Raw genomic sequence first — 56,939 nt, 5'->3', positions numbered from 1 at the left:
GGCAGACGCGAACCCGTTCACTCTCTCCGGGGGCGAGAAGCGGCGCTTGTCCGTGGCCACTGTTCTGGCCGCATCCCCCCAGGTGCTGATCCTCGACGAACCGACCTTCGGGCAGGATGCGAATACGTGGAGGGAACTGGCCGGGCTGCTGGTTGAGGAATTGCAGCAGGGCACCGCGATCATTGCTGTGACCCACGACGATCACTTTGCCTCGGTGCTCAAAGCAAGGGACCTGGTGCTCACTGCCGGCACCCCGGAAGCTGGTACCCCGCGACAGGGGCCGGTGCTTGATGCGCCGGTAGGGCATAGCTGGTTGGCGAAGATCAATCCGCTGGCCAAGCTCGGTGCGGTGGCTGCGGCAACACTGCCGTTGATCACCACCTTGGATTGGGTTTCGGCGCTGGTCGTGATCGTGGCGACCGTGGTGTTCTTCCCCCTGGCAGGGCTGAGTCCGCTGAAATTCCTCAAGCGCGCGTGGCCACTGCTGATTGCCGGAATCCTTGCGGCGTGGGGCATCGCCTTGGTGGGCCAGGATAGCGGCATGGTCTACGCCCAATTCGGCGCCTTCAGCATCACCGAGGGATCGGTGGCCGGGGGCATTGCCACCGGACTGCGCGCTTTCGCGCTGGCCATCCCGTGCATCTTGCTGCTGGCCACCACGAATCCAAGCGATTTGGGCGGGGCGCTGTCTCAGCAGCTGAAGGTACCCCACCGGTTTGTGCTCGGGGCCTTGGCCGGCATGCGATTGCTCGGGTTGATGGTGGAAGAATTCACCACGCTCACGCTGGCCCGGCGCGCTCGCGGTGTCGGGAACTTCGGCACCGTGGGCCAACGCATCAAGGCAACCCTCGGCCAGGTGCTGGCCTTGCTGGTGCAAGCGATTCGCCGCGCCGGACGGTTGGCCACCACGATGGAGGCCAAGGGGTTTGGCACGGCCAAGCGCACATGGATTCGCACGGCCACCTTCACCTGGCGTGATGGCATGGTGCTGGCCACGGGGATCCTGTTTGGCACGGCCGCAATGGCTGCGGCCGTGCTGGCAGGGACCTACAACTTGGTGTGGTCCTAGCGGATTGCTTCGCTCAGGGCGCTGAGCTCTTCATGGAGCTCAGCGTCCAGGCGCAACGGCTTGGCATCGATGGTGCGCACCGGGGTCAGCAGGCGGATGGAGGAAACCAGCCACACGCCATCGGCCTGGTACAGGTCTTCCGGGCGCAACGGGCCGTAGCCCAGCTCCCAGCCATCCTGGGCCGCGGCGTCGAAAATGGCGCTTTGCGTGGTGCCTGGCAGGATGCCGGTTTCAAGCATCGGGGTCAGCAGCCGCTTGGTCTCGCCATCGCGCTGGGCTACCAGCACGGTCGAGGTCGGAGCTTCCAGGATGATCCCGTCGGCGGAGGTGAAAATGACATCATGGGCGCCGTGCTTGTGCGCGTAGCGCAGGGCGGCCATGTTGATCGAATAGGAAAGGGTCTTGGCGCCCATCATGAGCCATGGCGCACGTTCGGCCAGCTTCGAGTCGTAGCCGCGATCCAGCATCAGGACATCCACACCGGTTTCACGCTGTTCCCTGCCCAAAGCCGGGGCAGGGGTCACGGTGACCCAGCAAATGGCAGGATCATTGTCGTGCTCGCCGCGCGCGGCGACCAGCTTGACCACCGCTTCTTCAGCGCCGCCGGTGGCATCGAAATCGGCCACAGCGGTATCTACCGCGGCAAACCAGCTGCGCGCATCGGGAATGGCCAAGTCGGCAACTTCAGCCGAGGTCGCCAAGCGTGCCAGGTGCGCTTCGAATTTGCGTACGGCCTGGTTGGTGTAGAGCATCGATTCAAAGATGCCATCACCTCGCGTCACTCCCTGTGCTGTGACCAGAAGTTGCGGTGCAGTGATGTCTGCAAGACGACCAGCCGGATAGGCCGGATCCAAGAATACAAGTGAGCTCATAAAGACAGATTATCGAACCCCAGCGTCTTCTGCGCGATTTCTGCAGGCGGAGATTCAGACAAGTCCGGCAATGTTCGATAAGCTAAGCGAAGGATTTTGGCCTGTACATCGCAGATCAGAGGCCGATAATGCCGAATTCGCGGGGTGTAGCCAAGGGGGTGCCCGAGTGTGGCCAAGTAATGAAGTCTTCTTGCAGATTGGCGGCGTTCTCTGGAGCGTGCTGGTCGCAATAGAGCTAGCGGTTCGCTACTTCATGATCGGCATCGTTCCGGGCAACCGGCGCCCCACCACCGCCATGGCATGGCTATTGGCTATCTTCTTCCTGCCCGTTGTGGGACTTGTCGCATACTGGCTTTTCGCCAATCCGCACCTGTCGCGCCGCCGCTTGGAAAAGCAACGGCGTGCGCACGATGAAATCATGAAGGCCACGAGCCACATGCAGCTGCCCGAAGAATTCCATTCCCAGGAGGAATGGGTCGAATCGGCAGTCATGCTCAACCGCAATCTTGGTGCCATGCCGCTGGAAGGCGGCAACCAGGTAGAGGTCATTTCCGATTACCGGGCTTCGCTCGATGCCATGCGCAAGGAAATCGATAACGCCACCCGCTATGTGCACATCCAGTTCTACATCATGGGCGATGACCCGGATTATGTTGGACCGGTACTCGATGCGCTGGAAGCGGCCGCGGAGCGCGGCGTGCACGTCCGGTTGCTCTTCGACCACCTGGGAACCTTGCGCGTCAAGGGCTACAAGGATTTCAAGAAGCGGCTGAAGAAATCCGGTATCAACTGGCGCCCGATGCTGCCCATCGACCTGATCGGCCGTCGTTGGCGCCGCCCGGATCTGCGCAACCACCGCAAGATCCTCGTTGTTGATGGCGAGGTGGCCTTCACCGGAAGCCAGAACCTGATTGAACCCGGCTACAAGCGCGAGTCCTCGCATAAGGTGGGCCGCGAATGGGTTGAAATGATGCTCCGGGTCGAAGGTCCGCTGGTGCGCAGCCTCGACGTCACTTTCGCTACCGACTGGTGGCAGGAGGACGACGACCAGGAAGTGCTGATGGACATGGCCGAGGCCCGCCACCCGCTGGCCTATGAGGAACGTCCCGGTTCCACCCTGGCGCAGCTGCTGCCCAGCGGCCCCGGATACGGTACCGAGAACAACCTCAGGCTGTTCAATACGCTGATCTATTCTGCCTCCGAACGCCTGGAAATCACCAGCCCCTACTTCGTTCCAGACGATTCGCTGCTCTATGCCATCACCACTGCCGCCCAGCGCGGAGTAGAAGTGGAATTGTATGTTTGCGAAGAGGGCGACCAGTTCCTGGTGCACCACGCGCAGCAGTCCTACTACCAGCAGCTGCTGGAAGCCGGCGTGCGCATTCACCGCTACCCGGCACCGATGGTGCTGCATACCAAGTGCTTCACCGTGGATAACGACGTGGCCGTGGTGGGATCCTCGAATATGGACATGCGCTCATTCAGCCTGAACATGGAAATTTCCGTGATGCTGCTGGGCAAGGAAATGGTCGATGCGGTTAACCAGGTGCAGAACCACTACCGCGGGATTTCCTCGGAAATCACCCTCTCGCAGTGGCGCCGCCGTCCTCGCATGCAACGCTGGATCGACAATGTGGCTCGCTTGACGGCCACCTTGCAATAATCTTGACGGCCACCTTGCAATAATTCAGTTGGCTTAAGTGTCTTGCGGGAAACTGGCGCCCAGTGCTTGAAGCACGCCGCGGGATTTGGTGATGACCTCGTCCCACTCTTCAGCGGGCACCGAATCAGCGGTGATTGCCCCGCCAAGGCCCAGGCTCAACCGCCATGACTGGTCAGCTAGCCGGTCGCACACCAGGGTTCGGATCACCACGGAGAAATCGGCGGCACCATCAGCACCCAGATACCCCACGGCCCCGGAGTACAGGCCGCGGGCACGGTGCTCTTCGAGCTCATCCAAGATGCTCATCGTGGACAGCTTCGGTGCACCGGTCATGGAGCCCGGCGGGAAAGCTTCGCGCAGGGCTTCGGCGGCCAGCTGCGGGGCGGATAGCGTGGCGTCGATGGTGGAGACCATCTGGTGCACTGTCGCGTAGGTTTCCACCGCGCACAGCCGGGCAACCTTCACCGACCCGGGAACCGCATGGTGCGACAGGTCGTTGCGCAACAGGTCAACGATCATGATGTTCTCGGCCCGGTCCTTGGGATGGGTGGCCAGATCATGCTTCAACGCGAGATCTGATTCTTCATTTTCGCCACGCGGCCGGGTGCCCTTGATCGGCTCGGCCCGCAACTGCCCGTCCTTGGACAGCGCGAGGAACCGTTCCGGTGAAATGCTGGCGATTTGGAGATCAGTGAAACGCAGGTAGTGGGCAAACGGTGCAGGGCTGGAGCGGCGCATCCGGCAGTAGGCCTCGAACGGATCGAACAGTTCGGCATGGGCCGTCAGTTCGGTAGTCAGGCAAACTTCGTAGGTGTTGCCTTCATAGATCTCGCGTTGGGCCTGGCGTATCTTCTGCTTGTAGCCGGATTCGGTATCCGCGCAGCTGAACTGCGGGATAGGCAACGGGTGGTGGGCGCGCAGTTCTGGAGGATTGCCCAACCGGATGCTCAGCGCTGCTGCCGGTTCGCTAATGCTGTGCAGATGCATCTGGCCTTCTTGATGGTCAATGACCACCACGGTATCCGGCGCAAAGAACTGGGCATCGGGGCGCACCCGCCCGGGTTCAACCACTGCCTGCAGATCCGCGGCGCCGAGCTCGCGCTTGAGCTCATAACCGAGGTACCCCACCCATGCCGGCAGCGGGTAGCCGACTTTAGCGGTGGTTCCGGCAGGCCAGAGGCCTGCCAGCGCGCGGAAGAAATCCTCGCCCAGCCGTACTTGCGCTCCGGGCAAGCTGACGGTGGTGCCGTGGCTGGTGGCGCTCAGTACCGGGGGCTGTTCTGCCGCCGAAAGCGCGATCAACGAATAGCGGTTGCGTCCCAACGGGTCGCTAAGCTTATGGCTTGTTGATTCCAGTAGTGCGGCATGCGGAAGGGACCGGGCCAGTTCCTCGAAGAGTGACGCCGTATCGGCTGGCGCCTCGTAGCTCTGGCGGAAGGTTGGGGCAGTGGGGGACTGGTTGGAGCGGAGGCAAAGCTGGCGCATCATGGCCGGCAGGTAGCGGCAGGAACGCGCCCAGATCTCGATGGGGTCGTGGTCGCCAGCGGCATCAATGATCAGGGTTGCTGCGGCGTGCGGCTGATGGGCCAGCAGGTACCGTTCCTCTTGTTCGGCCCACATCTGCCAGTACGGACGGTAGGCCTGTCCATCGCGTGCCAGCGCCCGATCGCGGCGGAAGCTTTCGGGTGCTTCCAGCCAGATCCCGATATCGAGGAATTCTCGGGCGTCGGAATGGATCGCTCCTACGCCTTCGATGATCACTACCTCGGCCGGAGTGAAGTTCTTGGATGCGCCAAGGGCACCCGCGGCCCAATCCCAGGTGGGGTAGGTGATCGTGTTGCCTGCTGCGAGCTGAGGCAGGATCCGGTGGTAGAGATCGAAGGACCGGTGCAGCCCGTCCCAACCGTGGTAGAGCTCTTCAAGGCGCAAAATAGCTACGGAGGCGGTGGCTTCCAGGTATTTCGCTAGGTCTGTTGCAAAGGTGCTTTTGCCGGATCCGGAACGCCCGTCAATGGCAATCAGCGTTGGTCTAGCGGTTTCCACGAGAGGCGATGTTACTCCGCACGTAATCTACAAGGGCAGGCAGGGAAGCAGAAATGAGTTTCCAGGTCTCGCGGAAGTCTCCGGCATCACCGTACCAGGGGTCATAGATGCCCTGCTGGTCGTGCGGGGAGCTCGCGGTTCCCGGATCAAAGGAACGGAACATCCGCAGTTGCGGACGTTCGCTCGGATCGATTTCGGCCAATTCGGGAACGAGTTCCTCGAAGTGGTCGGTGTCCATCGCCAGTACGAGATCCATCTTGGCGATTTCGTCCGAGTCGATCTGGGCGGCAATGTGCTCAGATGCATCAAGTCCATGGCTGCGCAGAGTACTGGCAGCACGCTCATCGATGCGCTTGCCGACTTCACCATCGGTGATGGCTCGCGATATGACCTCGACCTGCGAGACCTCGGCATCCTTGAGCGCATTCTTGAGCATGTACTCGGCCATAGGCGAACGGCAAATATTTCCCGTGCACACGATCATTATCCGGAACATGGCATCAGTCTATGGGCACAAGGCGATTCGATCGATAGCTACGCGCCCGTTTCCCGGCAACAAATCGGCAACGATTCGGAAATTGGCCCGGGAATCGGTTCACGGCTAGGAGTTCTGCGGCAAGAGCGGGGCGAAAATGCTAGTGCATGAGCAGCAGGAGCGCGGCGACCAGGATGAACAGTACGCCGAAGAGGATGTTCAGCAGCTTGGCGCCGCGGTAGGTCGCGGTGAAGCGCTGGAAGGTGCGGGCCGTGCCGGCAAAGAAGAAGAACATCACCGCGATGTCCACCACGATGACCGTGCCGATGAAGATGGCGTATTGGGCCAGGAGCGGCTGATCGGTGCGGATGAACTGCGGGGTGAAAGCCAAGAAGAAGACGATGGCCTTCGGATTGAGCAGGTTGACCAGGATGCCCCGGTTGAGCATGGACCAGCGGGTCAGGCGGTGCCCGGTGCTGGTTCCATCGGAGGCGACCTCCGGCTTGGAGAGCAGCATGCGGATACCGAGATACACCAGATAGGCAGCGCCTGCGTAGCGGATGATGGCGAACAGCAACGGCGAGCTGGCCACGAGCAAACCGACTCCGGCGGCAACGATCACCACATGGATCAGCAAGGCGATCTGCTGCCCGAGCACGCCCCAAATGGAAGCACGCCAGCCTTGGCGCATCGAATTGCTCATCGTGTTGATGGCTCCGGCCCCGGGGGTGAAGCTGATGACGATGCAGGCGCTGAGAAGGGATATCCAGAGTGAAAGGGTCACTGCTTAAGGCTAGTGTCCGTCGCGCTCTTGGCTGGTTTCGTTGCCCGCTGTGTTACGACTTCTTCGCGCGCGCTGTCCACGCCGGCGACGGCTTCTGCCATGAAGCGGGCTATGACCTGCAGCTGCTGTTCGTCGTAGTGGCTGATCACTTCCCGCATTTTGGCACCTAGCGGCATGAACATTTCCATGCCCTTGCCGCGGGCTTTGGGTGTCATGGCGATGCGGATGACACGGCGATCCCGGTCCGAGCGCTGGCGCTCGATCATTCCCAGTTTTTCCAGGCGGTCGAGCATGGCGGTGGTAGCCGGAGAACTCAGTTGCAGGTCGCGGCTCAGGTCGCGCGGGGAAGGCAGAAGGCTGCGCTGCTCGTATTTCATGATGATTGACAGCGCATTCATATCCGTGCGGTGCGTTGCGTAAAGTGCTCCGGTGGACTCAACGTAGCGGTCCGAGGCTTGGCCGAATTCCTGCAGGAGCATGACCAAATTGTGCTGTTCTCTTGCGCTCATAGGCGCAATCCTAGTCGGAAAAGCATTTAATAGCCTGGGAAGTATTTCTACGATGGAAGTAAGTCTTGTAGTATGGCATTCGGATCGCCCTTTGATCCACCGCCAGCAATCACGAGTGAGGACGGATCAGTGGCGCATGTAGCGAAAACCGACCAGCCATCGGGCAAGAAGCGATTGGACAAGAAGGGTATCGGCATCAGGGCAGGAATCTACGCCCTGCTGATCATCCTCTGGCTGGGTGTAGCCGGAATCGGCGGCCCGACCTTCGGCAAGCTTTCCGAGGTCCAGACCAACGACCAGACCTCCTTCCTCCCGGCCACCGCCGAAGCAACCGAAGCCCTGGAATGGCAGAACAAATTCCGCTCCACCGAAGCAATCCCAGCGGTGGTCCTGCTCACCAGCGATGGCGAGGTCAGCAAGGAAACTGCTGGAGGGATCGGCGAGGCGCTGAAGGACTTCACGCATCTGGACGGGCAGATCACCGGGCCCTTCCTCTCCGAAGACGGCAAGGCCGCTGAATTCATCGTTCCGGTCTCCGGCGAGGTGGAGGCCGATACCGGAGTCGAAGAGCTGCGGGCGCTCCTGGCTGCCGAGAAGCCCGAGGGCACCACCGCCTATGTCACCGGGCCGGCAGGCTTCAGCGCCGACCTGGTCGAGGCCTTCGGCGGCATCGACGGCGTGCTGCTGGGCGTGGCCCTGGTAGCTGTGCTGGTGATCCTGCTGCTGGTCTACCGTTCGATCCTGCTTCCCTTCACGGTGCTGCTCACCTCGGTCGTCGCGCTGTGCGCGGCAATTGTCGCGGTGTACTTCATGGCATCCGAAGGCTGGATCCGGCTCGACGGCCAGGCCCAGGGCATCTTGTCCATCCTGGTCATCGGTGCGGCTACCGACTACTCGCTGCTGTTCGTGGCCAGGCACAAGGAAGCGCTCATGGCCGGCCAGGACAAGTGGCAGGCCGTGGCTTCCGCATGGAAAGGCTCGCTGGAACCGATTGTCGCTTCGGGCGGCACCGTGACGGTGGGCCTGCTGTGCCTGCTGTTCTCCGATCTGAACTCCAATAAGGCACTGGGACCCATTGGCGCCTCGGGCATCATCTTCTCGATCGTTGCCGCGTTGACGTTCCTGCCGGCGGTGCTCGGCTTGCTGGGACGGGCCGCTTACTGGCCCTTCCCGCCCAAGCCGGTGGCCGTGGACGCCCAAGGCCAGGAGAAGGAAGGCCTGTGGGGCCGCATTGCGCGGTTCGTTGCCAGCCATCCGCGCCCGATCTGGATCATCACCGCTCTGTTGCTCGCCGTGGGAGCGCTGGGCATGACCCAGCTCAAGGCCCATGGCGTGCCGCAGAGCGAGCTGGTGGTAGGCGGTTCGGAGTCGCGTGACGGGCAGATCGCCCTGGGCGAGCACTTCCCTGGCGGCTCGGGATCCCCGGCCACGGTGATTGTCGATGAAGCCGAAGCGCAGACGGCCCTGGAAAAGGCCCTTGATGTCACCGGCGTGGATTCGGCCTACTTGCAGGCTGAAGACGGCGGACCGGCCATGGCCGCCCGCGGGGCCGAGCCAATGAGCGTCGAAGGCCGCAACCTGATGTCGGTGACGCTGGCCGATGCGGCCGACTCGGATGCCGCCAAGCAGACCGTGGTCGAGCTGCGCGAGCAGCTGCATGCGGTCGACGCCGACGCGCTGGTCGGCGGCACCACTGCGACCCAGCTCGATACCAATGAGACGGCCATCGCGGATCTGTTCAAGATCATTCCGATTACCCTCCTGGCCATCTTGCTGATCTTGATGCTGCTGCTGCGTTCCATTCTGGCTCCGGTGCTGCTGATCCTGACCACCGTGCTGTCCTACGGCACGGCGATGGGTGTCAGTGCGCTGGTCTTCAACAATGTCTTCGGCTACGTGGGTGCCGATCCATCCGTACCGCTGTTCGGCTTTGTCTTCCTTGTGGCGCTGGGCGTTGACTACAACATCTTCTTGATGACCCGTGTGCGCGAGGAATCCTTGAAGCGCGGAACCCGTGAGGGCATGCGGGTGGGCTTGAAGGTCACCGGCGGCGTGATTACCTCCGCCGGCGTGGTGCTTGCCGCTACCTTCGCCGCACTGGGTGTGGTGCCAATCATGTTCCTGGGCCAGTTGGGCTTCATCGTGGCCTTCGGGGTGCTCTTGGATACCTTCGTCGTGCGAAGCCTGCTGGTGCCGGCGCTGGTCGAAGAAATCGGACCAAAGGTCTGGTGGCCCTCGAAATTGGCGAAGAAGGAATTCGAGCTGAATTAGGCAGCGCGGCGGCCTGTCCCGGGAGCCCTAGTGGTGAACGTCTCCCGGGGCAGCAGTGCAAAGCGGGGCCGCTCACAGACGGGCCCCGCTTTCGCACTGTAGTATGGATACTTGTGCGTCACCGGAAAATTCTGTGGCGCATGCGTCGACAGTTTAGATTTCCCTCCTGTGAATCGCCCGGAAAACCTCCGCCGGTCCACTTTTGGCAGCAGGCCTTCCTTGGCCTTGCATGTTGCGGACTTCCTCCTGGCTCGGCGAAACCCAACGCCTGAAGCAGGCGTGCGAATCAGAGAGAAAGTTTGAATATGTCCGTAACTTTTAGCGCCCTCGGCGTGCCCGAATACCTGTCGAAGGTCCTTGCTGCCAGCGGAATCGAAGCCGCTTTCCCGATCCAGGAAGCCACCTTGCCTTCGACCTTGGCCGGCGGCGACGTCCTGGGCCGCGGCCAGACCGGCTCCGGCAAGACCTTGGCCTTCTCGCTGCCCCTGGTAGCCCGGCTGGCAGATCGCCCACAGCGTCGCAAGGCCCGTTTCCCACGCGCGCTGATCATGGCTCCAACCCGTGAACTGGCGACCCAGATTGCCAAGACCGTTGACCCGCTGGCAAAGGCCGCAGGCCTGCGTACCACCGTGATCTACGGTGGCGTGGCCCAGAGCCGCCAGGAAAAGGCCATGAACGAGGGCGTGGACATTGTCATCGCCTGCCCGGGCCGCCTGGATGACCTGATCAAGCAGAAGGTCGTGGACCTGTCCCAGCTGGAAATCTCCGTGCTGGATGAAGCCGACCACATGGCCGACATGGGCTTCCTGCCTGTAGTTCGCCGCATCATGGACCGCATGCCAACCGGCATCCAGCACATGCTGTTCTCCGCTACCTTGGACAACGGTGTGGACAAGGTGGTCAAGCGCTACCTGAGCAACCCGACCATTCACTCGGTGGATGCACCCAAGGCCGCTGTGAACACCATGGAGCACCACGTCTTCGTCATCGGCAACGATGATAAGAAGGACCTGATCCGCGTTCTGGCCCAGGGCACTGCCCGTCGCATCATGTTCATGCGCACCAAGCACCACGCCAAGAAGATGGCGCTCACCCTGTCCAAGGCTGGCGTTCCGGCGGTAGACCTGCACGGTAACCTCTCGCAGAATGCCCGTGACCGCAACCTTGCTGCTTTTGCTTCAGGCGAGGCGAAGGTTCTTGTCGCCACCGACGTTGCCGCTCGTGGCGTGCACGTTGATGGTGTGGAGCTGGTTGTCCACGTTGATCCACCAGCAGAGCACAAGGCCTACACCCACCGCTCCGGCCGTACCGCACGTGCGGGTTCGGATGGAACTGTAGTGACCATCTGCACCCCTGATCAGCAGGGCGACGTTTCGACTTTGCTGAAGCAGGCCGGACTGAAGGTGCCTTTCGAAAAGGTCAACCTGAATTCTCCGGTTGTGGCCAAGGTCGTCGGCGAAGTTGCCGAGCCGGTTGCCTACGTTGCTCCGGTTCAGCAGAAGCGCAATCCTGCCAAGAGCAAGCCTGCCGGTGAAGGTGCCGGCCGCGGTGGCCGCGGCCAGCGCCCGGCGCGTGGCGCCAAGCCAGCTGCCGAAGCCCAGGGCCGTGGCGGCGAACGCCGCCGTACGGAACGTGACGGCGCTAGCCAGGGCGAGCGTCCAGCGCGCAGCGCTCGCGGTGCGAACACCGACCGTCCAGCCCGCGGCGCACGAGGTGCCAACGCTGAACGCCCGTCGAGCCCTTCGCGCTCACCGCGAACCGGCGGCCGCAATGCCGCTGGCGGTGCAACCGGTGGCCGTTCGCGTGGCCCGCGTCGCGCATCGAGCCCAGCTGGTCGCGGCAACTAGGCGCTGGCACTAATCCTTGCGGAGTACTCCCTCGCATCCATCCCAATGGATGCGGGGGAGTTTTGCGTTAAACCCGGGAATTTGCGCGTCAAAAGTTTAGATCTGCTGGCTGATCCCGTTTCGACTAGGCGATACATAGGATTGAAGCAACGAGCCGCCGATTAACCTTCACCGCTTCAGGAGCACCAGCCATGATTGAATCCCTGCAGAATTTCGCCGCGTCCTTCCCGGAGCCACTGCAATTCTTGGCGGTTGCCTTGCTAGCTGCCATTCCGCTGATCGAGTCCTACTTTGGTTCGGCCATTGGCGTGGTCATCGGTGTTCCGGTGGTTGCTGCCATCGCCACCGCCGTGATCGGCAACGTGATTTCCATGCTGTTGTTCGTCAACAGCGCCCACGCCGTGCGCAACAAGGTTCGCAAGGGCAAGGACTCGGAGAAGAAGGAACGCAAGTTCGAGAAGCTGCGCCGAGCTTTCGATAAATACGGCATTGCCGGGGTGAGCCTTCTGGGGCAGACCATCCTGCCTTCGCAGGTGACCTCGGCTGCCTTGGTCTCCTTCGGCGCCAATAAGCAGAAGGTGATCATCTGGCAGATCATCTCGATTATCTTGTGGGGCACCGCGTTTGGCGTTCTGGCTGCCCGGGGAATTAGCCTGATGGGCTAACCGGAACTCGCTGAAAGCGAACAAGCCGTCCTCGAACCAACGAGGACGGCTTGCTTTCCAGTGGCTATGGAATGCCAAGGGATTACTTGCGGCGTCCAAAAGCAAAATAGGCGATGGGGCCAAGGAAATTGATCATGCTGGCCGCTGCCCATGCCGGCTTTGGACCCTTGACTTGTTCGGCAGGGCGCTTGTACAAATCCCGCAGTGCCGCAACCATCAAGGTCAGCTCGGCAATTGCCGCAGAGGCGACCGCGATCTTTCCGCCCGGTGGCAGATCCTGGAACTTGCGCTTCGTTTCCATGAGGTGGCTCCTAGCTGCCGCTTTTCCCGCCCGCTGGAAGCGTTGAAAGCGGATGAATGAAAAATTTTTTCAGGACGGGAATTATTCTCTCACCACCGCAGTTGAAATGAGCAGAACGCAAAGTTGAGTCACCTTCGCTCAAGTTGATTTGACAGCCGAAAGTGGCTGAGTAAACTTGAGTGCAGAACGCTCAATGAGGATAAATGTCCTCAGCGTTAGTACTTTCAACCAAGGCAAAGGAGAGCCATTATGTCGCGTGCCGTAGGTATCGACCTAGGAACCACCAACTCCGTCGTTTCCGTGCTCGAAGGTGGTGAGCCAACCGTTATCGCAAACGCGGAAGGCAACCGCACTACCCCGTCGATCGTTGCTTTCTCGAAGAGCGGCGAAGTCCTGGTTGGCGATATCGCCAAGCGCCAGGCCGTCAACAACATCGACCGCACCATCGCATCGGTCAAGCGTCACATGGGTACCGACTGGACCATTGACGTTGACGAGAAGAAGTACACCGCTCAGGAAATCTCGGCTCGTACCCTGATGAAGCTGAAGAACGACGCTGAGTCGTACCTGGGCGAGAAGGTCACCGACGCGGTGATCACCGTTCCTGCATACTTCAACGACGCAGAGCGCCAGGCCACCAAGGAAGCTGGCGAGATCGCCGGCCTGAACGTCCTGCGCATCGTCAACGAGCCAACCGCAGCTGCGCTGGCTTACGGCCTGGAAAAGGGCCAGGAAGACGAGCTCATCCTGGTCTTCGACCTCGGTGGCGGCACCTTCGACGTTTCCCTGCTGGAAGTCGGCAAGGACGACGACGGCTTCTCGACCATCCAGGTCCGCTCTACCGCAGGCGATAACCGCCTGGGCGGCGACGACTGGGATCAGCGCATCGTGGATTGGCTGCTGGCCCAGGCCAAGGCCAAGGGCGCGGACCTGTCCAAGGACAAGATCGCGCTGCAGCGCCTGAAGGAATCTGCTGAGCAGGCCAAGAAGGAACTGTCCTCGGCTACCAGCACCAACATCTCGCTGCAGTACCTCTCGGTGACCCCGGAAGGCCCAGTGCACCTGGACGAGCACCTCTCGCGTGCCAAGTTCCAGGACCTGACCAAGGACCTGCTGGAGCGCACCCGCAAGCCATTCAACGACGTCATCGCCGAGGCAGGCGTCAAGGTTTCGGACATCGCCCACGTGATCCTGGTTGGCGGTTCCACCCGCATGCCAGCCGTTGCCGAACTGGTCAAGGACCTGGCCGGCAAGGAAGCGAACAAGGGCGTGAACCCAGATGAGGTTGTCGCCGTGGGCGCAGCGCTGCAGGCAGGCGTGCTGAAGGGCGAGCGCAAGGACGTTCTGCTCATCGACGTCACCCCACTGTCCTTGGGTATCGAGACCAAGGGCGGCGTGATGACCAAGCTGATCGAGCGCAACACCGCGATCCCGACCAAGCGTTCGGAGACCTTCACCACCGCCGAGGACAACCAGCCTTCGGTATCCATCCAGGTCTTCCAGGGCGAGCGCGAGTTCACCCGCGACAACAAGGCGCTGGGCACCTTCGAGCTGACCGGTATCGCACCGGCTCCTCGCGGCATCCCGCAGGTTGAGGTCACCTTCGACATCGACGCCAACGGCATCGTGCACGTATCCGCCAAGGACAAGGGCACCGGCACCGAGCAGTCGATGACCATCACCGGTGGTTCCTCGCTGTCCAAGGAAGACATCGAGCGCATGGTCCAGGAAGCTGAAGCACACGCCGAAGAAGACAAGGCACGCCGCGAGGCCGCTGAGACCCGTAACGCCGCTGAGCAGGCTGCCTACTCCGTAGACAAGCTGATCAAGGACAACGAAGACAAGCTGCCTGAAGAGGTCAAGACCGAGGTCCAGGCTGACGTCGACGCCCTGAAGGCTGCCCTGGAGAAGCAGGACAACGACGACGAGGTCAAGGCCGCGTTCGAGAAGCTGCAGGCATCGCAGACCAAGCTGGGCGAGGCAATCTACGCCAACGCGCAGGCCGAGGGCGCCCAGGCTCCTGAGGGCGAGCAGGCACCGAACGCTGATGAAGACATCGTCGACGCCGAGGTCATCGACGAAGATGAAGCCGACAAGAAGTAAGGAGTTTAGGAATATGTCCGAGGCAAAGGACCAGAACGAGAACTCCGGCCAGGAGCCGGAGAACCAGCCAGAGGCCGCCAACGAGCAGCCAACCGCTGACGCCCTGGGTCAGGCCGAGGCGATCCTGAACGAAGCTGCTGCTGGCGCTGAAGCCGATTCGGCGCAGCCGGAAGAGGCCGGTGCGGTGGAAACCGAACTGCGCAACGACCTGCTGCGCCTGCAGGCCGAATACGTCAACTACCGCAAGCGCGTGGAACGCGACCGGGCCGTAGCGCGTGAAAACGCCGTGCAGTCAGTGCTCAACACCCTGCTTCCGGTGCTTGACGACATCGATGCGGCGCGAGCCCACGGCGACCTCGCCGACGGCCCGTTCGCATCGATCGCCAACAAGCTGGATGGAATTCTGGCTCAGCATGGCCTGGAGCGCATCAACGAGGCCGGCGTGGAATTCGACCCGAACATCCACGAAGCCCTGCTTCGCCAGGCTGTTGACGAGATTCCAGCCGACCACGTGGGACAGGTGCTGCGCACCGGTTACCGCAAGGGAACCATCATCCTGCGTGCAGCTCAGGTGCTGGTAGCAACCGGCGAATAGCCACGAATAGCACAATCGATACTGCCCACTGCCGAGTCTTCGACAGTGGGCAGTGTCGAATTGGCACTGAAAGGATGGGGCCCTGATGGCAAGTCAGGACTGGATCGAAAAAGACTTTTACGCCATTCTGGGCGTCTCCAAGGACGCCAGCGAGGCGGACATCAAGAAGGCGTACCGCAAGCTTGCGCGCAAGTACCACCCGGATACCAACCAGGGTGATGCGGCCGCTGAAAAGAAATTCAAGGACATCTCCGAAGCCAACTCGGTGCTTTCGGACAAGGAAGAGCGCGAGCAGTACGACGCGATCCGCGCCATGGGCGGCGGAGCGCGATTCTCTGCTGGTGGCGGACCGGGCGGCCCCGGCGGGCAAGCCGGCTTCGAGGACATCTTCTCCAACCTCTTCGGAGGCGGCGGAGCGGGCCCACGTGGCCGCGGCGGGCAGCCGGACTTCTCCGACCTCTTCGGTGGTGGCGGCGGTTTCGGTGGCGGCGGCTTCGGCCAGAGCGCACCACCGCGCAAGGGTGCTGACCGCACGGCGAGCACCACGATTTCCTTCTCCGGATCAATTAAGGGCACCACCATTGGCCTGCGCGAGCAGAATGGCGAGGTCATTGACGTGCGCATACCGGCGGGCATCAAGGATGGCCAGTCGGTGCGCGTGCGCGGCAAGGGCCAGCCTGGTGCTGCCGGCAACGGCGACCTGCTGGTCAAGGTCAAGGTCAGCGAGCACCCGTTCTTCAAGCGCGAAGAGAACAACATCCGCATCCACGTGCCGGTGACCTTCGCTGAAGCGGTGCTTGGAGCAAAGATCCACGTACCGACCCTGGACGGGGATTCCGTTGCGGTGAAGGTTCCCGCTGGATCCAACTCCGGGCGCACCTTGCGTCTGAAGGGCCGCGGCGTGAAGACCTCCAAGGCCACCGGCGATCTGCTGATCGTCCTGGATGTCGCGATTCCGCAGAACCTCTCGGATGCTGCAAAGAAGGCCGTGGAGGACTTCGCATCAGCCACCGAGGGCGAGGATCCACGAGTGGATTTGGCTGCCAAAGCCAAGCTCTGAACCCAATAGGCTGTCTTCCCTGCCCCGTCATCGAATTGGCTGGGCAGGGAAGATAGACTCGAAGGCAATAGGGACCGAATCCAAGGTCCTTGTAGAAAGGTGGTAGAAGCAACGTGAACGGGGAGTACCTGCGACCTGTCTTCGTCATTTCCGTCGCCGCGCAACTTGCAGACATGCATCCGCAGACGCTGCGCCAGTATGACCGCATTGGTTTGGTTTCGCCCAGCCGCCAGAGCGGAAAGCAACGCCGCTACTCGCAGCGCGACGTATCACTGTTGCGCCAGGTGCAGGCCCTGAGCAAGGAAGGCGTCTCGCTCGAGGGCATCAAGCGCATCCTGGACCTGCAAGATCAAGTCGCCTATCTGCAAACCGAAGTCAATGGGCTTCGCCAAGAACTTTCCGCCGTACGCCAGGGCCAATCTCGCATCTTCGCTGCGGGCACCGCTGGAGGCGACATCGTTTCGTTGGCTAGGGGCATGCGCCCTGAACGCCGTGAACCGACCGTGACGCTGTTTACCGCGCGCCGCGCTATCGGACGCTAGATCCGTCCGTGCCGGGCCAAGCGCGCTTCCAATTGGGTGCGCACGGCAGGCCATTCGTGCGGGAGTATTGAGAACATCACCGTATCGCGCAGGGTGCCGCTCTTTGGATCATATTTGTGATTGCGCAGCACGCCATCCTGCTTGGCGCCGAGCCGTGCAATCGCGGCGCGTGAAGCGGCATTGTGCCAGTGCGTGCAGAAAGCCACTGAATAGCAATCCAGTTCCTCGAAAGCCCGGCGCAGCAGCATGAACTTGGCAGCTGGATTGATCCCGGTGCCTTGGGCTGGCATGGCCAGGAACGTTGAGCCGATTTCCACGCGGTGATTTGCCGCGTCGATATTCAAGTAAGTCGTGGCCCCCACCGCTTTGCCGGTGGACAGGTCGATGATCGCAAAGGGAGCCATCTCGCCAGTTTCCTGCAATGCCAAGCGGCGCTGGATATCCAAGCGCATGGATTCGGCCGATGGAGTGGTGGCAAACCACGCTTCATCCAACTGGCCGTTGGCTGCGAGCTGGATCAGATCCGGGGCGTGGTCCATTGACAATTGTTCTAGCCGCACCCCGGCATAGTCCATTCTCGGAGCTTGGGCGTAGTGCAGACTTTGCGCAGAAGAAGAGGCCATGGAATCCATCCTATGGATTCCATGGCCTCTTCAATGCTTTATTTCGGCGACTAGCCGATGCGGGTGTACGCCAGATCGAAGACCAGACGACCAGCCTTGAGCGCCTTGCCTTCGAAGCTGGTCAGGATCCGGCGCTCGAAACGCGGGGCCCAGCCACCCTGGGCATCGGTGAATTCTGGCTCGGGGTCGAAGCCTTCCATGCCCTCGCGGCGCACCTTGGTCAGGTTGCTCTCAGTGCCGGACAGATTGCCATGATGCTGGTTCTCGAAGTCCGGATGGGCTTCGAGGACTTCGCGCATTTGCTCGGCGTAGTTGGACCAGTCGGTGGCCAAGCGCAGGGTGCCTCCCGGCTTGAGCACGCGGGAGACCTTGTCCAGGAACGAGGCCTTGATCAGGCGACGCTTATGGTGGCGCGGCTTGTGCCATGGATCTGAGAAGAAGATCCAGATCTCATCGGCGCTGTTCTCGTCCAGCATGACATCCAGAACCTCTGGGGCATTGGCCTGCACTGCGCGGACGTTGGTGATGCCGAAAGACTCGACCTTCAGCATCAGCTGGGCCAGGCCCGGACGGTAGACCTCAACGGCGAGGTAGTTGCGCTCGGGATCATCCTTGGCGGCGTTGGCGATGCATTCGCCCAGGCCGGTGCCGATCTCCACGATCAGCGGTGCGGTGCGTCCGAAAGCCTCGGCAGGATCGAGCTGGAAGTCATCGGCAACCGAAGTGTCGGCGATCTTGCGGGGCGGCTCAATGACGTACTGATCGGCATTGCGCTCCCAGGCGCTGGCACGGCGGCCCTGCAGGCGGTTGCCGCGGCGCACGAAGGATACCGGCTCGGCACGGAAAAGGTCTGGGTTCCTAGGGGCAGTGCCGTGGGCTGGGCGCTGCTGCTCGCTCGATTCGCTCATGATGATTAATCCTATCCGAGCAAGCTGCTTCGATGCTTGCCGAACGGTAGGGGATTGGACACCCCTAGAAGAAAATCGGGGGGATCCCCGATGGAGTAAAACAGGCAAAAGACAGAGAATATAACCATGACTGATTTAGTGCGCGGTATTCTCAACATTATTTGGCTGCTTTTCGGCGGCCTGTGGCTGGCCTTGGGCTACGTGTTGGCAGGCATCATCTGCTGCGTGCTGATCGTGACCATTCCATTCGGCATCGCCTCGTTCCGCATTGCCGGCTATGCGCTGTGGCCGTTTGGCCGCACCGTGGTCGACAACGGCCCGGTAGGCGCGTTCTCCACCCTGGGCAACATCATCTGGATCATTTTTGCTGGTATCTGGATTGCCGTTGGGCACGTGGTAACCGCGATCCCGATGTTCATTTCGATTATCGGCATCCCGCTGGGGATCGCAAACTTGAAGATGATCCCGGTTTCCCTGATGCCTCTGGGCAAGGTCATTGTGCCTTCGGACTATTTCATCGGCGGTGTTCGCCGCTAGGCTGCGCCAAGACAGCGAATGGCTGCCAACCCTTGATGGGGTTGGCAGCCATTCGCTTTATGTACGAACCTGATCAGCTCTTGAGGTACTCATCGTGCTGGCGGTGCGCTTCGGCGACCTCGACACGGATCTTGTCCACGTCCTTGGCCTTGTCGCGGTACTTCTTTTCCATGGTTTTCACATACGCTTCTTCCTCCACCAAGGCGCGGTAGATGCGTTCGCGTTCGACCGCGTCCGAGGTGTAGCTCAGGTCGTTGTAGCTGTTGGCATGGCGGCGCAGGTTGCCGATGGCAGTCTGGGCCTTGCCTGCCTTGCTGAACAGCGAAGCGAGAATTGTCAGCACCAGGACACCGATAATGACGCTCAGCGACAGGCCGGTGCTGATTTCAATGACCATCACGTGCTCACCATCATTGATGAATGGCAAGTTGTTCTCGTGCAGTGCATGCAGGATCAGCTTCACGCCGATGAATGCCAGGATTGCTGCCAACCCGTAGGACAGGTAGATCAAGCGGTCCAGCAATCCGTCGAGCAGGAAGTAGAGCTGGCGCAGTCCCATGAGCGAGAAGGCGGTAGCCGTGAACACGATGTAGACGTTCTGGGTGAGTCCGAAGATCGCAGGGATGGAATCCAGAGCGAAGAGAATATCGGTACCGCCGATGGCCACCATGACCAGCAGCATCGGAGTCAGGACCTTCTTGCCATCGATCTTGGTGAACAGCTTGTCGCCGTCATAGTTGTCGGTAGTGTGGAATAGCTTCTTGGCGATCCGGATGATGAAGTTGTTGGCCTCATCGGATTCGTCATCCTTCTTCAGCAGGTTGCCTGCGGTCAACAGCAGGATCAGGCCGAACAGGTAGAAGACCCAAGCGAACTGGTTGATCAGCGCCGCGCCGACAAAGATGAAGGCGGTACGTGCGATCAGCGAGAAGACGATGCCGAAGAGCAGGACTTTCTGCTGGTCTTCGCGGGGTACGCGGAAGCTGGCGATGATAATCAGGAAGACGAACAGGTTGTCGACCGACAGGGCCTTCTCGGTAATGTAGCCGGCAAAGTACTCGGCACCCATGTCGATTCCGCCGAAGACCAGCACCAGCACACCGAAAACGAGGGCCAAGCCAACATAGATGCTGGACCAGATGGCTGCTTCACGCAGCGATGGAACGTGGGCCTTGCGGATGTGGAAGAAATAGTCGAAGGCCAGAAGGGCGAGAATCACGACAATCGTGATGCCCCAAATCATAGGGGAAACTCCCATAGGGATTCCTGCTTTCGTAAGTAGCGCGCGAACGCATCTGAGTAAGTCTCTTCACCGACCCCGGGGCTGGCCGCAAAACCCGGCAGGACCATGAAGTCCTGCGTATTGACGGATTCAACGATTATGAATACTCCCTTACGTTCTACCAGCTTATCCTGATGCGATGCTTCTGGAAAAATCTTGGTCCGTGGATGTCATGATGATCTGTAATGTACTTTGTCTTTGTGCAGTTGGGTAGGCGTCAATAGCAATTCGAAGAATGCACTTTGCTTGGAGCAACGTGGGCTAGGGGCAGGAACTAGGCGCTGCTAGAGCGACTTGTGCATCTTGATGCTGGTGGTTTCATATCCAAGCGATTCATAGAGGCCGCGAGCGCTCTGGTTGAATCCGAACACATTCAGCCCCAGGGTACGTGCGCCGTGGGCACGGGCGTATTCTTCGGCCAAATTCATGGCCTGGCGTCCGAACCCCTTGCCGCGGTGCCCGGGGTCGACAACTATGTCCCAAACCCACCATGAAGCCGGATCGCCTGAGGTGTCGTGGCCGATCCAGACATAGCCCACATCGCCGAAAATGCCATGCTCCAGGGTGAATACCGCATTGGTGCAACTTGGCAATCCGGTGGGAAAGGCCCGGGTCATGGCCCGGTCTGCATCTTCCTGCGCCTTGTGCTGGGAACTGCCAGCGGCAACAAGGTCCGATACGTACTCGGCGGTACTTCGTGCCATCCACGAATGGAATTCTTCAGCGGGAAGCGGGTGGAGTTCTAATGGCATGCCCGGAGTCTACCGGTTGAGGGCGGCACGCTATTTCCGCGCGGCCAGGATTTGTTCACGCAGGATATCTGCGTGTCCGCAATGCTGTGCCAGTTCACGCAGCATATGCAGCTGGATCCAGCGCAGCGGCAGCGGTCCACGCCGGTTGCCTGAGAAGACGTCATCTCCTGTTTTGCCTTCGACTGCTTGATGCGACAGTTCGATGGCTTGGGCATATTCGTGCCGAATCGAATCGATGGTGTCGGAAGCCTCCAAGTCGAATGATTTGCTGGGCGAAGAGGCAATGCCCAGCTCTGCACGGCTCCGGCCGGTGGCTGCTTCACCGAACCAGACCCGTTCCACGAAGATCGCATGTTTCACCAGCCCGAGCAGCGTGGTCTTGGATTCAACCAACTTCAATCTGGCTTCGGCTTCACTCAGTCCGCCGGTGCAGGAAAGCAGCATCTGCCGGTGCTGATCGATGAAAACTTGGACCATATCATCGTGGGTCAGTGAAAAAATGTCTTTGGAATCCGGGTTGGCCATGCCTTATCTTAAGTCGGCAAATCGTCAGTGACAAGGTATTTTGCCTCTGGGGCAAGTGAAATGGAAAATCTTTCGAAAATCTTGCTCTAGCTGGAATACGAAGAGTGCGAGTAGAGTTGAGTTAAGTACACTCAAGTTTATGGGTTCACCCAATTAGAGAAAGGATGCGCGTGGACACCAAACTCACCACTAAGAGCCAAGAAGCCCTCTCGGCTTCCGGGATGAACGCTTCAACCGCAGGCAATCCGCAGATTGAACCTGCGCACCTGCTGAAGGCCTTGCTGGACCAGCGCGACTCCGTCGCAGTCGCCCTCCTGAAGACCGCCGGATTGGATGTCGACGCGCTTTCGGTCAAGGCAAGCGCTGTCATCAACGCATTGCCTTCCAGCTCCGGCAGTTCAGTGGCCCAAGCCCAGTACTCCCGACAGGTGCTGCAGGTTGTGAGCAACGCCCAAGCGGCTGCCGCAGAAATGGGGGACACCTACGTCTCCACCGAGCACCTGCTTATCGCCTTGGCATCAGACCAGACCAAGGCCGGCGACGCGTTGCGCGAATTCGGGGCCACCCGCGAACTGCTGGTGGGCACCTTGCCCACCATCCGCGGCGACCGCAAGGTCGATAATCCGGATCCGGAGGCCACCTTCCAGTCCCTGGAGAAGTTCGGCACCGACATGACCGCCCTGGCGCGCTCGGGCAAGCTGGATCCAGTCATCGGCCGCGACCGCGAGATCCGCCGCGTGGTCCAGGTGCTCTCCCGCCGAACCAAGAACAACCCGGTGCTGATCGGCGAGCCAGGCGTTGGCAAAACCGCTGTCGTTGAGGGGCTTGCCCAGCGCATGATCGCGGGCGACGTGCCGGAATCCCTGCGTGGCAAGACCCTGATCTCGCTGGATCTGGGCGCCATGGTCGCCGGCGCCAAGTACCGTGGCGAATTCGAAGAGCGGCTGAAGTCGGTATTGGAAGAGATCAAGGCTTCGGACGGCCAGATTGTCACCTTCATTGACGAGATCCACACCGTGGTCGGCGCCGGAGCCTCCGAAGGCGCCATGGACGCGGGGAACATGCTCAAGCCAATGCTCGCCCGCGGCGAGTTGCGCTTGATTGGTGCTACTACCTTGGACGAGTACCGCGAGAACATCGAGAAGGATCCCGCCCTGGAACGCCGCTTCGCACAGGTGTATGTCGGTGAGCCCAGCGTGGATGACACCATTGCCATCCTGCGTGGGTTGAAGGAGCGCTACGAGGCGCACCACAAGGTTTCCATTGCGGACTCCGCCTTGGTGGCAGCATCCACGCTGTCCAACAGGTACATCTCCGGCCGCCAGCTGCCAGACAAGGCCATCGACCTGGTCGATGAGGCCGCTAGCCGCCTGCGCATGGAGATCGACTCGGCTCCGGAGGAAATCGATGAGCTGCGCCGCGAGGTGGACCGGCTGACCATGGAGGAGCTGGCGCTGTCCGATGAAACGGATCCAGCTTCGGTGGAACGCCTGGATGCGCTGCGCAAGGACATGGCCGACAAGAAGGAACAGCTGGACGCGCTGAACTCCCAGTGGGAAGCCGAGAAGGCTGGCTTGAACCGCGTCGGCGACCTGAAGGTCAGGCTCGACGAATTACGCAGCCAGGCCGACAAGGCCCAGCGCGAGGGCGACCTGGAGCAGGCCTCTCGCCTGCTCTACGGGGAGATCCCAACGCTGCAGCAGGAACTGGATGCGGCGGCAGCTGCCGAAGCCGATAAGGCCGATACGCACACCATGGTTGCCGAGGAAGTCACCGCGGATGACATTGCAGAAGTCATCTCGGCGTGGACCGGTATTCCGGCCGGGCGCATGCTGCAGGGCGAAAGCCAGAAGTTGCTGGATATGGAAGAAATCATCGGGCAGCGCCTGATGGGGCAGAAGCAGGCTATTGCCGCTGTCTCTGACGCCGTTCGCCGTACCCGCGCCGGCATTGCCGACCCGAACCGGCCTACCGGATCCTTCCTGTTCCTGGGTCCTACCGGTGTCGGCAAGACCGAGTTGGCCAAGTCCCTGGCTGACTTCCTCTTCGATGATCCACGGGCGATGGTGCGGATCGACATGTCCGAATACTCGGAGAAGCATGCGGTTTCGCGCCTGGTCGGTGCCCCTCCGGGCTACGTAGGGTATGAAGAGGGCGGGCAGCTGACCGAAGCTGTGCGCCGCCGCCCGTACTCGGTGATTCTGCTGGACGAGGTGGAAAAGGCGCATCCGGAAGTATTCGATATCCTGCTGCAGGTGCTCGATGACGGGCGGCTGACCGATGGCCAAGGCCGCACCGTGGACTTCAGGAATACCATTCTGATCCTCACCTCGAATCTGGGTTCCCAGTTCCTGGTGGACCAGAGCATGGAAGACGAGGCCAAGAAGTCAGCGGTGATGAGCGTGGTCAATGCATCGTTCAAGCCGGAGTTCTTGAACCGTCTCGATGAGGTCATCCTCTTCGACCCATTGAGCATCGAAGAGCTGGGCAGCATCGTCAAGCTGCAGATCGACCTGCTCGCACAGCGCTTGGCCGACCGCCGCTTGAACCTGGAGGTGGATCAGGCCGCCAGCGATTGGCTGGCCCTGACCGGTTACGATCCTGCCTACGGCGCTCGTCCGCTGCGCCGCCTGGTGCAGCGCGAGATCGGAGACCGGCTGGCCAAGGAGATCCTGGCTGGAACGGTGCAGGACGGGGATACTGTAGGGGTCACCCTGGACGAAGTTGGCGACAAGCTCAAAGTTGCCAAGAAGGCCTAGGAGCCTGGCAATGGCGAGGGCGTGAACGGATGGAATCCCGTTCATGCCCTCGCCATTTTTCCTGAACGCAGACTTAGCTGTCGGTGGTCTCCTGTGCCTTGGACGGCTCCTCTTCGGAGTTCTCCGATTCTCCATCCGTAGAGCCCTCTGGCAGCAATGAGTTGCGGACGTCGCCCTCGGACAGGCTCAGGAAGCACGAAACGGTGCGGTCGCCCTGGCCCCAGGTGCTCTCCGAGGGACGCGAGAAGTGATAGGTCCAGGTGGAGTCCAGCCCTGCACGAGGATCCAGTGACACCGATTTGCACAGGTCTTCGGATTGGGTGAGCAGCACGTTGGCTCCCGGGTACTCCTCGCCAGTGACCTGGAAGATGCCGATCAGTTGGGCATTGTGGGAGGAATCACAGGTTACGACCGTCTGCGGATCCAGTGGTGAATTGAATCCGCGCAGGCAGTCGCCTTGCTCCAACTGGGTTGGAGGCATCTCGGTGGCAACAATGCCGTCGAGGCCTGGATTCTCGTTGCGCTCCACGTTGTTCGCAGTTGGCGAAGCAGGGGGATCCACTAGTCTCAACACCACGAAAACCACTGCCGCGGCCAGTGCGAGAACGGCGACAATCATCAAGGCCCATTGGGCACTTTGACGCTTGGGCTTCTCCGGTTCTGGCTGCAATGGCGGCAAAGCCGCCTGCGGCTCGGGCAGATTGTTTTCCACCACCTGTTGAGCTCCTTCGTGGTTGGGTCGGGCGATCGCTCGCCGGCTCAATACATAGTCGTTGGACTAATCGACAGTCTAGCGGTTTCGGAGGGTGTTGCATTCAGCGCTCGCCGGTGAATCGTGTTAACCTTTAATTACGAAAGAACTGATCACATATTCGGGGGCCTTCATCTTTTCAAGGTGGACCACCTCCCGACTCTACTGAAAAGAGGGGGTCACGCCATGGGGCGCGGCCGTCAAAAGGCTAAAGCACAGCGTCAGGCGCGAGATATCAAGTACTACTCGCCGTCCACTGACCTTTCGGCACTTGAACGCGAGTTGGGCGTTCAGTCCGATCATCATGCTCAGAACACTGAGCGTAATGATTCATCGTATGACGAAGAATATTCGGAATACGACGAGCTGACTAAGAAGTACTCGGGAGATGACGAAGACGAGTAGCCTCGTCTTCTGATGCCGGGAGTCCTTGGCTCAGAGTGCCACACCTTAAGCATTGAGTGGTACAGCTCTTCAGTACATTTTGCGACAAGCCGCAGCGACTAAGCTAAATTAGCTTTTAGTCGTTGCGGCCTTTGTCGTGCCCAGTAATTGTTAGGTGGAACGTGAGCACTCCAGAAGAGCTATCCATCCAGATGGCGCATCATTCGGCCATCCGGTCGATGCAGCGCATTGTCGAGCAGCAGGCACCTGAATCCCCGGAAGCTGAAGCGCGTGCCGGGGTGCGCCAAATGCTTTCCGCTGGCGGGGTCCTGGTGGTCACCGGAGCCGGTGTTTCTACCGATTCCGGAATCCCCGACTACCGGGGACCCAACGGTTCATTGCAGCGCCACCGGCCGATGACCTATCAAGAATTCCGATTCCGTCCTGAAGCCCGGCAGCGCTATTGGGCCCGTGGCTACGTCGGCTGGCGCCATATGGACAAAGCCGAGCCTAACCACATTCACCAGCGCTTGGTGCAGTGGGAAGAGCACGGGAAACTCAGTGGAATCATTACGCAGAACGTTGACGGGCTGCACCAGCAGGCCGGATCCAAACGGGTCATTCCGGTCCATGGCGACTTGTCGATCGTCCGCTGCCTGGACTGCGGGTACAGCGAGAACCGCAATGACTTTGATCTGCGCCTGCAGGCGGCCAACGAAGGCTATTTGGAAGCCGTGGAAATCGACCCCAGCGCGGTGAACCCCGATGGGGATGTGGAGCTGCCCCAGTATCTGGTTGACCGGTTCAACATGGTGGCCTGCTTGAGCTGCGGCTCGCTGGCCCTGAAGCCTGATGTGGTGTATTTCGGCGAGAACGTTCCGGTTGAACGCAAGGAACGCATTGCGGCACTGGAAGCGGAATCCACATCGCTCTTGGTGCTGGGCTCCTCCCTTGCAGTGATGAGCGGGTACAAGATCCTGTTGAACTTCGTCAAGCGGGATTTGCCGGTGGCGCTGATTACCAACGGCCACGTCCGCGGTGAACAAAAAGCAACCTGGCGCTGGCGTGTGCCTTTGGAGCACGCCCTGAAGCAACTGGACTAGCAGGCCGGTATTTCGTCCCGCAAGGGACACCAATGAAGCGTGCCAAATGCTGCTCTGGGCACTCAGCCCGGCAGGAAGCTCGCACTGGTGCAGCACCACCGGCAGCATTGCCTGGCGCCTGGAAGCCGGGCAAGAGGGCTCCGGTCAACCCTGCATCCCCATTCGCATGGCGATGGCGTTAAAGAACCGATGCGCCGCACTGGGATCAGTGCGGCGCATCGGCAAGGAAGCGGATCCTGCGAGTACTACTTGGCGTAGTTGCCGGTCAGCAGCACTGCGCCGCCGTCAACGCCCTTGGCTCCCTGGACGTAGTCCAGTCCGGCATCGGCTGCCGCTGGATCGATATTCTCGACGCCGCCCATGACCCAAGCTCCCATGCCAGCCTTGTTCAGCAGCTCTACGGCACGATCAGCTACAGCTGGATCAACAACAGCAACCATGCCCACACCCAGGTTCAGGGTGCGCTCAAGGTCAGGCTGTGGCACGTTGCCCAGCTGGGCGATGGTGGAGAAGACTGCTGGCAGGGACCAGGTCGAGCGGTCCACACGGGCCATCAGGCCCTGGGGCAGCACGCGAGCCAGGTTGGCAGCCAGGCCCCCACCGGTGACGTGGCTGAAGCCGTGCACGCCGAAGTTCTCGCCGTCGTTCAGCTCGCCCACCAGATCCAGGCAAGCGGTGGTGTAGATGCGGGTCGGAACCAGCAGTTCCTCGCCCAAGGTCTTGCCGAACTCTGCAATTTCGCGTTCCAGCTCCCACTTGGCGTGGGCGATGACGCGGCGCACCAGCGAGTAGCCGTTGGAGTGGATGCCCGAGGACGCCATGCCGATGACGACGTCGCCGGCCCGCACGCGCTCCGGGCCCAGCAGCTGGTCAGCTTCGATGACACCGGTAGCAGCACCGGCAACATCGTATTCGTCCTCGGCTAGCAGGCCCGGGTGCTCCGCAGTTTCGCCGCCAACCAGCGCGGTGCCGGCCAGCTTGCAGCCTTCCGCGATGCCGCGCACGATATCCGCGATGCGCTCCGGGACGACCTTGCCGGTGGCGATGTAGTCGGTCATGAACAGCGGCTTGGCGCCCACCACGACAATATCGTCGACCACCATGCCGACCAGGTCCTGGCCGATGGTGTCGTGGATGTCCAGCTTCTGGGCGATGGCAACCTTGGTGCCCACCCCGTCGGTGGAGGTAGCCAGGTACGGCTTCTTGTAACCGGTCAGGAACGATACATCGAAGAGCCCGGCGAAGCCGCCGACCCCTCCGACAACGCCCGCGGTGTGGGTTGCCTTGATCGCGCCCTTCATCAACTCAACGGCACGGTCACCGGCCTCAACGTCAACGCCGGCACCGGCATAGGTGATGGAAGTTGGCTGCTGATCATTGCCGCTCATGGCAGTCGGTTCCTTTTCTGTTCTGGGCGCCGCATTTCCGGCGCCCTTTGCAACGAGATGGTTGGGATCGTGGAGGGGATTAGCTGTTGGTTTCGAACTCGGCATCAGGACCTGGCTCGCAGCCGCCCTGGTTGCTGCGCTCCAGCAGGTTCTTGCCGCGGCGCTCCTCGTTCGGCAAGGCGATCGGGTACTCGCCGGTGAAGCACGCGGTGCACAGGCGCTCGCGCGGCTGGCGGGTCGCTTCGATCATGCCGTCTTCGGAAATGTAGGCCAAGGAGTCCGCGCCGATGGAGGTCGCGATCTCAGCCACGGCAGCGCCGTTGGCGATCAGCTCGGCACGCGAGGCGAAGTCGATGCCGTAGAAGCAAGGCCACTTGACCGGAGGCGAGGAGATCTTCACATGCACCTCGGCGGCACCGGCCTCGCGCAGCATGCGCACCACCGCGCGCTGGGTGTTGCCGCGGACGATCGAATCATCCACCACCACGACGCGCTTGCCGCGCAGCACGGTTTCCAGCGCATTGAGCTTGAGCTTGATGCCCAGCTGGCGCAGGGTCTGCGATGGCTGGATGAAGGTACGGCCCACGTAGGCGTTCTTCACGAAGCCGTGGGTGAATGGAATGCCCGATTCCTCGGCGTAGCCGATGGCGGCCGGGGTGCCGGACTCCGGAACCGGGATCACGATGTCCGCGTCCGCGCTGTTCTCGCGGGCCAGCTGGCGGCCCATTTCCACGCGGGATTCGTAGACCGAGCGGCCGGCAATGGCAGCATCGGGACGAGCCAGGTAGACGTACTCGAAGACGCAGCCCTTGGGGGTGGCTTCGGCGAAGCGGGTGGAACGCACGCCGTTCTCGTCGATGGCGATCATTTCGCCGGGTTCGATTTCGCGGATGAACGAGGCGCCAACGGTAGCCAGTGCAGGCTGCTCCGAAGCAACAACCCAGCCTCGGTCCAGCCGGCCCAGGACCAGGGGGCGAACACCATGCGGGTCGCGGGCTGCGTAGAGGGTGTCCTCGTTCATGAAGACGAAGCAGAAGGCGCCTTCGATCTTCGGCAGCAGCTCCAGCGCGGTTTCTTCCAGCGACTGGCCTTCGGAACCGGCCAGCAAGGCGGTGACCAAGGCGGTGTCGGTGGTGTTGCCCTGGGCGAGTTCGCCGCGGACCTTGCCGCCTTCGGCCTGCTGCTTGGCGGAGACCATATCGGCCAGATCAGCGGAGTTGGTCAGATTGCCGTTGTGGGCCAGGGCGACGGTACCGGCCTGGGTCGGGCCCAAGGTCGGCTGCGCATTGGCCCAGTGGCTGGCACCGGTGGTCGAGTAGCGGCAGTGGCCGATAGCCAGCTGGCCGGCCATGGAGTTCAGCGTATTCTCGTCGAACACCTGGGAGACCAGGCCCATGTCCTTGTAGACGTTGATACGCGCACCGTCGCTCGTGGCAATACCAGCGGATTCCTGTCCGCGGTGCTGCAGGGCATACAGGCCGTAATAGGTGAGTTTTGCGACCTCTTCGCCAGGAGCCCAAACGCCAAAAACGCCGCATTCATCCTGCGGCCCCTTTTCGTTTGGAAGCAGGTCGTGATTTAAGAATCCATCGCCACGCGCCATGTTGGTTATTCTCTCATGTTCCAGTTGGTCGACACCGACCAAAAATGTGGTGGGTGGCGGCCAGGTGCGCGGCCGCCTGCTCTTCTAATTCAGGAGAAAAGCTGCCTAGCCTTGTAGTCCGCTGGAGTCAGTGTCCTCGGCCAGAGGAACTGCCAGATGCTTGGTGGTTTTGCGTGAGGTCACGCGATCAACAATCACATACGCCAATGCGCCGATGCCTACGCCCAGGCCTGCACCGAATATGGCGAAGAATCCGGACGCCGAGGTGCGGGTGTAATCCTGCGATGGTTCGCCAAGCAGGCCAATGATGAGACCGGCTAGCGCGCCAAGGACCGCGAAAGTCAAAATGAACGGCCAGAACTTGGGCGACGAGTGAATATGCACTTCAACACTCTGATCGGCAGAAGACGGGGTAGCGGGGTGTTGCTCCATACCCTTAAGGGTACTCAATAAGTGGTAGGTGCGCTGACAAGTCTGCCCTAAGTCCCGAAGCATGCAATTGCCCAGTCTGCAAGGCCTCGGCCCAGCCGATACGCCCAGTAGCAAGGGAAAGCCAGAGCTCAGCAGGCATTTCGACTACATTCGGAGGTGTTCCGCGGGTGTGCCGGGGACCCGCTATGCACTGAGTCACACCGAAGGGCGGAACGCGTACCTCGACCGAGTTGCCCTCGGCGCGGGAGGCCAGCTCCTCCAGCGAAAAGCGCACCGCGGTGGCGAGCACCGGGCGGGCTATTTTTCCTTGTCCCTGCGTGGTTCCGGACCATTCGCGCAGGGCCGCTCGGCCAGCGGTTTCATCAACGCGCCGTTTGATTGCCATGGGTCGATTCCACTTTCTCTCAATGACGGAGAAACGTCATATTTGCGTGCGCTGGGCATCTACTGTGGATCTGGAAAACCGAGAAATCCAGCCATGCCAACTCTAGTTCAGCCAACGCAGCGCCGGTTGGATGCCGGCATGATGCTGTGCCGAAGACTTCCAGGGGGCGCTTTGGGCTTGCTGGCGCCGAATTCGCCCCTCGGCCCGGTGCCAGGCGGGCGGCCAGATGGACGGGGCCTGCGGCTAATGCCTGCGCGTCATAGACGCGGTTGACCCGCTGGATCTCCGGTAAACTCGACCGGGTGAAGGTACTGGTTATTGGCCCAGGCGGCCGTGAGCATGCAATTGTCCGTGCACTGAGTGCAGACCCCTACGTCAACGAAGTTCATTGCGCCCCCGGCAACGCCGGTATCGCACAGGACGTCACTACCCACGCGATCGATGCGCAGGATCCTGCCGCAGTCGTCGCGCTCGCCCGGGAACTGGGCAGCGATCTGGTGGTCGTCGGCCCCGAAGCGCCGCTGGCTTCCGGTGTTTCCGATGCGCTGATCGCAGCGCAGATCCCGGTCTTCGGCCCGACCCAGGCTGCCGCGCAGCTCGAAGCGTCCAAGGCTTTTGCCAAGAACGTCATGGCTGCCGCTGAGGTTCCCACCGCCATGGCCCATGTGGCCACCAACCGCGAGGAAGCCGCCAGTGCGCTGGATGACTTCGGTGCGCCGTACGTGGTCAAGGACGATGGCCTGGCCGCCGGCAAGGGCGTCGTGGTCACCGGCGATCGCGACGAAGCGCTGGAGCACGCAGAAGCCTGTTTTGCCGCCGGCGGAACCGTAGTGATCGAACAATTCCTCGATGGCCCAGAAGTTTCCCTGTTTGTCATCTGCGATGGCAAGCATGCTGTTCCGCTGGCCCCGGCACAGGACTTCAAGCGCATCTTCGATAACGACGAAGGCCCGAACACCGGTGGCATGGGTGCCTACTCGCCGCTGGAATGGCTGCCTGAGAGCTTCGTCGACGAGGTCATGGACCGCGTCGCCTACCCGACCCTGCGCGAAATGGAAAAGCGCGGCACCCCGTTCACCGGCGTGCTGTACTGCGGCTTGGCGATCACCAAGCGCGGCATCCGCGTCATCGAGTTCAATGCCCGCTTCGGCGACCCGGAAACCCAGGCTGTCCTTGCCCGGCTGAAGACTCCGCTGGGCGGTGTGCTGCTGGCTGCCGCCAAGGGCCGGCTCGATGATGCCGAGCAGCTGACCTGGTCCGCGCAGACCGCAGTTGATGTGGTCATCGCCGCCGAGAACTACCCGGACACCCCGGTCAAGGGAGCGGTGATCTCCGGGCTGGAGGCAGCCAACGGAATTGACGGCGTGCACGTGATGCATGCCGGAACTTCCGCGGATGCTGAAGGGAACATCATTGTTTCCGGTGGCCGCGTACTGGCCGTGGTGGGCCTGGGCGATGACCTCGCCGCGGCCCGCGCCGCAGCGTACGCCGGGGTTGCCGAGATCAGCTGGGACGGTGCCCAGTCGCGCACCGACATTGCGTTGAAGGCCGAACGCGGCGAAATCGCCATCGCCAACGAAAGCAAGTAGAGGACTACAGAACTCATGGCAGGATTCCAGACCGAAGTGCTCGACCTAGAAGGTTGGGACCATTACTACTCGGGCAAGGTACGCGACCTGTACGTGCCTGCGGGCGCCAGCTTCGAAGGCACCGACCGTGTCCTCGTGGTGGCCTCCGACCGCATCAGCGCCTACGACTTCGTGCTGGCCAGCGAAATCCCGGACAAGGGCAAGGTGCTCACCCAGCTCAGCCTCTGGTGGTTCGAGCAGCTGGGCGACTTCGCCAACCATGTCATCTCCACCGATGTTCCAGCCGAGGTGGCCGGACGCGCGATGGTGTGCAAGAAGCTTGGGATGTACCCGATCGAGTGCATCGCCCGCGGATACCTGACCGGATCGGGCCTGGCCGAGTACAAGGCCTCGCAGACCGTGTGCGAGCTGCCACTGCCGGCAGGACTGGTGGATGGCTCGCGCCTGGAACCGGCGCTGTTCACCCCATCGGCCAAGGCCGAGGTGGGGGAGCACGACGAGAACATCTCCTTCGAGCAGACCGTGGAACGCGTTGGCGCCGAAGTGTCCGAGGCGCTGCGCGAGAAGACCGTAGCCCTGTACGAGCAGGCCGAGCAGATCGCCCGCGCGCGCGGCATCATCCTGGCCGATACCAAGGTGGAGTTCGGAGCTGATCCGGCCACCGGCGAGATCACCCTGGGCGATGAGGTGCTGACCCCGGATTCCTCGCGTTTCTGGGATGCCGAATCCTACAAGCCGGGCCAGGCGCAGGCCAGCTTCGACAAGCAGTTCGTCCGCGACTGGCTGACCTCCGCCGAATCGGGTTGGGACAAGAACTCGGGCGAAGAACCGCCCCAGTTGCCAGCCGGAATCATCGAGAAGACCCGTGCCCGCTACATCGAGGCCTATGAACGGCTCACCGGCCAGGTCTTCAGCGCCTAGGCGCAGGCGAAGAACAACCACGCACGGCAAAGCCCTCCGCTGATCGAAGTGATCTGCGGAGGGCTTTGCGCTGTCCTGGGCGGGATCAGACCAGCGAGTCCTTCCAGGCCTTGTGCAGGGCCGCGAAGCGTCCTTCATCGGCAATCAGCTGCGCTGGGGTGCCGTCCTCGGTGATCTTTCCATCGTGGACCACCAGCACGCGGTCCGCGATCTGCACGGTGGACAGGCGGTGCGCGATGATCAGCGCGGTGCGGTTGCCCAGCAGGGTTTGCAGTCCGCGCTGCACTGCCCGTTCCGAAGGGATATCCAGGGAGCTGGTGGCCTCATCAAGGATCAGCACCGCAGGATCGGCAAGGAAGGCGCGGGCAAAGGAAATCAGCTGGCGCTGGCCGGCCGAGACCCGTCCGCCTCGCTTGTTCACGTCGGTGCCGTAGCCCTCAGGCAGATCCATGATGAACTCGTGGGCGCCGACCGCACGGGCGGCGGACTCGATATCCTCCGGCGAGGCGCCCGGCCGGCCCAGCGCGATGTTCTCGGCCACCGATCCGGAGAAGAGGAACGCCTCCTGGGTGACCATCACCACGTGCTGGCGCAGTTCCTTGTTCGACAGCTCGTTGATCGGCACCGAATCCAGTTCCAAGGTGCCCGAACGCAGGTCGTAGAAGCGGGCAATGAGCTTGGCCAGCGTGGACTTGCCGGCACCGGTCTGGCCTACCACGGCCACCGTTTGGCCCGCCGGGATCCGCAGGTCGAATTCCTCCATGATCACCGGGCCCTCGCCGTAGCCGAAGACCGCATCCTTGAAGACCAGCTCGCCGGCCACCTTGCGGATGGTGCGAGGGGCCGCAGGCTCGCGCACCGTCGGTTCTTCCTCCAGCAGCCCCGAAACCTTCTCCAAGGCGGCGGTGGCCGACTGCAGCGAGGAGTAGAACATGGCGATCTGCTCCACTGGCTGGAACAGGCGCTTGGAGGCCAGCAGGATGGCCACCATCGCACCGACCTGCATGGTGCCGTCGATGATGCGGAATCCGCCGTAGGCCAGCAATGCCGCCACCGTCAGGTTGCCGATCAGGACCAGACCCGGCTGCAGGACGCCGAAGAGGTTGAAGGAACGCACCGAGTTCACCCGGTACTGCTCCGCGAGATCCGAGTAGTTCGCGTCGTTGGCTTCCTCGCGGCGGAAGGCCTTGACCGCGCGGATGCCGGTCATGGTTTCCACGAAGGTGGAGATGACCTTGGCCGAGACCACGCGGGATTCGCGGTAGAGCAGTTCGGAGCGGCGCTGGTACCAGAAGAAGAGGATCGCTACCGGGAGGGCGGCCACGCAGACCACCAGGCCGCTGCGCCAGTCGAGGAAGAAAATCGAGACCAGGGTGAAGACCACGAACACGCAGGAGGAGGCCAGTTCCGAGACGCCTTGATCGAGCAGCTCGCGCAGCGTTTCCAGATCGGAGGTCTGCCGGGAAATGATCCGCCCGGAGGTGTAGTTCTCGTGGAATTCGAGGCTCAGCCGCTGGGTATGGCGGAAGACCTGCTGGCGCAGATCCAGGAGCATCGCCTGGGAGATCTTCGCCGCGCTGGTGATGTACCAGGAGAGCAGCACGCCGCTGAGCACGGCGCACACGATGTATCCGGCCCCGGTCATCCCCAGGGCGCCCCAGTTGCCTTCGCGCACCTGCGGCAGGGTCCAGTCGATCGAGAAGGCGATCAGCACCGGAAGCAGCACGCGTGCCGCGTTGGAGAACAGCACCAGCACCACGGTGAGGACGAACAGCTTCTTCTGCGGCACGGCCAGCGAGGCCAGCAGCCGGAAGGAACGTTGCCGCACGACCTTGCGTTCGGCGGCAGAGAGCTTGATGGCGTCTTCATTGGCGACGCCCAGTGGCTTGCTCATCGGGAGACCTCCACGGTGGCTGGCTGGTCTTCGTCATCCAGGCTGGCGATGACGAATCGGTAATGCTCATTGGTGCTCAACAGGTGGGCGTGGCTTCCCACCGCGTCGATGCGGCCATCGCGCAGCAGCGCCACGCGGTCGGCGAGCATCACGGTCGAGGGCCGGTGGGCCACGATCAGTGTGGTGGTTCCGGCCAGGACTTCGCGCAGCCTCTCGGTGACCAGTTCCTCGGTGCGCACATCCAGGGCGGACAGCGGATCGTCGAGGACCAGAACGCTCGGGCGCGCTGCGATGGCGCGGGCCAAGGCGATGCGCTGGCGCTGCCCGCCCGATAGCGACAGGCCTTCCTCGCCGATCAAGGTGTCTACCCCTTCGGGCAACGCGTAGGCGAACTGCGCCTGGGCGACGTCCAGGGCCTCGGCGAGCAGGGCTTCGCGCTGCTGCTCATCCAGGTTTTCCGGGGCGCCGAGCAGCACGTTGCCGCGGATGGAGGTGGAGAACAAGGTGGTGTCCTCGAAAGCCACAGCGATCTCGGTTCGCAGTTCCTGGAGGTCCCAGTCCTTGACGTCCTGTCCGTGGATGAGCACCTCGCCGGAGGTCGCTTCATGCAGGCGCGGAACCAGGTTCAGCAAGGTGGACTTGCCCGAACCGGTGATGCCGACAAGGGCCATGGTTTCCCCGGGACGGATCTCCAGATTGATGTCGGCCAGGATCGGCCGGTGGGTACCGGCGGTATCCGGGTAGGCGAAGCGCACATGCTCCAGCTTCACGCTGCCATCGCGTTCTGCAGGGACCCGGGGCTGCGCGGGGGAATCGATGTCATTGATTGAATCCATGACCTCGAAGTGGCGGTCCAGCGCAGTTTTGGTGCTCAGCGTCATGCCCAGCAGCATTCCCATGCCCTCGACGGGGCCGGCGATGACCGCGGCGATGGCGAAGTAGGCCACCAGCGAGCCGACGCTCAGCGTGCCGTTGGCGACCTGGGCAATGCCGATGAGCAAGCCGATGCCCAGAATGGTTTCGGGCACCGCAACCACGGTGAGCAGGAAGCTGGCCAGCGTCTTGGCCTTGGTTATTTCGGTTTCCTGCAGGGACTTTGCCTGGGCGCTGAAGCCCGCGTAGACATGCGGCCCGCGGCCGAAGGCCTTGATGACGCGGATACCGTGCACTGATTCTTCCACCGCGGTGGCCAGGTCCCCAGCCTGGTCCTGGCTGCGGCGGCTGGCGGCCCGGTAGTCGTTGCGGAAACGGTAGGCCTTGATGGCAATCGGGATAGATCCCAGCAGGTAGAGCAGTCCCAGGATCCATGAATGGGTGAACATCAGCACCAGCCCGGTGATGACGGTGACGGTTTCAACAACCAGCATCATCGCGCCGAACGCGAGCCAACGGCGCAACAAGGAGAGATCCGACATGGAGCGGGAGAGAAGCTGCCCCGAGCCCCAGCGTTCGTGGAACGCCACGGGCAGGCGCTGCAGGTGCTTGTAGAAGCGGATGCGCATCTGCGCTTCAAGGCCTGCTGCGGGATTCAGCACGAATTGGCGGCGCAGGAAGATCAGCAGGGCTTCGACAAGGCCCAATGCGGCAACGATGCCAACAGAGAGCCACACCTCCGAGGCTGCCCCATCACGATGCAGGACGACATTGACCAGCCAGGCGAGCACCTGGGGGATGGCCAGCGCGACAATTCCGGCGCCGAGCGCGCAGAGGAAACCGCAAAAGAGCCGGGGGAAGATCGGCTTGACGAAAGGAGCAAGCCGTTTCAGTGTTGCGGAGAGCGGGACCGGATCTTTCGAACCGGCCTGTTGAGCTTGAGCCACGGTACCCCGCATTCATCCAGAAGTTTGACAGAGTTACAGACTACCGGCAGTAGTTGGGATAATTCAATCAATAGGCAACTATTGGAAAGAAGTGCTTCACATTGGAGGCAAATAATCCCCGGTCGAGCACCAAGAAGGTGCTTGACCGGGGATTACCCGAAGAAATTTCGTGGCTTAGTCGCGGGCAGCCAGGGTAACCATGATGGCTTCCGGCGGGCAGGCGAAGCGAATCGGAGCGAAGCGCGAGGTGCCCACGCCAGCGGAAACATTCAACGGAACGGTGTTGCCGTTGCATTCCCAATCGCTCAGGCCGCGGGCGCGCCACGTAGGCAGATCGCAGTTGGAGACCAATGCGCCATAGCCCGGGATGCACACCTGGCCGCCGTGGGTGTGGCCAGCGAAAATGACATCAGCCTTCGCCTCGGTGAATTGGTCAAGAACCCGCTGGTAGGGCGCGTGGGTGAGCGCAATGCGCACGTGGGGCGCCTGGCTGCTTGAGGAGGAACCACGCGGCCAGCCAGCGAAGAGGTCCCGGTCGATGTGCGGATCATCCACGCCGGTAAGATCCAGGCGCAGGCCATTGAGCACCGTGGAATGCGCACGGTTGGACATGTTGATCCAGCCGGCTCCGCCGAAGGTCCGGTGCATTTCTTCGAACGGCAACTGGTCGCGCGGGGCAGGGTTGGGAGTTCCGGTGGAAGGAGCCAAATACCTGAACGGGTTCTTCAGCTTCGGAGCGTAGTAGCAATTGGACCCGGGAACGAAGGCGCCAGGGAAAGCCATCAGCGGTTCCAGCGCCTTGATCAAAGCCGGCACGGCCTTGCGGTGGCTGAGGTTATCCCCGGTGTTGATGACAAAGTCGGGCTTCAGATCAGCCAGACCGCGCAGCCACTGGGTTTTGGCTTCCTGCCCTGGAACCATGTGGATGTCCGAAAGGTGCAGGACCTTGATGTCGCCGTATCCGCGGGGCAGGACCTTAAGCGATTCGTGGCGCAGCCCAAACCTCTGGGCCTCCAGCATGCCATAGCCCACCAGAGCTCCGCCGATGGCCAGAGCGCCGGTGGCGGCAAGGGCCGCAGTACCGCTGGCATGACGTAATGCCGAAGCGAAATTATTCTGTTCAACCATGACTTCTGTGCCATCGTCCTTTCAAGCCCGGAGGCAACTTCTGGTGGAGTTCTCCTATGCCAATCTAAACCGAAAGGCCGCGTCCAACCAAAGTTGAACGCGGCCTTTCGAATATTCAGCTAGTCATCGGACTTCTTGCCGTTGCCGTTTCCATTGCCGTTTCCGTTGCCTTTGTTATCGGAGTCGGGCTTCGGCGAGGATTCTTCCTTAGGCTTGGAATCTTCCTTCGACTCTTCCTTGTCATTGTCCTTCTCATCCGAGTCGGACTTGGAATCGTCTTCTTCCTTCGGCTTTGGCGGAGGCGGCTGGCGACGGGCCGAACCGAAGTTGTTGTGCTCGTATTCGTAAACAGCTTCTTCCATGAAATTGACCCACAGCGGAGCGGCGTACGTCGAGGAGTCGACCATGTCCGGGGCCCGAGTGTCATTGATCATGGCGTTGTGCATCCAATTTTCTTTAACTTCTTCGCCCTGGCCCCTGAGTCGGCCGACCCATGCAGCGCTGGAAATGCCTGAGGTGTAGCCGACAAACCACGTGGACGTGGCACCGTTGTTGGTACCGGTCTTGCCAGCAATTGGAACGCTAATTGCTCCCTTAGCAACGCGGTTCTTCGCAATATCGCTCAGAGTGCCATTCAGGTCCGCAATGTAGGTCGGATCTACTTCTTGCGAGCAGGATTCCTTCTTGACCTTGTATTCGTTGCCGTCCTTGTCAGTCACGCTGGTCAGCGCACGTGGTTCGCAGTACTCGCCTCTATTGGCAAAAGCTGCGAAAGCAGCGGCCTGGGACAGAGGAGTGATTTTCTCAGAACCGATGATAAATGAGGGGTTAGCAGGGCTGAATGGGGCCGGAGTGCCTCCCTTGCCTGCTTCCTGTGATTTGACGCCCAGCGCATCGATGTAGTCCGTGATGTTGCACAGATCAAGTTTGGTTGCTTCCTGCACGGTCGCGGAGTTGATTGACCATTTCAGACCGTAATTGACCTTCATCTTGCGATAGAAACCCCGAGACGCATTCTTGGGTTCCCATTTGGCTCCGACGGTTGACGTGCCGCCCGGTAGGCAGGAAGCGCGGAACTTGTAGCCTGGCATGAATGCCTGACGCTTGGCATTGATGGTGTCCCACATATTGTGCCCCTCTTTGAGCCAAGCCAAAGTGGTATAAGGCTTCATAGTGGAACCGCCCTGGAAGCCACCGGCACCTCCGAGCGAACGTTCTACGGCGAAGTTGTAGTAGGTGTTTTCGCCAGTGCCTTCGATCTCCGGACCGTAAGTGGTGTTCTGCGCCATGGTCAAGATCTTGCCGGAGCCCGGTTCGACCGAAACGATCGATGCGTAAACGTCGGAGTTGGACTTGGCCTTGGGGTCGATCGAAGCTCGAGCGTCCTTGGCGGCTTTCTTGTTCAGCTTGCTGTTCAGGGTGGTCTTGATGGTCAAGCCGCCACGGTACAGAAGGCCTTCACGATCTTCCTTGGTCTTGCCATAGGTGTCATCGGAAAGGATCAGATTGGTGACATAGTCGCAGAAATACGCATTTTCCTTGGCTGCGGTGCAACCGGAAGGCGACGTGCGCGGATCCAGTTCCAGATCCGACTTCACCGCCTTGTCGTATTCCTTCTTGGTGATTGCGCCGGTGCGGTACATGTTGCCCAGCACCTTGTTGCGGCGGTCGATGGATCGCTCAGGGTTGTTGATCGGGTTGTAGACGTTTGGCAGCTGGACCATGCCGGCAAGCATGGCCGACTGCTGCACGTTCAAGTCCTTGGCATCGGTTGAGTAGAAGCGTTGAGCGGCAGCCTGAACGCCGTACTCGCGACCCGAGAAGAGCACCAGGTTCAGGTAGCCTTCCAGGATCTGGTCCTTGGACATTTCCTTCTCGATGGCCACCGCGTACTTCAGCTCGCGGATCTTATCCGAGTAGCCCTTCTGGCCGGACACAGTGGATTCGTCCGAACCGGTGAGCACCTGGTTATTCACCAGCAGGTTGTTCACGTACTGCTGGGTCAGGGTGGACGCACCAGAGCGGCTCGAAGAGGTGAGGTTGCCAACTACTGCACGGGCGATGCCCTTGGGGTCGATGCCCTTGTGCTCGTAGAAACGCTCGTCTTCCACCGAGATGATCGCCTTGCGCATGTTCGGCGAGATGTCATCTAGCTTCACAGGCTGGCGATTTTGCTGGTAGAAGTTCGCAATGGCCTTGCCATCAGCGTCAAGGATCGTGGAAGGCTCCGGGATGGGGAGCTTTTCAAACGAGCTCGGGAGCGCGCTGACGATGTTGTTACCGGTGCTCAAACCGGTTTTTGCGATAGCTGCAATGGGCACGAGCATGCCTGCTGCGAGCACACCACACAGGGCGCTGATTCCGAAGAATGCAACGACTTTTCCCAGGGTGGTAGCGGTATCAAAAAAAGGGGACTTCTTGGCTGCCATACCCACTAGTTTACAAGGACGCGCTAACGTATCGAGTATGACTAAATGGGAATACGCCACTTTGCCGCTTTTGATTCACGCTACGAAGCAGATTTTGGACCAGTGGGGTGACGATGGCTGGGAGCTGGTAACCGTGGTTCCAGGCCCCAACGGCTCATCTCCAGTGGCCTACATGAAGCGTCCGAAAGCGTAACTAGCAACAACATTTACTGAAGGAGAAATCCCATGCAAGAAGCTACTTCCTCGCGTGTCGAGGCCCGTCTGGCCGAGCTCGGTCATGCCTTGCCAGCTGTGGCAAAGCCGGTAGCCGCCTACCTGCCAGCCGTTACCACCGGCAACTATGTCTACACCTCCGGCCAGCTTCCGCTGATTAAGGGTGAACTCACAGCCGTTGGAAAGGTTGGTGCCGAGGTTTCGGCCGAGGAGGCGAAGGCACAGGCGCAGACCGCTGCGCTTAACGCGCTAGCCGCCATCAAGGCCGAAATTGGTGATCTAGATCGCATTAAGCGCATCGTGAAGGTTGTCGGTTTCGTGTCGTCGGCACCGGACTTCACCGGACAGCCAGGCGTCATCAACGGGGCATCGGAGTTCTTCGGCGAGGTACTCGGCGATGCAGGCTTGCACGCACGCTCGGCCGTCGGCGTTGCCGTTCTGCCGCTGGATGCACCTGTCGAGGTCGAGGTCATCGCCGAATTTGAGTAATTCAAGCCAGCTTCCTGCTGCGCGGTCCCGACGGGCATTCCCGGCGGGGCCGCGCAGCGGTATGGTGCGCCGGCTCTTTGATTTGCCACCGCATCAAATTGCCACCGCCGAAAACTGGTTCTCTTTCGGTTCGCGCACGCCGCGCACCCCGCGGCGCGCGTCCTCCATCTGCCTTGTGAGGGATTCTTCCCACGGCGTGGAGACCTATCTGACTTATCGCCCCGGGGGCTCCCCACTGGGCAACGTGGCCTTTCCAGGCGGCAGCCACGAGGCGAGCGACCGTGCCACCTACCAATGGTTCGGTCCGAGCCTGTCCCAATGGTCCAAGCGCATGGACATGCTGGACCAGCAGTTGGCGCAGGCATACATCGTTTGCGCCATTCGCGAGCTTTTCGAAGAGACCGGAATCCTGCTGGCCGGCACCGATGAGCAATCCGTGGTCGAAATGACCGATGCAGAAGACTGGATGACCGCCCGCGAAGCAATCGCCGGACAGGACCTGGCCTTCGACGAATTCCTGCGCCGCCGCGGACTGGGCTTGCGCACAGACCTTTTGCGTCCGGTATCCCACTGGCTCAACCCGAACTTTGCCCTGCGCCGTTTCGACACCTGGTACTTCACTGCCACCGTGCCCAACCGCCAGGAGGCTGCCTTGCTGCGCGGCAAAGGCAAATGGGGGCGCTGGTGTGCCGCCGGGGAAATATTGGCCAAACGCAGCACCAGCGAGCTGGGGGACAGCGTTGGCCAACCCAACACAGTGAAACTCGCGCTCTCGGAGATCAGCTACCCGGCGGTGGAAATGATCCTGGAAGCCATGGCGGAGGCCAATGGAGTGGTCGCCTACCTTTCGCGGGCCCGTTCGTTGAATCTCAAGCATCCGGACCTGCTGGTGCGCGATGGCATTTACTATCTGGAAGTCCTTGGCTCCATGAGCGCTGAATCCTCCCGCCCATGGCAGACTACTGCCGGGCACTGAGAGCAGAACTTAAACAAAGCAGGCCGGGAATCCTTGAAGGATTCCCGGCCTGTTTGCATCACTGCGGTTTAGCGCGAGCGCTGGCGCAGACGCTGGATATCCAGGATCACGACGGCGCGTGCTTCCAGGCGCAGCCAGCCGCGCTGCACGAACTCGGCCAGAGCCTTGTTCACGGTTTCGCGGGAAGCACCAACGAGCTGAGCCAGCTCTTCCTGAGTCAGTTCGTGGGCAACCAGGATGCCGTCGGTAGCTGGGCGACCGAAGCGGTCAGCCAGATCCAACAGAGCCTTGGCAACACGGCCAGGAACGTCAGAGAAGACCAGATCGGCCAGGGACTCATTGGTACGACGCAGACGTGCAGCCAGAGCCTGCAGCAGCTGGATCGAGACCTCAGGGGAGTTCAAGATAGCCTTGCGCATGTTCTCGTGGCTCAGGCCCGCCAAGCGGGTCTCGGACACGGCGGTTGCAGTTGCGTTGCGTGGGTGTGGATCGAACAATGCCATCTCGCCAAACAGTTCGCCTGGGCCAAGAACAGCAATCAGGTTCTCGCGACCATCCGAAGAGGTGCGACCCAGCTTGATCTTGCCCGAAACGATGAAGTACAGACGGTCACCCTGATCGCCTTCACGGAACACCGATGCGCCGCGGGAGAGATCAACCTCGGTCAATTCTTCGGTTAGCGCGGCGAATACTTCATCACCAAGCGACGCAAACAGTGGCGCGCGACGCAGTACCTCGATATCCATTAAATCTCCTGTCAACAGTAGTAGGCGCTTACTTCATTGTGCCGTATTCGGTAACAATGTGACAGTTTCCACACGTGGTTTAACCAAGAAAATGTTGAAAATCACGCACATTCGACTAAAACTCGCGAATCTGCTCGCAGAAATCCATCAGCTTCTAAGGGTACCTTGGGTCTATACGAACTTTATGAATGAACTGGGGTCTTGGTGCTCGGAATTTTCAGCTGGCTCGACGTAGTCATCTGCGCTGTTTTGCTGACGTTTTTCGTTGTTGGAGTTCGTCGAGGTTTTCTGCTGACCATTGGCGACATGCTCGGCCTGATTGTCGGCGGCGTCGCCGCATTCTTCGCCATCCCGCTGGTTTCCACCTTCGCCACGAACCCCTGGTGGCGGGTCGGCCTGATGATAGCTACCGCAGCCGTGCTGATCATTCTCGGGCAAGCTCTGGGACGGGTGATTGCAACCCGCATCCGCCACTGGATGAATGTCGATTTCCTGCGTGCCGCGGACCGCATTGCCGGTGGCGTGCTGTCGGTGTTCATTACCGCCACAATCATCGGTGGCTTGGCCTTTTCCACTTCAAGCATGGGTATTCCAAGGCTTTCGCTGGAGATCAGCAAGTCCAAGATGATCGACTCGATTCGTGGCCTGACACCCGAGTTTGTCGATGCCGCGATTTCCACCGCACGCTCCAAGGTGATCGCCGAAACCCTCCCCGCATTCCTGGAGCCTTTCGCGCCCCCGGTCCAGGCGCCGGCCAACACCGAATGGGCAGCTAACGACCTGCAGCTGGCCGCTGCCCAATCGGCCGCCAAGATCTCCGGTACCGCGGTGCAATGCGGTGTGAACCTGACCGGCTCAGGCTTCGTTGTCGACCACGAGCTGGTCATGACCAACGCGCACGTGGTCGCCGGATTGAGCGCGGCAACCGTGGAGGTCGGCGGTGACGAAGTTCACCGCGGAAAGGTTGTTTATTTCGATCCCAAGGCCGACATCGCGCTGCTTTACGTCGAAGGGCTGGAGGCAGAGCCTATCGACCTCGCCGCTGATGACCTGATGCGCGGCGACTCGGCAACCTTTGTCGGGCACCCAGCGGGCGGCCCGCAGCAGATCCGCGGAGCCTTGATCGCTTCCCGTGCCTTCGTCTCCATTGCCAATATCTATGGCGCGGACCCATCTCGAATCTCTGTCTACCAGCTCACCGCGGAAGTAGCCCAGGGCAATTCCGGCGGACCGCTGCTGGATGAATCCGGCGACGCGGTGGGCTTGATCTTCGCCAAGTCGCGCAGCGATGACGAGGTCGGCTTCGCCCTGAGCCTCGAAGAGATCGAGAACGCCATGGAGCTGGGCGGCGATCGGCGCACCAGCATCAAAACAGGCGACTGCGTCACCGGCTAGGGCTTGCGGCTATTTGCCCAGCAAATGCGCGAGCTGCTGAACCGCCAGCTTGTAGCCGTGCACGCCCGCACCGATGATGATCGAGCTGGCTACCGGCGAGATGAAGGAATGGTGGCGGAACGCTTCACGCTTGTGCACGTTCGAGATGTGCACCTCGATGGCTGGCAACTGCACGCCGCTGATGGCATCGGCAATAGCCACAGATGTATGGGTGAATGCGCCGGGGTTCATGATGATGCCGGCTGCGGTAGTGCGGGCCTCGTGAATCGCGTCGATGAGCACACCCTCATGGTTGGACTGCAAGGCGCGCAATTCGAAGCCGAGGGCCGCAGCGGTTTCCCGGGCCAGCTGCTCAACATCGGCCAGGGTGTCGTGGCCATAGATTTCCGGCTCCCGGGTGCCCAGCAGATTCAGGTTGGGGCCGTTGAGCAGCAAGATGGTGTTCGATGCGTTCTCAGTCATGAACTCAAATCTATTACACAACCGGGAAATTCCCGCCCGAATTCTTTGGCCCCGTAATACAAGAAGCCGCCGTGCGTCCACACCAGCGGTGTGGACGAACGGCGGCTTGCTGCACTGGGGCGTGCTGAGGCTATTTGCCCATGGACTGCGCGATCTGGCTCATCACCGTTGAATCGGACAGCGTGGTGGCATCGCCGACCTCGCGGCCCTCGGCCACGTCCTTGAGCAGGCGGCGCATGATCTTGCCCGAGCGGGTCTTAGGCAGTTCCGGAACCACCAGCACATGCTTCGGCTTGGCGATCGGGCCGATGTCCTTGCCCACGTGGTTGCGCAGGGTCGCCACCACATCCTCGCCTTCCGCCGGCTCGGTTTGCAGGATCACGAAGGCCACCACGGCCTCGCCGGTGGTCTCGTCCTTCGCTCCCACCACGGCGGCCTCTGCCACGTATGGGTGGGCGACCAGCGAGGACTCGATCTCGGTGGTGGACAGGCGGTGCCCGGAGACGTTCATCACGTCATCCACGCGGCCCAGCAGCCAGATATCGCCATCGGCGTCCTTCTTCGCACCGTCGCCAGCGAAGTACATGTTCTCGAACCGCGACCAGTAGGTGTCCTTGTAGCGTTCCATGTCGCCCCAGATGCCGCGCAGCATCGCTGGCCACGGCTCGCGGATGACGAGGAAGCCGCCCTCGCCGTCGGCCACGGATTCGCCGGCTTCATCCACCACGTCAATGGCGATGCCCGGCACGGCCACCTGGGCCGAACCCGGCTTGGTTGCGGTGACACCCGGCAGCGGAGCGATCATGTGCGCGCCGGTTTCGGTCTGCCACCAGGTGTCCACGATCGGGGCCGGGTGTTCCTTGCGCTCGCCGTTCTTGCCGTTGTTGGTGCCGATGGCATCGCGGTACCACATCCATGCTTCCGGGTTGATCGGTTCGCCCACCGAACCCAGCACGCGCAGCGAGGACAGGTCGTAGCCATCGGGGATCTCGCGGCCCCACTTCATGAAGGTGCGGATTGCGGTGGGCGCGGTGTACAGGATGGTGACGCCGTACTTTTCCACCAGTTCCCACCAGCGGCCCTGGTGCGGGGTATCCGGGGTGCCCTCGTAGATCACCTGGGTGGCGCCGTTGACCAGCGGCGCGTAGGTGACGTAGGAATGGCCGGTCACCCAGCCGATGTCCGCGGTGCACCAGTACACGTCGGTTTCCGGGTGCAAATCGAAGGTGTCGCGGTGGGTCACGGCGCCCTGGGCCAAGAAGCCGCCGGTGGTGTGCACAATGCCCTTGGGCTTGCCAGTGGTGCCCGAGGTATACAGCACGAACAACGGGTGCTCGGAGTCGTGGGCTACCGCAGTGTGCTCGGTGGCGGCGGTGCCGACGACGTCATCCCACCACTTGTCCAGTGCGCCGAATTCGGTGGGCTCGCCGTTGCGCTTGACCACCAGAACGTTTTCCACGGTGTGGCCCGGTGCTTCCAGCGCCGCATCGACTGCCGGCTTCAGCGAGGACGGCTTGCCGCGGCGCCAGGTGCCATCGGCGGTGACCACGAGCTTGGCGTCCGCATCATCGATGCGGCTGCGCAGCGCGTCGGCGGAGAAGCCGCCGAAGACCACCGAGTGGATGGCGCCGATGCGGGCGCAGGCCAGCATGGTGATGACGGCTTCCGGGATCATTGGCAGGTAGACGGCCACGCGGTCGCCCTTGGCCACGCCCAGGGATTCGAAAGCGTTGGCGGCCTTCTTGACCTCTTCGGTCAGCTGCGCGTAAGTGTAGGTGCGGGTATCGCCCGGCTCGCCTTCGAAGTAGATGGCGACGCGGTCGCCCAGGCCGTTTTCCACATGGCGGTCCAGCGCGTTGTAGGCCGCGTTGAGCTTGCCGCCGACGAACCACTTGGCCACCGGTGCCTGCGACCAGTCCAAGGTTTCAGTGAAATCGGTGTCCCAGGTCAGTACCTGGCGTGCCTGGTCCGCCCAATAGCCCAAGCGGTCTGCCTTGGCTGCGTCGTAGCGGGCCTGCGTTGCGATGGCCTGATCGCTGAAGTCCTTGCTCGGGGCAAAGGAACGGGTTTCGGTCGACAGGTTATCCAAGGTTTTCGAATCACTCACTGGGTTCGCGTCCTTCCGCGTAGTCACAAATATTTCCCTGTGATCAAAGTTACATCCTCCAGCAGGGCCGGTGTGCTTTGTGTCACCGGGAAAGGGGAAATGGGGTAATTTGTGCGCCGAGCGGTTAGCTGCACGCGATGAACAGCACGCCAAGGTGGTGTCCAAGGGTGAAAACTTCACGCCCTCATGACACGATCTAAAGCGTGGCGAAGAAATTGGACAACGAAACCGAGCTGGGGCTGAAGCGCCGGGCACGCAAGATCAACCGGGAACTGGCGAAGGCCTACCCCTACGCGGTGCCCGAACTGGACTTCGAGAACCCCTTCGAACTGCTGGTAGCCACCGTGCTCTCCGCGCAGACCACCGACGTGCGGGTCAATGCCATCACTCCAGCGCTCTTCGCCCGTTTCCCGGACGCCCACGCAATGAGCCAAGCCGAACGGGGCGAGCTTGAGCAGCTGATCCGCCCCACCGGTTTCTTCCGCGCCAAGACGGACTCCCTGCTCGGGCTATCCGCCGCCTTGGTTGAACGCTTTGACGGAGAAGTGCCAGCCAAGCTCGAAGAGCTGGTGAAGCTTCCCGGGGTGGGACGCAAAACCGCCAACGTCGTGCTGGGAAATGCCTTCGGTGTTCCCGGAATCACCGTGGACACCCACTTCGGGCGCCTGGCCAACCGCTTTGGGTGGACCGATGAAACCGATCCGGTCAAGGTCGAGCACGCGGTGGGGGAACTGTTCGAAAAACGCGACTGGACGATGCTCAGCCACCGCGTGGTCTTCCATGGCCGCCGCGTCTGCCACTCGCGCAAACCTGCCTGCGGGGCCTGCGCCATCGCCAAGCTTTGCCCCTCGTTCGGCATCGGCGAGGAAATACCTGCCAAGGCCACAGCGTTGCTCAAGTATGAGCTCGCACCAGGACGGGAAGAATTGCTGGCGAAAATGATCGCCGGCGCAACCCGCCGCGAGCTGAGGGCTGAAGGATACGGATTGGACGCATGAGCGCGCGCTTGGAACTGGAAAAAGTAATTGCCCGCCACACGGCACAGGTCGGGGCAACGCAGAAACTGCCCAGCGAATGGGTGATGAGCGATATCGAGCTCGGTGCTGCGCGCCGTGCCGCGGTCCTGATCCTGTTCGGTGCTGCCGGCGAAGCGGCCCTGGAGCCGCACTCCCGGGCCGGCGATCTGGACGTGCTGTTCGTGGAGCGCGCCGCGACCCTGCGCAAGCACGCGGGCCAGATCGCTTTCCCCGGAGGCGGGATCGACCAGGAGGATTCGAGCGTTGCCGACGCCGCCTTGCGCGAGGCGTGGGAGGAAACTGGCGTGGACACCTCCGGGATCGAGGTCCTGGGCACCTTGGGGGAAACCGAATTGCCGGTTTCGAACTTCCTGGTCACCCCGGTGATTGGCTGGTGGCATACCGAATCCAGGGTCTATCCGGCTGACCCGGCCGAAAGCGCCGGCGTATTCCGCGCCCCGGTGGCGCACCTGCTGGAGCCGAGGAATCGCCTGACCGGCGTGGTGCAGCGCGGCAATCAGAAGTTCAAGTCCCCGGCCTTCGATTTTGAAGACCGGATCATCTGGGGCTTCACCGCGATCGTGCTGGACAGGCTGTTCAACGAGCTGGGTTGGACCCAGCCGTGGAACAACCGCCGTGAACTGCGCATGGCCTGAAGCCGGCTACTTCGCATCCGCGTAGTTCCCGGAGATCGCAACACTGACCGGGAAGCGCGGCGAGGCCTGGCCGAACAGGGAACGCCCGGCGAGCATGGCCGCATGCCGGATGAGCTCCTGCAGTTGCCCAGCCAATTCGGTGGGGCATTCAAAGACGATTTCGTCATGGACAAAGAACACCTGGCGGCAGGTCTGGCTCCACCCGGCCTGATGGATCAGGTGCCGTGCGTGGCCCATCCACACCAAAGCCCACTCCGCGGCGGTCGCCTGTACGACAAAGTTCCTGGTGAACCGGCCGCGGGCTCTCGCCGCGCCGTCAGCAGCCCGCTGCGATGCTTCATCGTTGGTAGCTTTCTGCGCCTGCAGCCACTGCTCATCGGCTGGCGGGCAGCCGCGGCCGAGGAAACTGCGCACGCCTTCACCTTGCTCGCCGGCAAGAGCTGCCTGTTCGACAAAACGCATGGCGGTGGGAAAACTGCGGGTCAGGGCCGCACCCACTGCACCTGAAGCACCGCCGCCACCGCCGTAGATGACCGAGAGCATGCCCAGCTTGGCCTCATCTCGGGAAGCCACGAGCTGGGCATCGAGCAGCCACTGGTACAGGTCATCTTGCTGGCCTGCTTTTTGCAATTGCTGGTCATTGGAAATAGCTGCCAGGATTCGAGGTTCCAGTTGCCTCCCGTCGGCCACCACAAACGTCGAGCCGGGACGGGTGCGCACGACCTGCCGGATGGAATGCGGCAATTGGAGCGCCCCGCCACCAGAAGCGGCCCAGCGTCCTGAAGTCACCGTTCCCAGCACATAATGCGGATGGAAACGGCCGCCTTTCACCCATTGATCCAACCACGCATCACCATGGGTGCTGGCAAGACGCGAGAGTTTCTTGTATTCAAGAACCTCAGAAATCAATGGATGCTTGATCTGCTCCAGTTCCCAGGCCCGCACCGAGCTCACCGCGAAACCGGCCTTATGCAGGGCGCGCAACAGCTCCTGCGGCGAATCCGGATTGAGCCCGGGACTGCCTAATGCCTTGGCCAATTGCTGGGCCTTGGCCGCGAGTTTCGGCGGCCGTCCATAGTCGGATACGCGTTCGCCCAATTGCTCGCGCAGCAGGGCGCGGTGTCCGGCTTCATCCCACGACAAACCGGCCGCTTCCATCTCGCAGGCAATCAACGCACCTACCGATTCGGCGTGGATCAATAATTCCAGACGCTGACGGGTGCTGGGATCCTGCGGCAACGCCTTGCGCTGGGCAACGTACATGGCTACGAGCTCGGAAAGGGATTCGCCGGAGGTCGGGGCGGCAAAGAGCGCATCCTGGTTGGCCCTTTCGTGAGCCTGAACTGGTCGTTCAAGATCGAAGTCTTCGAGCTTTTCCTCACTCAGCGGCGAGCGGTGCAAGATGCGTTGGGCCAAGGAGAGAATGCAGGCCTTGGCCAGATGAACACCCGCAGAAACAAGTGGCTGCATCCACGGGGTGGTGCGGAGCATGGCCCATCGGGGCGAATGCCGTGCTTCGATTTCGGCAACAAATCCGGCAAAATCATCCCGGGATACCGAGACGACCGGCTGCAGCGAGTTGCCAGAATACTGGTCGCGAAGATCGATCAGGGCATAGCCATCAGGATCGGCAGCAAGGAAAGCGATGGCACTCATGGATCTATTGTGCCGTGCCAGCGGCCGATATCCCCAGTTGGTTGGCGAGCGGCACGCAAATGATTAGGCAGATGCCACGCTCGATGCATGAAATGGCTATCAGAGTCCTCATCGGCTAAACCGCTGAAGGACACCCAACGATTCGTGATGACTGAACTGGATTTCGCGCAGGCGCCTCCGAACAGCACCAGGAGGCCGGCAGCGGCTGACCACACGGCGGAAGATGAACCGATCTGCACCATCGTGAGCAACGATGCACGGATTATTGAGCGATGCGCAGTGATCGCGGTCGGCGCGGCGGTGAGAATCAACAAATGCACCGACCCGCAGCTGCTGCCCGCCGATGGTTCTGGGCCGGTGCTGTGGGGCAGCGACATGGCAGCACTAGCCGAAAATACGAGCCGGCCGGTGGATGTCCTGGTCGGTCTGGAAGATGGCGAGGCCATCGTGTGGAGCTTGGCCAGCAGAATTCCCAAGGCAAGGGTGGCAGTTTTGCCCTCGGCCAGCCAATGGCTCGGCGAGTACCTGGGTCTATGGGCCATGAGGGCAGGGCATGGACACACACTGGCACTGCATTCCACAGCAGGCGGGCTGGGAACAACGACCCTGGCCCTGTTGCTGGCGCATGCCGGGACATTAAGTGGTCTTCGCAGCGCCATGATTGATCTGGATCCGCATTCCCAGGGCGCTTGGCCGCTGGTTTGCACCCAACCGCCAACGGGAATTGGATGGGAAGAATTGCGGCAATCCGGTGGCGCGCTTGCTGCTCATCAACTGGCTGAAACGCTGCCGAAGCTTCGCGATACCGCGATCTTGACCTGGTCCCAGGCAAGCAGAACGCATGAGCTGGAGGACCAGCTGGTGATCCGCCTGCTGGCCGCCGCCCGGCAAGGATTCGATCTGGTCGTAGTGGATGCCGGGCGCGCACCGCATCCGCAACGGCTGGCACTGAACCAATTCATAGACCGGAATATCGCCACTGTCAGTTCGCTGACCGTGCCAGCCTCTGGGGAAGTGGTGCTGTGCGGGGAACAGAAACTACGCAGCACCCCTGCGGGTTTTCCTCAGATTCTTGGTGCCTTCCCCGATTTTCCCCGGATCAGCAAAGCGATCGAGCGCGGCCAATTATACGACAGTTTCAAATCCCGGGCATTGCGCCAGCACCTGTCCAACCTCTGCCTGATACCGCAAATGAAGGAGCAGCACCCATGAGCCCGGGCCGGCATAGCCACAACGCCAACCCATCAACGGGCGGGCCTGTGCTGGATGCCAAAATCCTTGAATCCGTGCGTGAACGCGCATTGCTCACCGGCGGGCAGCTTGATGCGATTGCCTTGGCAGGAGCCGTTCACGACTCCGGCGCGGCTCTGGGTTCCCAAGGTGCCGCACAATCGCTGGAATCGCTGCAGAACGAAGTGGCAGGATTATCAATCCTCGAGCCTTTCGCACAGCGGCCCGAGGTGACCGATGTCCTGGTCGACGGGCAAGGGATGGTCTGGACGGATTCTCCGGCCGGCCTGCAGCCCACCGAATTCCGGTTTTCTTCCCCAGAGCAGGTTCGGACCCTGGCCGTCCATCTTGCAACCCTTGCGGGCCGACGGCTCGATTCAGCTAGCCCGTTCATGGACATGAGCTTGAAGAATTACCGCGTCCACGCTGTACTGCCTCCAATTGCCACAGCCGGACCGCTGATCTCGATTCGCGTCAAGCGCAGTGCCCAGCTCGAACTGGGCACCGTCCTGGAAGGATCGAACGGGTTCTGGCTACCGCTGCTTCAAGCCATCGTGGAACGCCAGATGAACTTCCTGATTACCGGAGGAACAGGCAGCGGCAAAACTACCCTCCTGCAAGCCATGCTTGCCGAAGCCAATCCGCGGCACCGTCTGGTCATCGTGGAAGACTCGCAAGAACTGCATGTACCGCACCCGCATGTTGTGTCCTTGCAAACCCGGTCGGCCAACGTCGAATCTGCCGGCCAGGTGCAGCTGAAGGATTTGGTTGTCCAAGCCCTGCGCATGCGCCCTGACCGTCTGGTCGTTGGCGAATGCCGTGGGGAGGAAATACGCGATTTTCTGGCAGCCATGAACACGGGGCATCAGGGAGCCGCAGGCACCATGCACGCCAACAACCCGCAGTCAGTTCCGGCCCGCTTGGCGGCGCTGGGTGCGCTCGCCGGATGGAGCGTGCAGGCGACTTCGTTGCAGGCCTCCAGCGCCTTGGATCTTGTCATTCACATGAACAGGGGGAGCCAAGGGCAGCGCGGACCGGTGGCCCTTGGATGCCTGGACACCGGTAGCGATGGCCAGATGCACATGCGGCGCCTGATAGACCTGGACGCCGCCGAACCGCTGGCCGACTACGGGCACAACTTCCTGGCGAACAGATTTGGCCCATCGCTCACGTGCACCATTGCCAAGGCGCTAGGCGATGAGCACGCCAAGGAGCGTTGACCAATGCTGATCCTCATCTTTGGCGCACTGGCCTTGTGGCTGTGGATCCCCGCGCACCCGGCAAGCAAAATCAAAGCGGGTTCCCTGCGCAGGCTCCGGGATCGCGGGGCGGAACGCCACACGGACGATGACCAGGTACTGAGCACCGATGCCCGCATCATTCGTGAACTCTCGGCGCTGCTCCGAAGCGGATTGGATTTCCATCCCGCAGTTGATGCGTTGCTGGAGGCCGAGGACGACAGCGGGAACATCATCCGAGCGCTCAAAGACCTCCAAGCAACGCATCGGCTAAGCAACAGCGCTCCCGGACCCGGTCTTCCGGCGGAGCAGGGACAAGGTCCAGCGGTGCGACGACTGCACTGGTGCCTGGAACTCTCCGAACGCAGCGGCGCAAGCCTTGCCGATGTGCTGGAACGGCTAGCCGAAGACCTCGAATGCGCCCTAGTAGCCCAGCAAGCATTCGAGGCGGCTATGGCTGGCCCGAAAGCAACGACTAAGTTGCTGACATGGCTTCCACTAGTCGGGTTTGGATTCGGTCTGCTTGTGGGCATTGATGTTCTGGGCACAATAGGCCGATCATGGGCGGCGCAACTCAGCGTGCTCATTGGAGCATTGCTGTGGATCGCCAACCGGATCTGGTGCCGGCGGCTCATGCAGGCAACCACTAGCCAGGCACTGTCATGATCGTTCTGATTCTGCTTCTAGGGGCGCTTTCCATCGCTTTGGCATTAGGACGGCCCAACTCGAAAAGTCGAGAAGGCAAGGCGCCGCAGTGCCTTGGGAAAAGACGGCAGGAAGATGAAAAACCTGTCGAGCTGATCCTGGATCTGAGCGCCAGCCTGTTGGACTCGGGGATGCCCATCACCGAGATCCTCGATCTGCTCGGTCACAGCATTGAACAGTGCGCGGTGCTGCGCAGCGTAGCGCGCTGCTTGGAATTGAACATGGCGTGGGACAAAGCCTGGGAAGCCGTTCCGCCCTGGCTCGACCCGCTGCGGAAAGCACTGCACTTTGCCCACATGACCGGAGCGCCGGCAGCCAATCTGCTACGAAATACCGCGATTCTGCAACGCCGTGAACATGCACAGAAAGTCGCGCGCCTCGGAGCACAATTCGGTACCAGGCTCGTACTGCCTCTAGGGGCCTGCGCACTGCCGGCTTTCATCGCCCTGGGCGTGGTTCCACTGATCATCGCGCTATTCCCCAGCTACCAGTAATCCCCGGCCGAAGGTTATGCCCAGCTCGTAGGAAACCCATGTTGCTGCCCGCGGCTCTCGCCGATGGTAGAAGCACAACATCCACGGTATCGACGCCGGGGATGACAGTCTAGAAAGGACAACACAATGAACCGACGGTTCCGGGAAATCAGGGATCTGCTGCGAGAAGAGCAGGGATCCACCACCGCCGAATTTGCTATGGTCACGCTGGCTGCCGTGGCTTTTGCCGGCTTGCTGATCAGCATCCTGTCCAGCGGCGACGTACGTGGCATGCTGATGGGCCTGATTACTAAAGCGCTGTCGCTGTAGGCCATGAGCTTCAGCGACGAATCGGGTAGCAGTACCGCCGAATTTGCGGTGCTGCTACCCGCGGTTGCCATGATGCTGTCCTTGGGTTTGTGCTTGGGTGTCGTCGGGATCCAGCAGATCCAAGTTCAGCAGGCAGCCGGTGCCATGGCCAGGGAATTGGCCCGCGGCGAGGACGATGCAACCGCTCGCGCCAGCGGCGTGAGGCTGGCAGGAAGCCAAGCCCGTTTCTCGCTCTCAACAGCCAACGGCTACTGGCAGGTTCACGTCAGCAAATCGGTGAGCCTTCCAATCGTTGGCAGCCTTCAAATCCATGGACAAGCCAGTGTGGCCGTCGAATGAAAAAGCGGCGGAGCCTTCGAAGCGAACAGGGTAGCGGAACGGTCATGGCAACAGCGCTCGTGGTTGTTGCACTGCTAATTGCCGGTGCCGTTTTAGCATGGGTTGCAGCAACCCGAGCCGCGATGCAGGCTGCCAGCGCCGCCGATCTGTCGGCGCTGGCTGCTGCGGATACGGCCCGCGGGTTGCGCCCCGGGGACCCCTGCACAGTTGCGGCGTTGTTGGCCGAATCCAACGGTGCACTGCTGGCAGCATGCACGGTGGAACCCGACGGCCAGTCGGTGCGCGTTACGACTAACGTTCCTGTCGGATTCCGTGCCCTGGGCATAGAACTGTATCTGGCCGAAGCCCAGGCACGGGCGGGAGCACCGCCACTGGATGCACCGGGGCGGTGAGCATGGCGGAAGCGGTTAGCGGTGGTGCGCTGGCTCCACGTCGTCAAGCACGGCCGTCAACAGCAAGATCGCTCCAGCCTTGTCCAATGGATTATTGCGGTTACCGCACTTGGGGGACTGCACGCAGCTTGGGCAGCCGTGCTGGCATTCGCAGGCCTCGATGGCATCCCGGGTGGCCCGGATCCAATCGGTGAAGCGCTCGAAACCACGCTCGGCGAATCCAGCACCGCCAGGCTGCGCGTCATAGACGAAAATTGTCGGATGGCCGGTATCCATGTGTAGCGCAGTGGATACTCCGCCGATATCCCAACGGTCGCTGGTAGCAACCAGCGGCAGCAACCCGATCATGGCATGCTCGGCAGCATGCAAGGCTCCGGGGAACTGATCTACCTCCAAACCAGCTCGAAGCAATCGCTGCTCGGTCAGGGTGAACCAAATGGACTTGGTATTCAGATCCCGGGCTTCAAGCTCCAACGGTTCTTCGGACAGCACTTCATTAGAAGCCACCGACTTCCGCTGGAAAGACACGACCTGGGTGGTCACAGTGACTTCACCGAAATGAATCGTCAGTTCTCGGTGGTTACGGCTGCGTTCCTCGGAATCAATGGCAACCGTGGTGAGATCACGCGCCGTGGTGTAGTAATCAGGATTCACCCGAGTCACGATCACCACGTGGTTCTGCTCATCAAGTTCTTCCACATGGTAGCTGGCACCCTGATGGACGTAGATGGCCCCGGGATGCGCCTGATAATGCGTTTGCGGGGAATCCATCGTGCCTAGCAGAGCGCCGGTTTCCGCATCGATGATGTCCACTGGTCCACCGCCATCGGCCCGAATGGAGAACATCCCTGCCGCATGTTGCGGATGCGTCCAGAACCATCCAGCCGGGCGCCGGCGCAAGTAGCCGCGTTGCACCAGCGAATCCAGAAGCTGTTCGGTCTGCGGACCGAAAATTTCCAACTCCTCCGGGCGCAGGGGAGATTCTTGCGCGGCGGCGCAGAGGTGGCCGCTAAGCACATACTTATTCTGCGGATCAAAGACTGTCGCTTCGACACCCAAATCGAAGATGGCTTCGGGATGATGTGCCAGGTAGGTGTCCAACGGATCTTCAGCTGCGACAAAGATCGCCAGCGCATCCTGGCCCGAACGTCCGGCACGGCCGATTTGCTGGAAGAACGATGCGCGGGTGCCTGGCCACCCAGCCACCACTACCGCGTCCAGCCCCGCAATATCGATACCCAGTTCCAGCGCCGAAGTTGAGGTGACACCCAGCAGCTCGCCACTGCGCAATTGCTTTTCCACCTCACGGCGTTCATTAGGCAAGTAGCCCGAGCGGTACGCTGCAAGCCGGACGGATAGATCCGGTGCAAATTTTTCCAGATGCTTGCGGGTGAGCGTTGCGATTGTTTCAGCACCGCGGCGGGACTTGATGAAGACAATGGTTCGAATATGATCAGCCATCAGATCGGTGAGGATCGAAGCGCTCTCGGCGATGGCGGTACGCCGTACCGGCGCACCGTTTTCACCGCGGTGATCACTCATCGGAGGTTCCCACAAGGCCATCACCAGTTCACCGCTGGCGGAGAAATCGTTGGTCACCGCTTGAGCTGGCGCCCCAATGAGACGCCCGAAGGATGCTTCGGGGTCTGAGCTCGTCGCGGACGCACCGATGAAGACCGGGCAGCTGCCGTAATAGGCGCAAATGCGACGCAACCGGCGCATCAGGTTGGCTACGTGTGCGCCAAAGACCCCACGGTAGGAATGGGCCTCGTCGATAATGATGTAGCGAAGGCGCTTGAAGAATCTGGACCAGGCCGGATGGTTGGGCAGGATGCCGCGGTGCAGCATATCTGGGTTGGTGAAGACGAAGTTGGCGTGCTGGCGTACCCAAGCACGGGTGGCCTGGTCGGTATCGCCATCGTAGGGAGCGGCTCGGACCCCGGGAACGCCTAGGGACTCCACAGCGGAAAGCTGGTCGGCTGCCAGTGCTTTGGTTGGGCAGATATAAAGCACCGATGCACCGGCATCAGCATCGTTGAATCCGCTGTCCTTCGCCTGGTACAACTGTTCCAGACTTGGCATCAGGTAGGCCATGGACTTGCCTGAGGCGGTACCGGTGGAAACTATGGTGTGGTGGCCCTCGTGGATGAGGTTGGCTGCTTGGGCCTGGTGTAGCCAAGGCTGTTGGATGCCCAGTCCCTGGAATATCCCAACTAGTTCAGCGCTGAGCCACGCTGGCCATTGGCTGGTGATCTCGTCTTTGGCAGTCCTGGTGCGGCGGTGCACCACAGCATCGGGATCATTGGTCCGGTCATAGGGATCTAAGAGAGAACGCACTGACTTCACGAGGACGCCTTCCGGACCGAGAACTGCTGGAGTTAAAGACTATCGCCGTGGGGGGGGGGGGGGGGGGGGCGCCAGCCCGGTAAGATTTGATTTTTGGGCGAGGGCGGGTTGAATGAAAACAAGAAACCCCAGAAAAAAACCAACCAACAACAAAAAAA

The 56,939-nt window shown here is 61.4% G+C and carries 52 protein-coding genes (1 of these 52 only partly in view); 27 read left to right on the top strand and 25 right to left on the bottom strand.

Translation table 11 applies throughout. From position 1 onward, the window contains the following. Positions 1-1,069 carry the 3' end of an ATP-binding cassette domain-containing protein gene (locus ACFVHU_RS05675; protein WP_133833555.1) on the top strand. The gene continues 1,259 nt to the left of window position 1, outside the view, so only the last 1,069 of its 2,328 coding nucleotides appear in the window; the start codon falls outside the window, past its left edge; its stop codon occupies positions 1,067-1,069. Here the strand turns inward: ACFVHU_RS05675 and ACFVHU_RS05670 are convergent. Continuing rightward, positions 1,066-1,941 (bottom strand): aminodeoxychorismate lyase, encoded by an 876-nt coding sequence (locus ACFVHU_RS05670; RefSeq protein WP_105657010.1) that lies wholly within the window; start codon positions 1,939-1,941, stop codon positions 1,066-1,068. The genes ACFVHU_RS05675 and ACFVHU_RS05670 overlap by 4 nt on opposite strands. A 166-nt stretch (positions 1,942-2,107) precedes the next feature. On the opposite strand from ACFVHU_RS05670, the gene cls reads away from it, so the two are divergent. Next, positions 2,108-3,604 (top strand): cardiolipin synthase, encoded by a 1,497-nt coding sequence (cls, locus tag ACFVHU_RS05665; RefSeq protein ID WP_286134130.1) that lies wholly within the window; start codon positions 2,108-2,110, stop codon positions 3,602-3,604. 33 nt (positions 3,605-3,637) lie between these two features. Here the strand turns inward: cls and ACFVHU_RS05660 are convergent, their stop codons facing one another. From ACFVHU_RS05660 to ACFVHU_RS05645, 4 genes are all read right to left on the bottom strand, one after another. Continuing rightward, a complete protein-coding gene (locus ACFVHU_RS05660) occupies positions 3,638-5,647 on the bottom strand; it encodes a chorismate-binding protein (RefSeq protein ID WP_133833556.1) in 2,010 nt (669 codons plus the stop codon). Further along, positions 5,634-6,143: a low molecular weight protein-tyrosine-phosphatase gene (locus ACFVHU_RS05655; RefSeq protein ID WP_105657007.1), complete on the bottom strand. Its 510-nt coding sequence runs from the start codon at positions 6,141-6,143 to the stop codon at positions 5,634-5,636. The genes ACFVHU_RS05660 and ACFVHU_RS05655 overlap by 14 nt, the downstream gene beginning before the upstream one ends. Positions 6,144-6,282: 139 nt before the next feature. Next, a complete protein-coding gene (locus ACFVHU_RS05650) occupies positions 6,283-6,906 on the bottom strand; it encodes a LysE family transporter (RefSeq protein ID WP_133833557.1) in 624 nt (207 codons plus the stop codon). After that, positions 6,903-7,415 (bottom strand): MarR family winged helix-turn-helix transcriptional regulator, encoded by a 513-nt coding sequence (locus ACFVHU_RS05645; RefSeq protein ID WP_105657005.1) that lies wholly within the window; start codon positions 7,413-7,415, stop codon positions 6,903-6,905. Before ACFVHU_RS05645 ends, ACFVHU_RS05650 begins: the two co-directional genes overlap by 4 nt. Before the next feature lie 129 nt (positions 7,416-7,544). Between ACFVHU_RS05645 and ACFVHU_RS05640 the strand changes: the two genes are divergently transcribed. The 3 genes from ACFVHU_RS05640 to ACFVHU_RS05630 all read left to right on the top strand — a co-directional run bounded on the left by ACFVHU_RS05640 (position 7,545) and on the right by ACFVHU_RS05630 (position 12,198). After that, positions 7,545-9,686: an MMPL family transporter gene (locus ACFVHU_RS05640; protein ID WP_388022925.1), complete on the top strand. Its 2,142-nt coding sequence runs from the start codon at positions 7,545-7,547 to the stop codon at positions 9,684-9,686. Between the two features lie 305 nt (positions 9,687-9,991). After that, positions 9,992-11,533, top strand: coding sequence for a DEAD/DEAH box helicase (locus ACFVHU_RS05635; protein ID WP_388022923.1), 1,542 nt, complete (start codon positions 9,992-9,994; stop codon positions 11,531-11,533). Positions 11,534-11,724: 191 nt separating this feature from the next. Continuing rightward, positions 11,725-12,198, top strand: coding sequence for a small multi-drug export protein (locus tag ACFVHU_RS05630; protein ID WP_105657003.1), 474 nt, complete (start codon positions 11,725-11,727; stop codon positions 12,196-12,198). 82 nt (positions 12,199-12,280) lie between these two features. Here the strand turns inward: ACFVHU_RS05630 and ACFVHU_RS05625 are convergent, their stop codons facing one another. Next, on the bottom strand, positions 12,281-12,499 hold the full coding sequence (locus tag ACFVHU_RS05625; protein ID WP_105657002.1) for a PLD nuclease N-terminal domain-containing protein: 219 nt from the start codon (positions 12,497-12,499) through the stop codon (positions 12,281-12,283). Between the two features lie 249 nt (positions 12,500-12,748). Between ACFVHU_RS05625 and dnaK the strand changes: the two genes are divergently transcribed. The 4 genes from dnaK to ACFVHU_RS05605 all read left to right on the top strand — a co-directional run bounded on the left by dnaK (position 12,749) and on the right by ACFVHU_RS05605 (position 16,799). Continuing rightward, positions 12,749-14,602 (top strand): molecular chaperone DnaK, encoded by a 1,854-nt coding sequence (dnaK, locus tag ACFVHU_RS05620; protein WP_105657001.1) that lies wholly within the window; start codon positions 12,749-12,751, stop codon positions 14,600-14,602. A 13-nt stretch (positions 14,603-14,615) separates the two neighbouring features. After that, positions 14,616-15,197, top strand: coding sequence for a nucleotide exchange factor GrpE (locus tag ACFVHU_RS05615; protein ID WP_105657000.1), 582 nt, complete (start codon positions 14,616-14,618; stop codon positions 15,195-15,197). Positions 15,198-15,282: 85 nt separating this feature from the next. Further along, the gene (locus tag ACFVHU_RS05610; protein WP_105656999.1) at positions 15,283-16,257 is read left to right on the top strand and encodes a DnaJ C-terminal domain-containing protein; all 975 of its coding nucleotides are present in this window, start codon (positions 15,283-15,285) and stop codon (positions 16,255-16,257) included. A 113-nt stretch (positions 16,258-16,370) separates the two neighbouring features. Further along, positions 16,371-16,799 carry a heat shock protein transcriptional repressor HspR gene (locus tag ACFVHU_RS05605; protein ID WP_105656998.1) on the top strand — a complete coding sequence of 143 codons (429 nt, stop codon included), beginning with the start codon at positions 16,371-16,373 and terminating at the stop codon, positions 16,797-16,799. Here the strand turns inward: ACFVHU_RS05605 and ACFVHU_RS05600 are convergent. Continuing rightward, positions 16,796-17,422, bottom strand: coding sequence for a GNAT family N-acetyltransferase (locus ACFVHU_RS05600; protein ID WP_105657088.1), 627 nt, complete (start codon positions 17,420-17,422; stop codon positions 16,796-16,798). The genes ACFVHU_RS05605 and ACFVHU_RS05600 overlap by 4 nt on opposite strands. Before the next feature lie 50 nt (positions 17,423-17,472). After that, positions 17,473-18,330: a tRNA (guanosine(46)-N7)-methyltransferase TrmB gene (trmB, locus tag ACFVHU_RS05595; protein WP_133833561.1), complete on the bottom strand. Its 858-nt coding sequence runs from the start codon at positions 18,328-18,330 to the stop codon at positions 17,473-17,475. A gap of 126 nt (positions 18,331-18,456) precedes the next feature. On the opposite strand from trmB, the gene ACFVHU_RS05590 reads away from it, so the two are divergent. Then, on the top strand, positions 18,457-18,867 hold the full coding sequence (locus tag ACFVHU_RS05590) for a YccF domain-containing protein (protein WP_105656996.1): 411 nt from the start codon (positions 18,457-18,459) through the stop codon (positions 18,865-18,867). A gap of 73 nt (positions 18,868-18,940) precedes the next feature. Here ACFVHU_RS05590 and ACFVHU_RS05585 read toward each other — a convergent pair whose 3' ends face one another. From ACFVHU_RS05585 to ACFVHU_RS05575, 3 genes are all read right to left on the bottom strand, one after another. Next, positions 18,941-20,125, bottom strand: a complete 1,185-nt coding sequence (locus tag ACFVHU_RS05585) for a TerC family protein (RefSeq protein ID WP_105656995.1) — start codon at positions 20,123-20,125, stop codon at positions 18,941-18,943. Between the two features lie 308 nt (positions 20,126-20,433). Beyond that, complete coding sequence (locus ACFVHU_RS05580; protein ID WP_133833562.1) at positions 20,434-20,901, bottom strand: N-acetyltransferase; 468 nt, start codon at positions 20,899-20,901, stop codon at positions 20,434-20,436. Between the two features lie 30 nt (positions 20,902-20,931). Further along, positions 20,932-21,426: a DinB family protein gene (locus ACFVHU_RS05575; protein ID WP_133833563.1), complete on the bottom strand. Its 495-nt coding sequence runs from the start codon at positions 21,424-21,426 to the stop codon at positions 20,932-20,934. A 170-nt stretch (positions 21,427-21,596) separates the two neighbouring features. Between ACFVHU_RS05575 and clpB the strand changes: the two genes are divergently transcribed. Further along, the gene (gene clpB, locus ACFVHU_RS05570; RefSeq protein ID WP_133833564.1) at positions 21,597-24,185 is read left to right on the top strand and encodes an ATP-dependent chaperone ClpB; all 2,589 of its coding nucleotides are present in this window, start codon (positions 21,597-21,599) and stop codon (positions 24,183-24,185) included. A 73-nt stretch (positions 24,186-24,258) separates the two neighbouring features. Here the strand turns inward: clpB and ACFVHU_RS05565 are convergent, their stop codons facing one another. Next, positions 24,259-24,900, bottom strand: coding sequence for a septum formation family protein (locus tag ACFVHU_RS05565; RefSeq protein WP_133833565.1), 642 nt, complete (start codon positions 24,898-24,900; stop codon positions 24,259-24,261). A 222-nt stretch (positions 24,901-25,122) separates the two neighbouring features. Between ACFVHU_RS05565 and ACFVHU_RS05560 the strand changes: the two genes are divergently transcribed. Together ACFVHU_RS05560 and ACFVHU_RS05555 are read left to right on the top strand one after the other, a co-directional pair. After that, on the top strand, positions 25,123-25,341 hold the full coding sequence (locus ACFVHU_RS05560; RefSeq protein ID WP_105657086.1) for a DUF3073 domain-containing protein: 219 nt from the start codon (positions 25,123-25,125) through the stop codon (positions 25,339-25,341). 191 nt (positions 25,342-25,532) lie between these two features. After that, complete coding sequence (locus tag ACFVHU_RS05555) at positions 25,533-26,423, top strand: Sir2 family NAD-dependent protein deacetylase (RefSeq protein ID WP_133833708.1); 891 nt, start codon at positions 25,533-25,535, stop codon at positions 26,421-26,423. 245 nt (positions 26,424-26,668) lie between these two features. Here ACFVHU_RS05555 and purM read toward each other — a convergent pair whose 3' ends face one another. The 4 genes from purM to ACFVHU_RS05535 all read right to left on the bottom strand — a co-directional run bounded on the left by purM (position 26,669) and on the right by ACFVHU_RS05535 (position 30,231). Further along, the gene (gene purM, locus ACFVHU_RS05550) at positions 26,669-27,811 is read right to left on the bottom strand and encodes a phosphoribosylformylglycinamidine cyclo-ligase (protein WP_133833566.1); all 1,143 of its coding nucleotides are present in this window, start codon (positions 27,809-27,811) and stop codon (positions 26,669-26,671) included. A 79-nt stretch (positions 27,812-27,890) separates the two neighbouring features. Further along, positions 27,891-29,414 (bottom strand): amidophosphoribosyltransferase, encoded by a 1,524-nt coding sequence (purF, locus tag ACFVHU_RS05545; protein ID WP_105656990.1) that lies wholly within the window; start codon positions 29,412-29,414, stop codon positions 27,891-27,893. 105 nt (positions 29,415-29,519) lie between these two features. Continuing rightward, positions 29,520-29,846, bottom strand: a complete 327-nt coding sequence (locus ACFVHU_RS05540; RefSeq protein ID WP_105656989.1) for a hypothetical protein — start codon at positions 29,844-29,846, stop codon at positions 29,520-29,522. Between the two features lie 4 nt (positions 29,847-29,850). Next, entirely contained in the window at positions 29,851-30,231 is a 381-nt protein-coding gene (locus ACFVHU_RS05535) for a sterol carrier family protein (RefSeq protein WP_105656988.1), read from the bottom strand. A gap of 302 nt (positions 30,232-30,533) precedes the next feature. Here ACFVHU_RS05535 and purD point away from each other — a divergent pair, with 302 nt between their 5' ends. Further along, the gene (gene purD / locus ACFVHU_RS05530) at positions 30,534-31,820 is read left to right on the top strand and encodes a phosphoribosylamine--glycine ligase (protein ID WP_388022909.1); all 1,287 of its coding nucleotides are present in this window, start codon (positions 30,534-30,536) and stop codon (positions 31,818-31,820) included. Between the two features lie 15 nt (positions 31,821-31,835). Further along, on the top strand, positions 31,836-32,741 hold the full coding sequence (locus tag ACFVHU_RS05525; protein ID WP_388022906.1) for a phosphoribosylaminoimidazolesuccinocarboxamide synthase: 906 nt from the start codon (positions 31,836-31,838) through the stop codon (positions 32,739-32,741). Positions 32,742-32,826: 85 nt separating this feature from the next. Here the strand turns inward: ACFVHU_RS05525 and ACFVHU_RS05520 are convergent, their stop codons facing one another. The 4 genes from ACFVHU_RS05520 to ACFVHU_RS05505 all read right to left on the bottom strand — a co-directional run bounded on the left by ACFVHU_RS05520 (position 32,827) and on the right by ACFVHU_RS05505 (position 40,012). Then, positions 32,827-34,635: an ABC transporter ATP-binding protein gene (locus tag ACFVHU_RS05520; RefSeq protein WP_388022903.1), complete on the bottom strand. Its 1,809-nt coding sequence runs from the start codon at positions 34,633-34,635 to the stop codon at positions 32,827-32,829. Then, positions 34,632-36,467, bottom strand: coding sequence for an ABC transporter ATP-binding protein (locus ACFVHU_RS05515; protein ID WP_388022901.1), 1,836 nt, complete (start codon positions 36,465-36,467; stop codon positions 34,632-34,634). The genes ACFVHU_RS05520 and ACFVHU_RS05515 overlap by 4 nt, the downstream gene beginning before the upstream one ends. 162 nt (positions 36,468-36,629) lie before the next feature. Continuing rightward, positions 36,630-37,583 carry a metallophosphoesterase gene (locus ACFVHU_RS05510; protein ID WP_388022898.1) on the bottom strand — a complete coding sequence of 318 codons (954 nt, stop codon included), beginning with the start codon at positions 37,581-37,583 and terminating at the stop codon, positions 36,630-36,632. A gap of 119 nt (positions 37,584-37,702) precedes the next feature. Next, positions 37,703-40,012 (bottom strand): transglycosylase domain-containing protein, encoded by a 2,310-nt coding sequence (locus tag ACFVHU_RS05505; protein WP_388022895.1) that lies wholly within the window; start codon positions 40,010-40,012, stop codon positions 37,703-37,705. 225 nt (positions 40,013-40,237) lie between these two features. On the opposite strand from ACFVHU_RS05505, the gene ACFVHU_RS05500 reads away from it, so the two are divergent. Both ACFVHU_RS05500 and ACFVHU_RS05495 read left to right on the top strand, forming a co-directional pair. Beyond that, positions 40,238-40,714 (top strand): RidA family protein, encoded by a 477-nt coding sequence (locus tag ACFVHU_RS05500; protein ID WP_105656982.1) that lies wholly within the window; start codon positions 40,238-40,240, stop codon positions 40,712-40,714. A 61-nt stretch (positions 40,715-40,775) separates the two neighbouring features. Further along, entirely contained in the window at positions 40,776-41,690 is a 915-nt protein-coding gene (locus ACFVHU_RS05495) for an NUDIX hydrolase (RefSeq protein ID WP_388022983.1), read from the top strand. A 68-nt stretch (positions 41,691-41,758) separates the two neighbouring features. On the opposite strand, the gene ACFVHU_RS05490 is transcribed toward ACFVHU_RS05495, so the two are convergent. Beyond that, positions 41,759-42,436, bottom strand: a complete 678-nt coding sequence (locus ACFVHU_RS05490) for a Crp/Fnr family transcriptional regulator (protein ID WP_022874282.1) — start codon at positions 42,434-42,436, stop codon at positions 41,759-41,761. Between the two features lie 204 nt (positions 42,437-42,640). Here ACFVHU_RS05490 and ACFVHU_RS05485 point away from each other — a divergent pair, with 204 nt between their 5' ends. Further along, the gene (locus ACFVHU_RS05485) at positions 42,641-43,831 is read left to right on the top strand and encodes a MarP family serine protease (RefSeq protein ID WP_286134139.1); all 1,191 of its coding nucleotides are present in this window, start codon (positions 42,641-42,643) and stop codon (positions 43,829-43,831) included. A 9-nt stretch (positions 43,832-43,840) separates the two neighbouring features. On the opposite strand, the gene aroQ is transcribed toward ACFVHU_RS05485, so the two are convergent. After that, positions 43,841-44,293 (bottom strand): type II 3-dehydroquinate dehydratase, encoded by a 453-nt coding sequence (aroQ, locus tag ACFVHU_RS05480; protein WP_105656979.1) that lies wholly within the window; start codon positions 44,291-44,293, stop codon positions 43,841-43,843. Between the two features lie 130 nt (positions 44,294-44,423). Continuing rightward, on the bottom strand, positions 44,424-46,400 hold the full coding sequence (gene acs / locus ACFVHU_RS05475) for an acetate--CoA ligase (protein ID WP_105656978.1): 1,977 nt from the start codon (positions 46,398-46,400) through the stop codon (positions 44,424-44,426). Between the two features lie 203 nt (positions 46,401-46,603). On the opposite strand from acs, the gene nth reads away from it, so the two are divergent. Continuing rightward, positions 46,604-47,398, top strand: a complete 795-nt coding sequence (nth, locus tag ACFVHU_RS05470) for an endonuclease III (protein WP_105656977.1) — start codon at positions 46,604-46,606, stop codon at positions 47,396-47,398. Continuing rightward, positions 47,395-48,072, top strand: coding sequence for a CoA pyrophosphatase (locus ACFVHU_RS05465; protein WP_105656976.1), 678 nt, complete (start codon positions 47,395-47,397; stop codon positions 48,070-48,072). Before nth ends, ACFVHU_RS05465 begins: the two co-directional genes overlap by 4 nt. 6 nt (positions 48,073-48,078) lie before the next feature. On the opposite strand, the gene ACFVHU_RS05460 is transcribed toward ACFVHU_RS05465, so the two are convergent. Next, entirely contained in the window at positions 48,079-49,728 is a 1,650-nt protein-coding gene (locus tag ACFVHU_RS05460) for a bifunctional 3'-5' exonuclease/DNA polymerase (protein ID WP_133833573.1), read from the bottom strand. 87 nt (positions 49,729-49,815) lie between these two features. Between ACFVHU_RS05460 and ACFVHU_RS05455 the strand changes: the two genes are divergently transcribed. From ACFVHU_RS05455 to ACFVHU_RS05425, 7 genes are all read left to right on the top strand, one after another. Further along, positions 49,816-50,940 (top strand): hypothetical protein, encoded by a 1,125-nt coding sequence (locus tag ACFVHU_RS05455; RefSeq protein WP_133833574.1) that lies wholly within the window; start codon positions 49,816-49,818, stop codon positions 50,938-50,940. Beyond that, the gene (locus tag ACFVHU_RS05450) at positions 50,937-52,178 is read left to right on the top strand and encodes a TadA family conjugal transfer-associated ATPase (RefSeq protein ID WP_133833575.1); all 1,242 of its coding nucleotides are present in this window, start codon (positions 50,937-50,939) and stop codon (positions 52,176-52,178) included. The genes ACFVHU_RS05455 and ACFVHU_RS05450 overlap by 4 nt, the downstream gene beginning before the upstream one ends. A gap of 3 nt (positions 52,179-52,181) precedes the next feature. Then, complete coding sequence (locus tag ACFVHU_RS05445) at positions 52,182-52,862, top strand: type II secretion system F family protein (protein ID WP_133833576.1); 681 nt, start codon at positions 52,182-52,184, stop codon at positions 52,860-52,862. After that, positions 52,859-53,395 carry a type II secretion system F family protein gene (locus ACFVHU_RS05440; protein ID WP_388022889.1) on the top strand — a complete coding sequence of 179 codons (537 nt, stop codon included), beginning with the start codon at positions 52,859-52,861 and terminating at the stop codon, positions 53,393-53,395. The genes ACFVHU_RS05445 and ACFVHU_RS05440 overlap by 4 nt, the downstream gene beginning before the upstream one ends. Before the next feature lie 126 nt (positions 53,396-53,521). Beyond that, entirely contained in the window at positions 53,522-53,704 is a 183-nt protein-coding gene (locus ACFVHU_RS05435) for a DUF4244 domain-containing protein (protein WP_105656970.1), read from the top strand. 3 nt (positions 53,705-53,707) lie between these two features. Next, complete coding sequence (locus tag ACFVHU_RS05430) at positions 53,708-54,043, top strand: TadE family type IV pilus minor pilin (protein WP_105656969.1); 336 nt, start codon at positions 53,708-53,710, stop codon at positions 54,041-54,043. Continuing rightward, positions 54,040-54,435: an Rv3654c family TadE-like protein gene (locus ACFVHU_RS05425; RefSeq protein WP_133833578.1), complete on the top strand. Its 396-nt coding sequence runs from the start codon at positions 54,040-54,042 to the stop codon at positions 54,433-54,435. The genes ACFVHU_RS05430 and ACFVHU_RS05425 overlap by 4 nt, the downstream gene beginning before the upstream one ends. A 15-nt stretch (positions 54,436-54,450) precedes the next feature. Here ACFVHU_RS05425 and ACFVHU_RS05420 read toward each other — a convergent pair whose 3' ends face one another. Beyond that, complete coding sequence (locus ACFVHU_RS05420) at positions 54,451-56,781, bottom strand: DEAD/DEAH box helicase (protein WP_133833579.1); 2,331 nt, start codon at positions 56,779-56,781, stop codon at positions 54,451-54,453. Between the last annotated feature and the right edge of the window lie 158 nt (positions 56,782-56,939).

It is taken from the genome of Glutamicibacter sp. NPDC127525 (genome assembly GCF_042672105.1).
Classification (GTDB): domain Bacteria; phylum Actinomycetota; class Actinomycetes; order Actinomycetales; family Micrococcaceae; genus Glutamicibacter.
Note: the sequence above shows the minus strand (reverse complement) of the source record. Positions and strands in the feature narration are given on the sequence as shown.

Coding starts and splice junctions, on each gene's coding strand:
- ACFVHU_RS05645 (WP_105657005.1), bottom strand. CDS start 7,415: ATGAGCGCAAGAGAACAGCACAATTTGGTCATGCTCCTGCAGGAATTC.
- ACFVHU_RS05555 (WP_133833708.1), top strand. CDS start 25,533: ATGGCGCATCATTCGGCCATCCGGTCGATGCAGCGCATTGTCGAGCAG.
- ACFVHU_RS05500 (WP_105656982.1), top strand. CDS start 40,238: ATGCAAGAAGCTACTTCCTCGCGTGTCGAGGCCCGTCTGGCCGAGCTC.
- ACFVHU_RS05425 (WP_133833578.1), top strand. CDS start 54,040: ATGAAAAAGCGGCGGAGCCTTCGAAGCGAACAGGGTAGCGGAACGGTC.
- ACFVHU_RS05435 (WP_105656970.1), top strand. CDS start 53,522: ATGAACCGACGGTTCCGGGAAATCAGGGATCTGCTGCGAGAAGAGCAG.
- ACFVHU_RS05580 (WP_133833562.1), bottom strand. CDS start 20,901: ATGCCATTAGAACTCCACCCGCTTCCCGCTGAAGAATTCCATTCGTGG.
- ACFVHU_RS05670 (WP_105657010.1), bottom strand. CDS start 1,941: ATGAGCTCACTTGTATTCTTGGATCCGGCCTATCCGGCTGGTCGTCTT.
- ACFVHU_RS05445 (WP_133833576.1), top strand. CDS start 52,182: ATGCTGATCCTCATCTTTGGCGCACTGGCCTTGTGGCTGTGGATCCCC.
- trmB (WP_133833561.1), bottom strand. CDS start 18,330: ATGAGCGAATCGAGCGAGCAGCAGCGCCCAGCCCACGGCACTGCCCCT.
- ACFVHU_RS05585 (WP_105656995.1), bottom strand. CDS start 20,125: ATGGGAGTTTCCCCTATGATTTGGGGCATCACGATTGTCGTGATTCTC.
- ACFVHU_RS05490 (WP_022874282.1), bottom strand. CDS start 42,436: ATGGATATCGAGGTACTGCGTCGCGCGCCACTGTTTGCGTCGCTTGGT.
- ACFVHU_RS05635 (WP_388022923.1), top strand. CDS start 9,992: ATGTCCGTAACTTTTAGCGCCCTCGGCGTGCCCGAATACCTGTCGAAG.
- ACFVHU_RS05655 (WP_105657007.1), bottom strand. CDS start 6,143: ATGTTCCGGATAATGATCGTGTGCACGGGAAATATTTGCCGTTCGCCT.
- ACFVHU_RS05630 (WP_105657003.1), top strand. CDS start 11,725: ATGATTGAATCCCTGCAGAATTTCGCCGCGTCCTTCCCGGAGCCACTG.
- ACFVHU_RS05495 (WP_388022983.1), top strand. CDS start 40,776: ATGGTGCGCCGGCTCTTTGATTTGCCACCGCATCAAATTGCCACCGCC.
- ACFVHU_RS05450 (WP_133833575.1), top strand. CDS start 50,937: ATGAGCCCGGGCCGGCATAGCCACAACGCCAACCCATCAACGGGCGGG.
- ACFVHU_RS05625 (WP_105657002.1), bottom strand. CDS start 12,499: ATGGAAACGAAGCGCAAGTTCCAGGATCTGCCACCGGGCGGAAAGATC.
- ACFVHU_RS05560 (WP_105657086.1), top strand. CDS start 25,123: ATGGGGCGCGGCCGTCAAAAGGCTAAAGCACAGCGTCAGGCGCGAGAT.
- aroQ (WP_105656979.1), bottom strand. CDS start 44,293: ATGACTGAGAACGCATCGAACACCATCTTGCTGCTCAACGGCCCCAAC.
- ACFVHU_RS05525 (WP_388022906.1), top strand. CDS start 31,836: ATGGCAGGATTCCAGACCGAAGTGCTCGACCTAGAAGGTTGGGACCAT.
- ACFVHU_RS05515 (WP_388022901.1), bottom strand. CDS start 36,467: ATGCGGGGTACCGTGGCTCAAGCTCAACAGGCCGGTTCGAAAGATCCG.
- ACFVHU_RS05590 (WP_105656996.1), top strand. CDS start 18,457: ATGACTGATTTAGTGCGCGGTATTCTCAACATTATTTGGCTGCTTTTC.
- ACFVHU_RS05460 (WP_133833573.1), bottom strand. CDS start 49,728: ATGAGTGCCATCGCTTTCCTTGCTGCCGATCCTGATGGCTATGCCCTG.
- ACFVHU_RS05440 (WP_388022889.1), top strand. CDS start 52,859: ATGATCGTTCTGATTCTGCTTCTAGGGGCGCTTTCCATCGCTTTGGCA.
- ACFVHU_RS05575 (WP_133833563.1), bottom strand. CDS start 21,426: ATGGCCAACCCGGATTCCAAAGACATTTTTTCACTGACCCACGATGAT.
- ACFVHU_RS05535 (WP_105656988.1), bottom strand. CDS start 30,231: ATGGCAATCAAACGGCGCGTTGATGAAACCGCTGGCCGAGCGGCCCTG.
- dnaK (WP_105657001.1), top strand. CDS start 12,749: ATGTCGCGTGCCGTAGGTATCGACCTAGGAACCACCAACTCCGTCGTT.
- ACFVHU_RS05505 (WP_388022895.1), bottom strand. CDS start 40,012: ATGGCAGCCAAGAAGTCCCCTTTTTTTGATACCGCTACCACCCTGGGA.
- ACFVHU_RS05510 (WP_388022898.1), bottom strand. CDS start 37,583: ATGGTTGAACAGAATAATTTCGCTTCGGCATTACGTCATGCCAGCGGT.
- ACFVHU_RS05430 (WP_105656969.1), top strand. CDS start 53,708: ATGAGCTTCAGCGACGAATCGGGTAGCAGTACCGCCGAATTTGCGGTG.
- ACFVHU_RS05455 (WP_133833574.1), top strand. CDS start 49,816: ATGAAATGGCTATCAGAGTCCTCATCGGCTAAACCGCTGAAGGACACC.
- purF (WP_105656990.1), bottom strand. CDS start 29,414: ATGGCGCGTGGCGATGGATTCTTAAATCACGACCTGCTTCCAAACGAA.
- ACFVHU_RS05520 (WP_388022903.1), bottom strand. CDS start 34,635: ATGAGCAAGCCACTGGGCGTCGCCAATGAAGACGCCATCAAGCTCTCT.
- ACFVHU_RS05540 (WP_105656989.1), bottom strand. CDS start 29,846: ATGGAGCAACACCCCGCTACCCCGTCTTCTGCCGATCAGAGTGTTGAA.
- ACFVHU_RS05465 (WP_105656976.1), top strand. CDS start 47,395: ATGAGCGCGCGCTTGGAACTGGAAAAAGTAATTGCCCGCCACACGGCA.
- ACFVHU_RS05600 (WP_105657088.1), bottom strand. CDS start 17,422: ATGGCCTCTTCTTCTGCGCAAAGTCTGCACTACGCCCAAGCTCCGAGA.
- purM (WP_133833566.1), bottom strand. CDS start 27,811: ATGAGCGGCAATGATCAGCAGCCAACTTCCATCACCTATGCCGGTGCC.
- ACFVHU_RS05610 (WP_105656999.1), top strand. CDS start 15,283: ATGGCAAGTCAGGACTGGATCGAAAAAGACTTTTACGCCATTCTGGGC.
- ACFVHU_RS05615 (WP_105657000.1), top strand. CDS start 14,616: ATGTCCGAGGCAAAGGACCAGAACGAGAACTCCGGCCAGGAGCCGGAG.